The 57,671-nt window shown below is 70.5% G+C and carries 44 protein-coding genes and 1 riboswitch (1 of these 45 running past the window's edge); of the genes, 24 read left to right on the forward strand and 20 right to left on the reverse strand.

The genetic code is table 11. The features are described 5' to 3' along the window. On the forward strand, positions 1-360 hold a 360-nt coding region (locus DEIPH_RS19050; RefSeq protein ID WP_200868142.1), incomplete at its 5' end, for a transposase. 191 nt (positions 361-551) lie between these two features. Here DEIPH_RS19050 and DEIPH_RS01800 read toward each other — a convergent pair. The 3 genes from DEIPH_RS01800 to DEIPH_RS01810 all read right to left on the reverse strand — a co-directional run bounded on the left by DEIPH_RS01800 (position 552) and on the right by DEIPH_RS01810 (position 4,132). Beyond that, positions 552-1,601 (reverse strand): chemotaxis protein CheB, encoded by a 1,050-nt coding sequence (locus DEIPH_RS01800; RefSeq protein WP_034352898.1) that lies wholly within the window; start codon positions 1,599-1,601, stop codon positions 552-554. Positions 1,602-1,674: 73 nt separating this feature from the next. Next, positions 1,675-2,715: a chemotaxis protein CheB gene (locus DEIPH_RS01805; protein ID WP_034352900.1), complete on the reverse strand. Its 1,041-nt coding sequence runs from the start codon at positions 2,713-2,715 to the stop codon at positions 1,675-1,677. Between the two features lie 100 nt (positions 2,716-2,815). Next, positions 2,816-4,132, reverse strand: coding sequence for a sensor histidine kinase (locus DEIPH_RS01810; protein ID WP_034352903.1), 1,317 nt, complete (start codon positions 4,130-4,132; stop codon positions 2,816-2,818). Positions 4,133-4,595: 463 nt separating this feature from the next. On the opposite strand from DEIPH_RS01810, the gene DEIPH_RS01815 reads away from it, so the two are divergent. The 5 genes from DEIPH_RS01815 to DEIPH_RS01835 all read left to right on the forward strand — a co-directional run bounded on the left by DEIPH_RS01815 (position 4,596) and on the right by DEIPH_RS01835 (position 12,550). Then, complete coding sequence (locus DEIPH_RS01815; protein ID WP_161636018.1) at positions 4,596-7,571, forward strand: CheR family methyltransferase; 2,976 nt, start codon at positions 4,596-4,598, stop codon at positions 7,569-7,571. Positions 7,572-7,828: 257 nt separating this feature from the next. Next, positions 7,829-8,878: a branched-chain amino acid ABC transporter permease gene (locus tag DEIPH_RS01820; protein ID WP_081790723.1), complete on the forward strand. Its 1,050-nt coding sequence runs from the start codon at positions 7,829-7,831 to the stop codon at positions 8,876-8,878. After that, positions 8,875-10,689 carry a branched-chain amino acid ABC transporter ATP-binding protein/permease gene (locus DEIPH_RS01825; RefSeq protein WP_051517071.1) on the forward strand — a complete coding sequence of 605 codons (1,815 nt, stop codon included), beginning with the start codon at positions 8,875-8,877 and terminating at the stop codon, positions 10,687-10,689. Before DEIPH_RS01820 ends, DEIPH_RS01825 begins: the two co-directional genes overlap by 4 nt. Beyond that, complete coding sequence (locus DEIPH_RS01830) at positions 10,686-11,423, forward strand: ABC transporter ATP-binding protein (protein WP_034352911.1); 738 nt, start codon at positions 10,686-10,688, stop codon at positions 11,421-11,423. The genes DEIPH_RS01825 and DEIPH_RS01830 overlap by 4 nt, the downstream gene beginning before the upstream one ends. A 398-nt stretch (positions 11,424-11,821) precedes the next feature. Continuing rightward, positions 11,822-12,550, forward strand: coding sequence for a class I SAM-dependent methyltransferase (locus DEIPH_RS01835; RefSeq protein ID WP_034352915.1), 729 nt, complete (start codon positions 11,822-11,824; stop codon positions 12,548-12,550). Between the two features lie 36 nt (positions 12,551-12,586). Here the strand turns inward: DEIPH_RS01835 and DEIPH_RS01840 are convergent, their stop codons facing one another. After that, positions 12,587-14,455, reverse strand: coding sequence for a glycoside hydrolase family 2 protein (locus tag DEIPH_RS01840; RefSeq protein ID WP_034352918.1), 1,869 nt, complete (start codon positions 14,453-14,455; stop codon positions 12,587-12,589). A gap of 184 nt (positions 14,456-14,639) precedes the next feature. On the opposite strand from DEIPH_RS01840, the gene DEIPH_RS01845 reads away from it, so the two are divergent. The 6 genes from DEIPH_RS01845 (at position 14,640) to DEIPH_RS01870 (ending at position 20,939) form a co-directional block, all read left to right on the forward strand. After that, entirely contained in the window at positions 14,640-15,167 is a 528-nt protein-coding gene (locus tag DEIPH_RS01845) for an RNA polymerase sigma factor (RefSeq protein ID WP_034352922.1), read from the forward strand. Further along, entirely contained in the window at positions 15,164-15,856 is a 693-nt protein-coding gene (locus DEIPH_RS01850) for a hypothetical protein (RefSeq protein WP_034352925.1), read from the forward strand. The genes DEIPH_RS01845 and DEIPH_RS01850 overlap by 4 nt, the downstream gene beginning before the upstream one ends. A 75-nt stretch (positions 15,857-15,931) precedes the next feature. Further along, positions 15,932-16,657 (forward strand): hypothetical protein, encoded by a 726-nt coding sequence (locus DEIPH_RS01855; protein WP_081790719.1) that lies wholly within the window; start codon positions 15,932-15,934, stop codon positions 16,655-16,657. A gap of 408 nt (positions 16,658-17,065) precedes the next feature. Continuing rightward, entirely contained in the window at positions 17,066-19,087 is a 2,022-nt protein-coding gene (locus DEIPH_RS01860) for a GMC family oxidoreductase (protein WP_051517072.1), read from the forward strand. Between the two features lie 138 nt (positions 19,088-19,225). Then, positions 19,226-20,470 carry an NO-inducible flavohemoprotein gene (hmpA, locus tag DEIPH_RS01865; protein ID WP_034352932.1) on the forward strand — a complete coding sequence of 415 codons (1,245 nt, stop codon included), beginning with the start codon at positions 19,226-19,228 and terminating at the stop codon, positions 20,468-20,470. Positions 20,471-20,516: 46 nt separating this feature from the next. After that, positions 20,517-20,939: an RrF2 family transcriptional regulator gene (locus DEIPH_RS01870; protein ID WP_034352935.1), complete on the forward strand. Its 423-nt coding sequence runs from the start codon at positions 20,517-20,519 to the stop codon at positions 20,937-20,939. Positions 20,940-21,062: 123 nt separating this feature from the next. On the opposite strand, the gene DEIPH_RS01875 is transcribed toward DEIPH_RS01870, so the two are convergent. The 4 genes from DEIPH_RS01875 to DEIPH_RS01895 all read right to left on the reverse strand — a co-directional run bounded on the left by DEIPH_RS01875 (position 21,063) and on the right by DEIPH_RS01895 (position 27,101). Beyond that, on the reverse strand, positions 21,063-22,232 hold the full coding sequence (locus DEIPH_RS01875) for a glycosyltransferase family 4 protein (RefSeq protein WP_051517073.1): 1,170 nt from the start codon (positions 22,230-22,232) through the stop codon (positions 21,063-21,065). Positions 22,233-22,381: 149 nt separating this feature from the next. After that, complete coding sequence (locus DEIPH_RS18545) at positions 22,382-24,136, reverse strand: hypothetical protein (protein ID WP_051517074.1); 1,755 nt, start codon at positions 24,134-24,136, stop codon at positions 22,382-22,384. Further along, positions 24,133-25,701 (reverse strand): tyrosine-protein kinase family protein, encoded by a 1,569-nt coding sequence (locus DEIPH_RS01890; protein WP_034352944.1) that lies wholly within the window; start codon positions 25,699-25,701, stop codon positions 24,133-24,135. Before DEIPH_RS01890 ends, DEIPH_RS18545 begins: the two co-directional genes overlap by 4 nt. A 155-nt stretch (positions 25,702-25,856) precedes the next feature. Then, positions 25,857-27,101: a hypothetical protein gene (locus DEIPH_RS01895; protein WP_034352945.1), complete on the reverse strand. Its 1,245-nt coding sequence runs from the start codon at positions 27,099-27,101 to the stop codon at positions 25,857-25,859. Between the two features lie 11 nt (positions 27,102-27,112). After that, positions 27,113-27,202: riboswitch (cyclic di-GMP riboswitch) on the reverse strand. Between the two features lie 416 nt (positions 27,203-27,618). Between DEIPH_RS01895 and DEIPH_RS01900 the strand changes: the two genes are divergently transcribed. The 5 genes from DEIPH_RS01900 to DEIPH_RS01920 are packed head-to-tail and all read left to right on the forward strand — an operon-like array spanning position 27,619 to position 32,004. Then, complete coding sequence (locus tag DEIPH_RS01900) at positions 27,619-27,990, forward strand: hypothetical protein (protein ID WP_152544735.1); 372 nt, start codon at positions 27,619-27,621, stop codon at positions 27,988-27,990. Next, positions 27,990-29,048, forward strand: coding sequence for an AAA family ATPase (locus DEIPH_RS01905; RefSeq protein WP_034352947.1), 1,059 nt, complete (start codon positions 27,990-27,992; stop codon positions 29,046-29,048). Before DEIPH_RS01900 ends, DEIPH_RS01905 begins: the two co-directional genes overlap by 1 nt. 46 nt (positions 29,049-29,094) lie before the next feature. Beyond that, complete coding sequence (locus tag DEIPH_RS01910) at positions 29,095-30,006, forward strand: DUF58 domain-containing protein (protein ID WP_235183144.1); 912 nt, start codon at positions 29,095-29,097, stop codon at positions 30,004-30,006. Continuing rightward, positions 30,003-31,007 carry a VWA domain-containing protein gene (locus DEIPH_RS01915; RefSeq protein WP_034352952.1) on the forward strand — a complete coding sequence of 335 codons (1,005 nt, stop codon included), beginning with the start codon at positions 30,003-30,005 and terminating at the stop codon, positions 31,005-31,007. The genes DEIPH_RS01910 and DEIPH_RS01915 overlap by 4 nt, the downstream gene beginning before the upstream one ends. A gap of 40 nt (positions 31,008-31,047) precedes the next feature. Beyond that, complete coding sequence (locus DEIPH_RS01920; protein ID WP_034352956.1) at positions 31,048-32,004, forward strand: VWA domain-containing protein; 957 nt, start codon at positions 31,048-31,050, stop codon at positions 32,002-32,004. An 8-nt stretch (positions 32,005-32,012) separates the two neighbouring features. Here DEIPH_RS01920 and DEIPH_RS20530 read toward each other — a convergent pair whose 3' ends face one another. The 4 genes from DEIPH_RS20530 to DEIPH_RS19060 form a co-directional block, all read right to left on the reverse strand. Further along, the gene (locus DEIPH_RS20530) at positions 32,013-33,326 is read right to left on the reverse strand and encodes a sugar transferase (protein ID WP_235183145.1); all 1,314 of its coding nucleotides are present in this window, start codon (positions 33,324-33,326) and stop codon (positions 32,013-32,015) included. A 145-nt stretch (positions 33,327-33,471) separates the two neighbouring features. Further along, on the reverse strand, positions 33,472-34,539 hold the full coding sequence (gene galE, locus DEIPH_RS01930; RefSeq protein WP_051517075.1) for a UDP-glucose 4-epimerase GalE: 1,068 nt from the start codon (positions 34,537-34,539) through the stop codon (positions 33,472-33,474). Positions 34,540-34,599: 60 nt separating this feature from the next. Then, positions 34,600-35,808, reverse strand: a complete 1,209-nt coding sequence (locus DEIPH_RS01935) for a hypothetical protein (RefSeq protein ID WP_152544736.1) — start codon at positions 35,806-35,808, stop codon at positions 34,600-34,602. Positions 35,809-35,855: 47 nt separating this feature from the next. Then, positions 35,856-37,085: an LCP family protein gene (locus DEIPH_RS19060; RefSeq protein ID WP_235183146.1), complete on the reverse strand. Its 1,230-nt coding sequence runs from the start codon at positions 37,083-37,085 to the stop codon at positions 35,856-35,858. A 112-nt stretch (positions 37,086-37,197) separates the two neighbouring features. On the opposite strand from DEIPH_RS19060, the gene DEIPH_RS01945 reads away from it, so the two are divergent. From DEIPH_RS01945 to DEIPH_RS01955, 3 genes are read left to right on the forward strand one after another with little or no spacing between them, the layout of a single operon-like run. Then, the gene (locus tag DEIPH_RS01945) at positions 37,198-38,538 is read left to right on the forward strand and encodes a lipopolysaccharide biosynthesis protein (RefSeq protein WP_152544737.1); all 1,341 of its coding nucleotides are present in this window, start codon (positions 37,198-37,200) and stop codon (positions 38,536-38,538) included. Then, complete coding sequence (locus DEIPH_RS01950) at positions 38,535-39,677, forward strand: glycosyltransferase (RefSeq protein ID WP_051517078.1); 1,143 nt, start codon at positions 38,535-38,537, stop codon at positions 39,675-39,677. The genes DEIPH_RS01945 and DEIPH_RS01950 overlap by 4 nt, the downstream gene beginning before the upstream one ends. Continuing rightward, complete coding sequence (locus DEIPH_RS01955; RefSeq protein ID WP_034352963.1) at positions 39,674-40,999, forward strand: O-antigen ligase family protein; 1,326 nt, start codon at positions 39,674-39,676, stop codon at positions 40,997-40,999. The genes DEIPH_RS01950 and DEIPH_RS01955 overlap by 4 nt, the downstream gene beginning before the upstream one ends. Here DEIPH_RS01955 and DEIPH_RS01960 read toward each other — a convergent pair. The 7 genes from DEIPH_RS01960 to DEIPH_RS01985 form a co-directional block, all read right to left on the reverse strand. Then, on the reverse strand, positions 40,990-42,165 hold the full coding sequence (locus DEIPH_RS01960) for a glycosyltransferase (RefSeq protein WP_051517079.1): 1,176 nt from the start codon (positions 42,163-42,165) through the stop codon (positions 40,990-40,992). The genes DEIPH_RS01955 and DEIPH_RS01960 overlap by 10 nt on opposite strands. 139 nt (positions 42,166-42,304) lie before the next feature. Continuing rightward, positions 42,305-43,132 carry an SDR family NAD(P)-dependent oxidoreductase gene (locus DEIPH_RS01965; RefSeq protein ID WP_152544738.1) on the reverse strand — a complete coding sequence of 276 codons (828 nt, stop codon included), beginning with the start codon at positions 43,130-43,132 and terminating at the stop codon, positions 42,305-42,307. A gap of 2 nt (positions 43,133-43,134) precedes the next feature. Further along, entirely contained in the window at positions 43,135-44,649 is a 1,515-nt protein-coding gene (locus tag DEIPH_RS01970; protein WP_051517080.1) for a flavin-containing monooxygenase, read from the reverse strand. Then, positions 44,646-45,497: an alpha/beta fold hydrolase gene (locus tag DEIPH_RS01975; protein WP_034352966.1), complete on the reverse strand. Its 852-nt coding sequence runs from the start codon at positions 45,495-45,497 to the stop codon at positions 44,646-44,648. Before DEIPH_RS01975 ends, DEIPH_RS01970 begins: the two co-directional genes overlap by 4 nt. Then, positions 45,494-46,864 carry a cytochrome P450 gene (locus DEIPH_RS01980; RefSeq protein WP_034353043.1) on the reverse strand — a complete coding sequence of 457 codons (1,371 nt, stop codon included), beginning with the start codon at positions 46,862-46,864 and terminating at the stop codon, positions 45,494-45,496. Before DEIPH_RS01980 ends, DEIPH_RS01975 begins: the two co-directional genes overlap by 4 nt. Next, positions 46,861-47,466 carry a TetR/AcrR family transcriptional regulator gene (locus tag DEIPH_RS18550; RefSeq protein ID WP_051517081.1) on the reverse strand — a complete coding sequence of 202 codons (606 nt, stop codon included), beginning with the start codon at positions 47,464-47,466 and terminating at the stop codon, positions 46,861-46,863. Before DEIPH_RS18550 ends, DEIPH_RS01980 begins: the two co-directional genes overlap by 4 nt. A gap of 104 nt (positions 47,467-47,570) precedes the next feature. Then, positions 47,571-48,863: a hydroxyacid-oxoacid transhydrogenase gene (locus tag DEIPH_RS01985; protein WP_034352969.1), complete on the reverse strand. Its 1,293-nt coding sequence runs from the start codon at positions 48,861-48,863 to the stop codon at positions 47,571-47,573. 250 nt (positions 48,864-49,113) lie between these two features. Between DEIPH_RS01985 and DEIPH_RS01990 the strand changes: the two genes are divergently transcribed. Together DEIPH_RS01990 and DEIPH_RS01995 are read left to right on the forward strand one after the other, a co-directional pair. Continuing rightward, positions 49,114-50,823, forward strand: a complete 1,710-nt coding sequence (locus DEIPH_RS01990) for a long-chain-fatty-acid--CoA ligase (protein ID WP_034352972.1) — start codon at positions 49,114-49,116, stop codon at positions 50,821-50,823. 203 nt (positions 50,824-51,026) lie between these two features. Then, complete coding sequence (locus DEIPH_RS01995) at positions 51,027-54,353, forward strand: diguanylate cyclase domain-containing protein (protein WP_161636019.1); 3,327 nt, start codon at positions 51,027-51,029, stop codon at positions 54,351-54,353. Positions 54,354-54,529: 176 nt separating this feature from the next. On the opposite strand, the gene DEIPH_RS02000 is transcribed toward DEIPH_RS01995, so the two are convergent. After that, entirely contained in the window at positions 54,530-55,519 is a 990-nt protein-coding gene (locus tag DEIPH_RS02000) for a sugar-binding transcriptional regulator (protein WP_034353047.1), read from the reverse strand. Between the two features lie 247 nt (positions 55,520-55,766). Between DEIPH_RS02000 and DEIPH_RS02005 the strand changes: the two genes are divergently transcribed. Together DEIPH_RS02005 and glpK are read left to right on the forward strand one after the other, a co-directional pair. Next, positions 55,767-56,591 carry an MIP/aquaporin family protein gene (locus DEIPH_RS02005; RefSeq protein ID WP_034352978.1) on the forward strand — a complete coding sequence of 275 codons (825 nt, stop codon included), beginning with the start codon at positions 55,767-55,769 and terminating at the stop codon, positions 56,589-56,591. 124 nt (positions 56,592-56,715) lie between these two features. Next, positions 56,716-57,671, forward strand: the 5' portion of a protein-coding gene (glpK, locus tag DEIPH_RS02010) for a glycerol kinase GlpK (protein WP_034352980.1). Its footprint extends 553 nt past the window's final position; 956 of the gene's 1,509 nt are visible here — the first part of the coding sequence; its start codon is at positions 56,716-56,718; its stop codon lies beyond the right edge, outside the window.

Raw genomic sequence — 57,671 nt, forward strand, 5'->3', positions numbered from 1 at the left:
GCTCTGCATCTGCGCTACCCGGACGCAAAGAAAATACGTTTGGTGCTGGATCAGCTTTCCACGCACACTCCGTCGGCGTTGTACGAACACCTCTCACCCGACGAAGCCAACATGCTAAAGAGGCGCTTCGAGTGGATTTATACACCGAAGCACGCCTCTTGGTTGAATATGGCAGAGATGGAATGGTCGGTTCTGGAGCGCCAGTGTTTAGGACAGCGCTTGGCGACAAGAGAGGCACTAGAACGTGAAGTGAAAGCCTGGGAAGCAGACCGTAATGTTCAGGAAGTCAAGGTCAGTTGGCAGTTCACCACACATGCCGCACGAGTAAAACTGAGCCGCCGCTATCCGTCCCTAAATTAAACCTCATTATGCCTGTGGCGCTCCACTAGAGCATTTGTCAAAAAGAGACCTTCTTTTTGACCGAGCGGGCGGGTAGGCGTCCTCAAGGGCGTCCGTTCTGCCCAAGACAGCGAGTGAAAGAGGGAGAGCGTTTGGGAGAATGGAACTGTTGGAGGCGCTTTCCCTCCAACGGTGTAATTCGGACAAATGCTCTAGTCGCGCTGCACGGTCGCCTCCAGCTTCTCCTCACTCAGCGGCTCGTTTTGAAAGATCACGCTCCGCAGGGTCTCGGTGCGGCGCTCGGCCCGGCACGCCTGCTCCAGAAAGGCCCGCGCCGTCTGCGGTTCTCCGGTTTCCTCGAAGCGCCCGCTGAGCTGCCGGAGCAGCAGCGCAGTTTCCTCCAGCCCGCGAATCACCTGGTACGCCTGCGCCTCGGTGGCCTCGGTGAGGTCCGCCAGCAGCGCGTCGGCGGTGTAGGCGTGGCCGGTATGGCAGCGGAAACGGGTCAGGGTGCCTTCCTCCACCTGCACCAGCACGCCCTGACACTCCGGGCAGGTGAAGGGTGACAGCTTCCCCAGCGCCATGATGCCCAGCCGGTACGCGCTGTCCTTGGCGGCGATCGGCACCTCGGCCCGCAGGCGCTCGCGCTCCTCCCCCGTCAGGCCGGGGGCGGGGGCCTCGGGGCGCGGTGCCTGCACCAGCCGGACCAGCCGCCCGGCGATCTCGGAGGCGGGCAGCACGGCGTCGATCTGCACGTGCTGGAGGGCGCTGCGCGGCATCGGGTCGAACAGGGCCTCGGCGGGGTCCTGCACCAGCGCCGTGCCCCCCAGGCGCTTGATGGTCCACAGGCCCGAGGTGCCGTCGTCCAGCAGCCCGGACAGGACCACGCCGATCACGCCTGCACCGTGCGTGTACGCCGCCGAGCGGAACAGCGCGTCCACTGAGGGCCGGAACCGGTTCTCGCGCGGGCCTTTTTTCACGGCCACCCGGTCCCCATCGATCAAGAGGTGGTGGTCGGGCGGCGCGATGTAGATGTGGCCCGGCCGGAAGACCTCGCCGTCCTCGGGATGCACGGCGGGCAGGGCCGAGGCCCGGCTGAGAATACGTGGCAGGGCGCTCGGGCTGTGCGGCGCGATATGCAGCACCACGAAGAGCGCCGCCGGGAAGTCGGCCGGCAGCCGCGCCACCAGGGCGGACAGGGCTTCCACACCACCGGCGGAAGCGCCAATGACCACGATTCGGGGTTGCCGGGGTTGCGTCATGCTGCTGCCTATTGTGCGCCTTCCCGCCGGAAGAAAGCCTGGGCAGGCTCCCCCATTCGGCCTGTGCGCCGCCTCAGCCCGGATCGCGGCCCGGCTCCGGCTGAAAGACCGGCTCGCTCAGGGAGTCGTGCCGCAGCAGAATCGCGCGCACCTGGCGGGTCCGCTCCTGCGACTCGTGCGCCTTGTCGAACAGGAGTTCGGCCGTGTGCGTCTCGCCCAGTCCGGCGTAGTATTCCCCGAGCTGTTGCAGGAGCATGGTGTTTTCTTCCAGCACGCGGACCGCGTTCCAGAGGGTATCCTCGACCGATTCGTTCACCCCGGCCAGCAGGGCGTTGGCGGTAAAGGCGTGCCCGGTATGACAGCGGTAGCGCACGTTGCGGCCCTCGGTGAGCCTGACCAGCGTTCCGTGGCACTCCGGGCAGGTGAGCGGCGACAGGTCGCCCATGCCCATGATGCCGCTTTGCAGCGCGTTGTGTTCGGCGGCGATGCGGACCTCGGCTTCCAGGCGCTGGCGCTCTTCCTCGTTCATCCGGTCCTCCCCCTGATCCGGCCGGCTGACCAGCCGGGTGAGCAGCGCCCCCAGTCCGGCCACCGGGACCACGTGGTCCACGTCCACCTGCTGGAGGGCGTTCAGCGGCATCTCGGGGAACAGGGCGTCGTCCGGCGCCTGCACGACGGCCACGCCGCCCCGGCGCTTGACGGTCCACAGGCCGGACGTGCCGTCGTCCAGCGTGCCGGAAAGCACGGCGCCGATCACCGCCGGGCCGTACACGTAGGCCGCCGAGCGGAACAGCGCGTCCACCGAGGGCCGGAAGCGGTTTTCCTTCGGCCCCCGGGTCACGGCCACCCGGCCCGGCTCGACCAGCAGGTGATGGTCCGGCGGCGCGACGTAGATGTGCCCCGGCATGAGCGGTTCCTGGTCCTGGGCATGGGCTGCGGGCAGCGGGCCGCGCCCCCGCAGCAGCTGAGGCAGCAGGCTCGGGCCGCCCGCCGCGACGTGCAGCACCACCAGGATGGGGGCCGGAAAGTCGGCGGGGAGCGACGCGGCGAGGGTGAGCAGGCTCTCCACACCCCCGGCGGATGCACCGATCACGACGATATGCTGCGCTGCCATAGCCTGCATTCTGGGTCTCCCGGCCTGCCGGCGGCCTCGACTGACCTTAAGGGAAGGTGTGCTCAACCAGAGGGGGCGCGGCCTGCTCCTGGTCCGGAACTCAATCGAGGTCGGTGGGCTGCTTGGGCAGGGCCACATAAAAGGTCGCGCCCTCCCCGACCTTGCCCTCGGCCCACACGCGGCCCCCGTAGCGGGACACCACGCGCCGCACGGTCGCCAGGCCCACCCCGGCCCCCTCGTAGTCGCGCTCGCTGTGCAGCCGCTGGAACACGTTGAACAGGCGGTCGCGGTAACGCATGTTGAACCCCACCCCGTTGTCGCGCACGCCGATCACGTACTCGCTGGGGGTTTCCTGGGCGGACACCCAGATGCGGGCTTCCTCACGTCCGCGCGTGAACTTCAGGGCGTTGCCCAGCAGTTGCCGGAACACGATCTGCATCGCGCCGCTGTCGGCCTGCACGACCGGCAGGGCCTCGTGCGTCAGCTGCACCGGGCGGGCCGTCAGCTCGGACGCGAGTTTCTTGCGGACCTCCTTGAGCACCTGTTCGAGCGGCACCGCCGTGAGGCGCATCCGCATCCGGCTGGCCCGCGAGAAGTCGAGCAGCGCGGCGATCAGGCCCTGCATCCGCGTGGCCGAATGCTGGATGTGGTCGAGGGACCGCTGGGCCTGTTCACCCGTCGGCTGCTCCCTGAGCCGTTCGGTAAAGCTCTGGATATGCCGCAGGGGCGCTTCCAGATCGGTGGCGACGTCGTAGGTGAAGCGTTCGAGTTCCTCGGCCAGGACCCGCACGCGGGCGCTGCGCTGCTCCACCCGCTGTTCGAGCGTCTGGTTCAGGCGCATCACCTCCTCCTGGGCCAGCTTCTGGGCACTGATGTCGATGACGGCGGCGCGGCAGTGGGCGCCGGGCCTCTCCGCCACGTCGGCCGCGACGGCTTCCAGCTGGACCCAGCAGCTCTGGCCGTCCTGCCGGTCCAGTTTCAGCTCGACCACCCGTTTGCCGGGCGCCTCGAACACCCGCCGCAGCAGCGCCGCGAAGTGTCCCCGGAACTCAGTGTCCACGAACAGCGGAAAGCGCCGCCCCAGCAGGCGCTCGCGGGTCACACCCAGCAGGTCGCAGCCCGTCAGGTTCGCCTCTTGGATCAGCCCCTGGCGGTCGAAGGTGAAGTACCCGATGGGCGCGAGGTCAAAAAGGTCCAGGTACTTGCCGTGCGCTTCCTCGGCCGCCAGCAGCGCGCGGCGCAGTTCCTCATTCTGGTGTTCGAGTTCGATCTGGTGGACCTGCAACTCATGCACCACCGCCGCCGGGTCCAGCGGAAACTGTCCGGGCGGCCGGGAAGGCGACTCTTGCAGCTGCCGTTCCGCCTGCTCGCGGAGGCTCTCCCCCGGGGGGATGTCGGGGATGTGGTCCTGCTTCATGCTTGCCTGTGCCTCCGAGGTGTCGGGGTGCGGGAAGTGGTGACAGAGGCGTGGCAAGCATGTCCCGTGACTGGTGTCTGTTTGCACAGTATACCTTGCGGGTCCACGGGCTGTCCTCCCTGTCCGTTCGGCCCATTGTTCCGGAAGGCCGCGCGCTAGAGCATTTGTCCGAATTACACCGCCCTGGGGAAAGCGCCTCCAACGGTTCCATTCTCCCAAACGCTCTCCCTCTTTCACTCGCTCCGCTCGGTCAAAAAGAAGGTCTCTTTTTGACAAATGCTCTAGACTGCGCTCCGCCGGTCACGCTTTTCGCCCCACGTCCGGGGGCCGCAGAGCCACGCCGAACGTCTTTTCTTTTCAGGGAGCTTCCCCCATGCCGCAAGACTCAGATCGGACGTCCGCCCCGCCCGCTCCGGCCCGGTCCAGCCCAGATCTGGCCCACCCGGATCTGGCCCACTCGGATTTGGCCAGCCCAGGCTCGCCGGGTCCTGTCCCGTCCGGTGCCGCGCCCGCCGCGCTGGTCGGCATTGGGGGGTCGGCGGGCGCGCTCGACGGCTACGAGCGCTTTTTCACGGCCATGCCTGCCGGAAGTGGGCTGGCCTTTATCGTGGTGCCGCACCTCGATCCGGCGGGGGCCGGGGTGATGCCCGAGCTGCTGGCCCGCTGCACGCCGCTGCCGGTGCTGGAGATCATCGACGGGCAGGAGGTCCAGGCCGACCACGTGTACGTCTTGCCGCCCGGACATACGGTGGTCGTGATGCAGGGCATCTTGCTGCTGACGCCCGATCCGCAGGCCTACAAGCCCATCGACCAGTTTTTTCAGAGCCTCGCCGCCGACCAGGGCGGACGGGCGGTGGGCGTGGTGCTCTCGGGCATGGGCACCGACGGGAGCCAGGGGGTGCAGGCGATCAAGGAACACCTGGGGCTGGTGCTGGTGCAGGACCCCGCCAGCGCACAATACCCCAGCATGCCGCACAGCGCGGTGGCGACCGGCACCGCCGACCGGGTGCTGCCCGCCGAGGAACTGGCTGCCGAACTGTACGCCCACGTGACCCGGACGCGCGCCCTGCGCCAGCAAGACGCCTTTCCCGATTCGGGCCGGGCGTCCGCCGCGCTGCAAAAGATCCTGCTGCACGTGCGCGCCCGCACCGGGCAGGATTTCTCGCCCTACAAGCAAAGCACGCTGGTGCGGCGCATCGACCGGCGCATGAAGAGTCAGCAGATTCAGGAACTGGGCCATTACGCCCGCTACCTGGGCGAACATCCCGCCGAGGTGGACGCCCTCTTCCGCGATTTCCTGATCAACGTCACCAGCTTCTTTCGCGACCCCCAGGCGTTCGAGGTGCTGGGCACGCAGCTCCGGGCCTACCTGCACGAACACGCGGACCTGGATGCCTTCCGGGTGTGGGTGACCGGCTGCTCGACCGGCGAGGAAGCCTATTCCCTCGCCATACTGCTGACCGAGGTGCTGGACGGGTTCGCGGGCGAGCGGCACGTGCAGGTGCAGGTCTTCGCCACCGACCTCGACCAGGAGGCCATCGACGTGGCCCGCCTGGGCGTGTACTCGCCGCAGGGCGTGGCGGGGGTCTCGCCCGCGCGGCTGGAGCGCTTCTTCACGCCGCTGCCGGGCGGCTTTCAGGTCCGGAGCGAACTGCGCGAGATGATCGTCTTTGCCAGGCACAACGTGTTCGGGGACCCGCCCTTTACCCGGCTGGACCTGCTGTCGTGCCGCAACCTGCTGATCTACTTCGGCGCGGAACTGCAAAAACAGATTCTGCCGCTGTTCCATTACGCGCTGAAGCCCGGCGGCCTGCTGTTCCTGGGGCCGTCCGAGACGCTCGGCCCCAGCCGCGACCTGTTCGGCAGTGTGGACAACCGCTGGAAACTCTACCGGCGGGGCCACGACCGGGGCGGCGGCCCCCCGCTGGGGTATCTCAATTCTGCGCCGCCTGCCCCCGAGCGGCTCAGCCCGCCCCGGCCGGGCCGGCTCCGCGGGGAGAGCCTCGCCGGGCAGCCGAAGGTGCCGAGCATGATTCAGCACCTGCTGGTCAGCGAGTGGGCGCCGCCCGCCGTGGCGGTGGACGCGCAGGGGAACGTGGTGTACGTCAGTGGCCGCACCGGGGCCTATCTGGAACTGCCGGTCGGCATGCCGAACAACAACGTGGTGGATATGGCGCTGCCGGCCCTGCGGTACGAACTGGACAGTGCTCTGGGGGTGGCGGTGTCCAGCGGCCAGGAGGTGCGCCCCCCGAACCTGACTGTGGAGGTCTGCGGCGTTCCCCGGAGCATCGAGCTGATCGTGCGGCCCCTGCACCTGCCCGAGCATGCGCAGCCCCTGTTCCTGATCGTCTTTCAGGACCGGGGCGCGGCGGCGGACCCCGGCACCGCGCGGAGTGTCCTGCCGGAATACGGGGAACGCACCGCCGAACTCGAACGCGAACTGGCGACCGCCCGCGAGTACCTGCGCGCCACCATCGAGGAGATGGAAGTTTCGCTGGAGGAGCGCAAGAGCACCAACGAGGAACTCCAGACCGCCAACGAGGAGTTGCAGAGCAGCAACGAGGAACTGATGACCTCCAAGGAAGAACTTCAGTCTCTCAACGAGGAACTGATCACCATCAACAGCGAGCATCAGGTGATCATCACCGACCTGCAACAGGCCAACGACGACATGAAGAATCTGCTCGACAGCCTGGGCATCGCCACCGTGTTCCTGGGCAACGACCTGCGAATCAAGCGCTTCACGCCCGGGATCACCCAGGTCATCAACCTGAGGCCGGTGGACCTGGGCCGCCCCCTCACCGACCTCGCCTCGAACCTGCGGTACGGCGACCTTGCAGGCGACATCGGGCGCGTGCTGCAAACGCTGACGCCCCTCGAGGTGTCCGTGCAGACCCTGGAGGGCCGCTGGTTCCTGATGCGGATCTCGCCGTACCGGACCTTCGACAACGTCATCGACGGCGTGGTGGTGGTCTTTACCGATATCGCGCCCCTCAAGCGGCTGGAACAGGACCTGCGCGAGGCCCTGCTCTACAGCGAGGCCATCGTGAATACCCTCTCGGACCCCCTGCTGGTCCTCGACCACAATCTGCGCGTCGTCACGCATAATCAGGCGCTGCTCGGGCTGCTGCACCTCGGCTCGGGGGACGTGCAGGGCGAGCGGCTCTACGACCTGGGCGACGGCCAGTTCGACCAGCCCGAGCTGGTGGGCCGGTTGCGCGACCTGGGCCTGGGGACGGGCAGCCTGAGCGACTTCATGCTGGATATGGACCTGCCCGGGGTGGGCCACCGGGCCATCAAATTCAACGCCCGGCAACTGCTGGGCCAGGACGGGACCACCACGCTGCTGCTGCTGTGGGGCGAGGACGTGACGCCGATTCTGGAACAGGTCGCGGAGGCGGGGGCGGCCGCGATCCACGGGGAAGGGCCGGAAGTGTAGAGCCTGGCCTCTGCTGGTCTGGCGCCTGCTGCGCCCTGTTCCGGGAAACACCCCGGGCGGGGCGTGCGTGCTACCTTCAGCACGAGCAAAATCAACTCTCCCCCCCCGGCCTCCTCCGGCGTCGGCGCGGTGGCGGTCCGGTCGGGGCCGGGGTCGGCCGCGTGCGGCGGGGCGGATCCGGCCCGAATGATCCGGTGCCCCGCCTGCCCTGCGCTGCCCCCGCGCCGCCCGAAAGGACCAGACCCCGTATGGATTTCCTGCAACTCTTCGACCCCACGATTTTTCCGGTTCTGGCGGCGGACGGCCTGACGAACGGGGCCGTCTACGCGCTGCTGGCGCTGGCGACGGTCCTGGTCTTCGCCGTGACGCGCGTGATCTTTATCCCGCTGGGAGAGTTCGTGGTGTTCGGCACGCTCACGCTGGCTTCCCTGCAACTGGGCAAGGTGCCGGGCACCCTGTCGCTGCTGCTGGTGCTGCTGGGTGCCGCCGCCCTGATGGAGGCCCTGACCTGGGTCCGGCGGGGCCAGGCGGGCCGGGGCCTGCTGACGCTGGGGGGTGCGGCGCTGCTCGGCGCGGCGCTCTGGGCGCTGGCCGGCTGGGCCGTGCCCCTGAAACCCCCGCTGTGGGGCCAGGTGATCCTGACGCTGCTGCTGGTCGCGCCGCTGGGGCCACTGATCTACCGCACGGTCTACCAGCCGCTCCAGAATGCGACGGTGCTGGTCCTGCTGATCGCGTCGGTGGCGCTGCACCTGGTCCTGACCGGGCTGGCGCTGGTGTTCTTCGGCCCCGAGGGGTCGCGCACGCCGCCCTTTGCCGCCGGAAACGTCACGCTGGGACAGGTCACGCTGAGCTGGCAGAGCCTGCTGGTGATTCTGGTCTCGGCCCTGCTGATGCTGGGGCTGTACTTCTTCTTCGACCGCACCATGCCCGGCAAGGCCCTGCGCGCCACCGCCGTCAACCGCCTGGGCGCGCGGCTGGTGGGCATCAGCCCCTCCTCGGCGGGCACGCTGACCTTCACGCTGGCGGCCGTGATCGCGGGGCTGGGCGGCATGCTGATCGGCCCCAGCGTCGCCATGACCTACGACTCGGGCTTCCTGATCGGCCTCAAGGGCTTTATCGGCGCGATTATCGGGGGGCTGGTGAGCTATCCGCTGGCGGCGGTGGGGGCCGTGCTGGTGGGGCTGATCGAGAGCTTCGCCAGCTTTAGCCTGTCGGCCTGGAAGGAAGTGATCGTGTTCACGCTGATTCTGCCCGTGCTGCTGTGGCGCTCCCTCACCACCCGCCACATCCCCGAGGACGAGGAATGAGCCGGGCGGGTTCGCCTTCCGCGCGGCGCACCGGTCTGCCGCTGCGGGCCTTGCTGACGGGCGCGGCAGTCGTGGTGGCGCTGGCCCTGCCGCTGGTGCTGCCGCTCTTTCAGGTCACGCTGCTGGTCAACGTCCTGATTTTCGCGGTGGTGGTCACCGGGCTGGTGCTGCTGACCGGCATCGTGGGCCTGACCAGTTTCGGGCAGGCGGCCTTCATGGGCGTGGGGGCGTACACGACGGCGGTCCTGACCACCCAGGCGGGCTGGAGTACCTGGCTGACCCTGCTGGCGGGCTTCGGCGTGACTGCCCTGATCGCGTGGCTGCTGGGTCTGATGACGCTGCGGATGCAGGGGCATTACCTCCCGCTGGCGACCATCGCCTGGGGCATCAGCCTGTATTACGTGTTCGGCAACACCCCGGCGCTGGGCGGCTTTACCGGCCTGACGGACATCCCGCCGGTCCACTTTTTCGGACTGAGCCTGACCTCGCCGCGCACCTTCGCGTATCTGGCGCTGGTCTGCCTGGGCGTGGTGGCGCTGGGCGCGCAGTTCCTGCTGTCCAGCCGGGTGGGGCGGGCCATGCGCGCGCTGCGGGGCGGGCCGCTGGTGGCCGAGGCGTTCGGCGTGAACACCTTCCGGCTGCGGGTCCAGGTGTTCGTGCTGGCCGCGCTGATGGCGTCGCTGGCCGGGTGGCTCTATGCCCACAGCCAGCGTTTCGTGAACCCCACGCCCTTCAGCTTGCAGGCGGGGATCGAGTACCTGTTCATGGCGGTGGTGGGCGGCTCGCAGCATGTCTGGGGCGGTGTGCTGGGGGCGGGCCTGATCACGCTGCTGCGCGAGTGGCTGCGCGACCTGCTGCCCGCCCTCATCGGCGCGCAGGGCAACTTCGAGGTGATCGTCTTCGGCGTGCTGGTGATCCTGACGCTGCAATTCGCGCGGCGTGGCCTGTGGCCGCTGATCGAGCGCGTGCTGCCCCGGGAGGAAGTGCGCCTGCTGCCGGAGCATTCACGGCTGCCCGAACGCGGCAAGCCCCAGCCGGGCACGCCGCTGCTGGAGGTGGCCCACGCCCTCAAGACCTTCGGCGGGCTGCGCGCCGTGAACGACGTGTCCTTCGAGCTGCGCGCCGGGGAAATCCTGGGGCTGATTGGGCCGAACGGCGCAGGCAAAAGCACCCTGTTCAACCTGATCACTGGTGTCAATCCGGCCACGGGGGGGCGCGTCACCTTTGCCGGGCAGGACATTACCCGCGCGAGTGCTGGACAGATTCACCGCCTGGGGGTGGCCCGCACCTTCCAGCACGTCCACCTGCTGCCCGACCTGACCCTGCTCGCCAACACCATGATGGGCGGGTATGCCCGGGGCCGCGCCGGGATGGTCGCCAGCCTGCTGCACCTCGAGCGCCGCGAGGAAGCTGCGCTGCAACACGAAGCCCTGCGGCAACTGGAGCGCGTCGGCCTGGGCGAGCAGGCGTTCACGCTGGCGGGAAACCTCGCGCTGGGGCAGCAGCGCATTCTGGAAGTGGCGCGCGCCCTGGTGGCCGACCCCACACTGCTGCTGCTCGACGAACCCGCCGCCGGGCTGCGCTACGGCGAGAAGATGGAACTGGTGGCGCTGCTCAAGCGGCTGCGGGACGAGGGGGTGACCATCTTGCTGGTGGAACACGACATGGATCTGGTGATGAATCTGGTGGACCGGCTGGTGGTCATGAACTACGGCGAGAAACTGGCCGAGGGCACCCCCGCCGAGATTCGCGCGAACGCCGCCGTGCGCGAGGCGTATCTGGGTGTGGACATGGCAGAGGGGGCGGCGTGACCGCCGTTTCTGGGGCACAGCCTGCGGCTCCCCTGCTGCTCGAGGTCCGGAACCTGCATACCCGTTACGGCCGGGTGGAAGCCCTGGACGGCGTGAGCGTGCAGGTCCCGGCGGGCCACATCGTCAGCGTGATCGGGGCGAACGGGGCGGGCAAGACCACCCTGATGAACTCCATCATGGGCGTGCTGCCGTCCAGCGGCGAGATTTTTTACCAGGGCCAGTCGCTGCGCGGCGTACCGCTGGAGGCGCGGGTGGCGCGCGGCATCAGCCTGGTGCCCGAGCGCCGCGACCTGTTCGCCTCCATGACGGTGGCCGACAACCTGCAACTGGGAGCCTACAGCCGCCGCCGCGAGAACTGGCGCGCGGACCTCGACGATGTCTATGCCCGCTTTCCCCGCTTGCTGGAACGCCGCACGCAACTCGCGGGCACGCTGTCCGGCGGCGAACAGCAGATGCTCGCCATTGGCCGCGCCCTGATGGGCAAGCCCAGATTGCTGCTGCTGGACGAACCCAGCCTGGGCCTCGCCCCCCTGATCGTGCGCGACATCCTGCGGATTGTGCAGGGCCTGCGAGGCGGCGGCGTGACCGTGCTGCTGGTCGAACAGAACGCCCGCGCCAGCCTCGCGATCAGCGACGAGGCCTACGTGCTGGAAACCGGTCAGGTGAGCTTGCACGGCCCCGCCGCCGAACTCGCCCGCAATGAGGCTTTGGGGGCCAGCTATCTGGGCGGGTAGACGAGGGCTGTCCGCATTGAGACAGAGCAGACGATCTCTTTTGGGGAATATATACACAGTGCTTTTAATACTCCCCCCTCCTCACGCAAACGCTTTTTGCCGAGGTCAAGAGGCTGCCGCTCTCGCCTATCCCAGAGCAAAAATGAAGCGAACGCCCAGCCTGGTTACGTTCCCGGGCTGGGTTGAAGCTGAATGCTCTGTTCGCTTGATAGGGCGAGTCCGGCACGCTCAAGCATTGGCTCAAGCAGACAGAGATGATTGCAGCGTAGTCTGAGAGTAGGTGGGGACGTGAGCCAGAGGATCTTGTATATATTCCTACTTCTTGGTCACCGCCCTGGTGCCCGCCGACGCCCTACGCCTCCTGCGCTGGCGCGGGTAAGCGCGAGAGGAGCAACCGTATGAGTCAGAATATCTACGATCAGCCCGAGTTCTTCGAGGGGTATGGTCACCTGCGCCGCTCACGGCAAGGGCTGGAGGGCGCGCCGGAATGGGCGGCGTTGCGGGCACTGCTGCCCCCCCTGGCCGGCCTGAGCGTGCTGGACCTGGGGTGCGGCTTCGGGTGGTTCTGTCGCCATGCCCAGGAACAGGGCGCGCGTGAGGTCGTGGGGCTGGACCTGTCGGAAAAGATGCTGGCCCGCGCCCGGTCACTCACGCCCAGTCCCGCCGTCACCTACCTCCGGGCCGACCTGGAGGAGGTGCAGCTTCCGGAAGCCCGGTTCGACCTGATCTACAGCTCGTTGGCCCTGCACTATCTGGAACACCTCCCGGCCCTGCTGACACAGGTTCGCCGTGCCCTGCGTCCCGGTGGACGGTTCGTCTTCTCGGTGGAACATCCGGTCTACACGGCTCCCAGCCACCCGGGCTGGCTCACGGACGCTGCCGGCCGGAAGACCTGGCCCGTGGACGGGTACCTGATCGAAGGGCCGCGCGTTACCGACTGGCTCGCGCCGGGGGTGATCAAACAGCACCGCACCATCGGAACGTATCTGAATCTGCTGCTGGAACGCGGCTTCACCCTGCGTCACGTTCAGGAATGGGGACCGACGGACGCGCAGCTGGCCGGGTCGCCGGAACTGGCCGAAGAACGCGAGCGGCCCACGTTCCTGCTGGTGGCCGCTGGGCGTTGAGTGGGTGGCGGGGGACGCGTGGACTCCACCCTAGCCTCATTCCTCGGCGTCCTCGGCCACCTCGGGCGTCATCAACGCCTCGTACTGCCGGTTGAGCCAGCGGGCGGTGTTGCCGTAAGGGTTCATCAGGGGGTCGATGGTCATCTCGCGGGCGGTCCGGTTGCCCTGGGTACTGCGGGCCAGGGCCAACAGATTGGCCTTGGGGCTGCGGTCCGCGTAAAGCAGGCCGTTTTTCTCCTGAAAGGTGTCGGTGAGCTGCGTGTAGCAGAACCCGGAAAGGCCATGACAGTCGTAGATGGCGGCCAGCAGGACCGCGTAGTCGTTCAGGAAGTCGGCCTCACTCTGCGACTGGCTGTAGCCCCAGCCGCTGGACTGGTCCGGGATATAGGCGATGCCGCCGAACTCGGACAGCATCACCGGCTGGTCCGTTTCCTGAAACCCGGCCAGGGTCAGCACGCGGTCGGCCGGCTGCTGCTGGCTGAGGGTCAGGCGGGTGGTCTCCAGGGTGCCGTAGCGCTGGCGCAGCGTGGCCGGGTCGTCGGCGTAGTCGTGGATGGTCAGGATATCGGTCGCCACGTGTTCCCACCCGTCGTTGCCGATGACGGGGCGCGACGGGTCGAGGGTCTTGGTGAGGTGGTAGAGCGCGCGCACGTAATCGCGGTGGGCCGGGTTGGTGGGCAGGTCCGGCACCCCCCAGGACTCGTTGAAGGGCACCCAGGCCACGATACAGGGGTGCGACATGTCGCGCTCCAGCACCTCCTGCCACTCGTGGGTCAGGCGGCGCACCGCTGCGGGCGTGAAGCGGTAGGGGCTGGGCATCTCCTCCCAGACGAGCAGGCCCAGGACGTCGCACCAGTACAGCCAGCGGGGGCTTTCGATCTTCTGGTGTTTGCGCGCCCCGTTGAAGCCCAGCTGCCGGGTCAGCTCCACGTCCCGGCGCAACTCCTCGTCGGTGGCCGTCATCAGGCTGTCCGGCCAGTAGCCCTGATCGAGCACCATCTTGAGGTAATAGGGCCGGCCATTGAGCAAGAAGCGGTTGCCCTTGACGCAGACGGAGCGCAGGGCGGTGTAGCTGCGGACCCGGTCGATGACCTGTTCGCCCACCATCAGGTCCACCCGCGCGCGGAGCAGCTGCGGATGGCCGGGACTCCACAGCAGATCGTTGCGGAAGTCGTCGATCCCGGGGTCGGGCAGGGCGATCTGGCGGGCCAGTTCAGCGTGGCGCAGGCCGTAGCGGTCGTCGGCCAGCAGTTCCTGATTCCGGAAGAGGCGGACCCGGACACTCAGGCCCGGGGGCAGGGGACCGGCCACCTCCAGCCTGAGGCCGAGTTCCCAGCGTTCCATGTCGCTCGTCCAGGTCAGGCGGTGGAGGTAGGTTTCGGGCACGCGCTCCAGCCAGACGGTCTGCCAGATGCCGGTGGTCCGGGGGTACCAGATGGAGTGGGGCCGCAGCTGCCAGTCCTGCTTGCCGCGCGGTTTGGTCAGGTCATGGGGGTTGTCCTGCGCGCGCAGCACGATCTCGACCGTCTCGCCCGCCTGCGCCTGCTGGGTGATGTCGGCGGTAAAGGGGGTGTGGCCGCCGTCGTGCTGCGCGACCAGGCGGCCGTTGACCCAGACGGTGGCGCTGTAGTCCACCGCGCCGAAATGCAGCAGCAGCCGGTCGGCGCGCTCCTCGGGCGTCAGGGTGAGGGTCAGGCCGTACCAGACGACCCGGTGGAAAGCCTCGTCATGAATGCCGCTGCGGCGGCTCTCAGGCGGATAGGGCACCTGAATCTCACGGTCGAAGGTCACCTCGCTGGGATGCTTCCAGTGGCCCTCGTCGTCATAGCAAAAGCGCCACGGACCGCTCAGGTCGCGCCAGTGGTCACGTTCCAGCAAGGGGGTGGGGTGGGTGGAGTCGGGCAAAATAGCTCCTCGGGTCACTGCGGACCGCTATCACGTTGCTGGTCAGGTTCCCGCCCCATTCTGTGGCCCCACCCCCTCCCTGCCAAGAGTCCCGGCGTTCATCTGGCCCTCAAGGCCGCTGGGGTGGGGCGTTGGGATACGCTGGCGTGGGGGCCAGGGCGCCGCCCCGGGAGAGCAGGTCTGCATGGATGAAGAAATCCTCCTGATGTTGCGCCTCCAGCAGGGCGACGCCGAGGCGTTGACTGAACTCCACCACCGGACGGGCCGGCAGGTGTATGCCGTGGCCTATCACCTGCTGCGCCACCGCGAGGAGGCCGAGGAGGTGGTGCAGGACACCTTTACCCGCGTGGCCCGTCAGGCACGCTCGTATCATCCGGAGCTGGGGTCGCCGCGCGCGTTCATCTACACCGTCGCGCGCAACGCGGCCCTCTCGCAACTGCGCGCCCGGGGTGCCCGGCCCGTCACGGTAGACCCCGAACAGGTGCCCCCGGACCACCTCCCGGCCCCGGCCCACGACCTGGAAACCCGGGTGGATGTGCAGGCGGCGGTGCAGCGCCTGACCACCCGCGACCAGGCGCTGATTCTGGACGCCTTTTTCGACGGCCTGAGCCACCCGGAAATCGCCGCCAAGCGCCAGTTGCCCCTGGGCACCGTCAAATCACGCTTGCGGCGCGCGCTCCTGGCCATGCGTGAACGGCTGGAGGAGACATGAACGCGGACGGACACGCCCCCCACCACCCCACCGAGGCGACCCTGCGGGCCTACGCCCTGGGCGACCTCGGCGCGGCCCAGGCCGAGGTGACGGAGCAGCACGCGCTGGGCTGTGCCCGCTGCGCCGCCCAGGTGCGGGCCTGGCGCGACGAGCTGGTCAGCGCCATCGAGGCCCTGCCCACCCCGGACAGCGTGCCGCCGCTGAGGGCGAGGCCGGAACCGCCGCGCGCTTCCCCTTCCCGCGCCCATCCCGCTGTGCCGCGCGGGGCCTGGCCAGCGGCGGCAGCGGTGGCCGGCATGCTGGCGCTGGCCGGGGGGGTGTGGGGCGGCTCCCAGACCTCGCGGCTGGCGGGGCTGCGGGCCGAGCAGGCGCAGGTCACGCGCTGGCTGGCCCGCAGCGACCTGCGCGTCCTGACCCTGAAGGACGTGCGGCGGGAACCCAGCGGCCGGGTGCTGGTCCTGCCCGACCGGCGCGCGCTGTTCGTGCTGCCCGAGGCCCCGCCCGGCTACGTCTACGCCGCGTGGGTGGCACGCGGCTGGCAGCGCGGCGACCCCATGCAGCTCGCGCAGACCAGCCGGGCGGGCGTGTTCGAGGTGAACGTCGGTCCCAATGATTACCTGTGCGTGAGCCTGGAGGTCCGCCGGCCCGGCGCCCGCCCCACCCGGGTCCTGGGCTGGACGTTCCTGTGACGGCCTGCGTGGGATGACCCGGGGGGCCATGCATCCATTCGCGCCTGCGGTGCGTTTCAGAGGGTGGAGGTTCCCATGACACGAATCCGCATGACCGCCGCCATCCTGACCTTCTCGGCACTGGGCCTGCTGGGCACCGGGCACGCCGCCGACCTGGGCACGCGCCAGGACGCGAAGCTGGGCACGATCCTGCAAGACAGCCGGGGAATGACGCTGTACCTGTACACCAAAGACGAGCCGGGCAAGAGCAACTGCTACGACCAGTGCGCCGTGGCTTGGCCCCCGCTGCTGGCGACCGAACTCCCCAAACTGCCCGGCGGCCTGCCCGGCAAGCTGACCCTGGTCGCCCGCAAGGACGGTAGCCGGCAGGTCGCGTACAACGGCTGGCCCCTGTACCTCTGGGTCAAGGACACCCGGCCCGGCCAGACCACCGGTCAGGGCGTCGGGAAAGTCTGGTACGCCGTGAATCCCGGCCCGGCGGTGCAGGCCGCCGACCTGGGAACGCTCGGCAAAGGGCTGGTCGGCGCGAACGGGATGACGCTGTACCTGTACACCAAAGACGAGCCGGGCAAAAGCAACTGCTACGACCAGTGCGCCGTGGCCTGGCCCCCGCTGCTGACCGCCTTCACGCCGACCGGCCCCGCCGAACTGCAAAGCCACCTGGGGACCACTCCCCGCAAGGACGGCGGAATCCAGGTCACCTATGACGGCAAGCCGCTGTATTTCTGGGTCAAGGACAGGAAATCCGGAGACACCACCGGCCAGAACGTCGGCGGCGTGTGGTTCATCGTGCATCCCTGAGCGGTAAGAGGTGGGGAACGGCGGCTGGCCGGGAAAGAGCATCCCCCCGCCGTTTCCCTTGACCCGCAGTGTCGTGGGGAGGCCGTGGGGCTGACAGGCTCGCCACAGACCAGGCCGTCCTCGTCCGGACGCGCCGGATCTCTGGACAGGCCGAGCCGGTCTTGACCGGACTCCAGATGACGCCGCTTCCCGGTGATCGGGGGGAGCGGCGGCCCAACGCCCTGCCGGACGCGGGAAAAAGCTGCCCCCGGGCGGCACCTTCTGGGCAACACTTTTGCTAAGGTACAGACACAGCAAGCCGCAATTTCTGACCTTGTCCCGGTGGACCATCCGCGTCCCGGGTGCCCCTGACGTTTCCGGGCAAGGCGGCGGCGCGCTCCTGTGTTCAGCCTGACCGGGAGGAAGACTATGAGCCAGCCCAACCCATCCAGCCCCCTGCCCCCTCACCCGCTGCTGGACGAATCCCAGCGCCAGGCGCTGCTGGCCCTGGTGGACACCCTGGTGCCCGCCCTCCAGCGGGAGGATGACCCGCACGGCTTTTACGCCACCCCTGGCAGCGCGGCGGGGACGCACCTGGCGGCGGAAGCCTACCTGGGCAGCCTGCCCGAGCGGGACCAGGCGGGCCTCCAGGCGCTGCTGGGCGCGCTGGGGAGTTTCGGCCTGACGCCAGACGCGCCCCAGGCACAGCGCGAGGCCGTGCTGGCCGGGGTGGCCGCCAGCAGTCCCGAGGCGGCGGGCGGAATTGACGCGCTGCGGCGGCTGTGCCTGATGCTGAACTACACCCTGGTCAGCCCGGAAGCGCCCAACCCCTTCTGGCAACAGTTCGGCTACGGCGGCCTGACCTACAGTGGCGCGGCGACCGAGCGCGACCTCCCGACCCTGGTGCCGGGGGACGGCGAGACGTTGGAGGCGGATGTGGTGGTCGTGGGGTCCGGGGCAGGCGGCGGCGTGATCGCGGGCGAGCTGGCGGATGCGGGGCTGCGGGTGGTCGTGCTGGAGGCGGGCGGGCAGTACGCCGACGCCGAGCTGGGCCGCTCGGAGCTGTGGGCCTACCAGAACCTGTACTGGCGCGGCGGCTTCACGCCCACGGCCGACGGCAACGTGTCGCTGATCGCGGGGCATACCCTGGGCGGCGGCACCACCGTGAACTGGATGAACTGCGTCCGCACGCCCGACGAGGTGCGCCGCGAGTGGGCCGGGCTGGGCCTGGAGGGTGTGGACGGCCCCGAGTTCGACGCGGATATCGCCTCGGTCATGGCCCGTATCAGCGCGAACGATACGTGCAGCGAGTACAACGGCACGCACCAGCGCATGCTGGAGGGGGCCGAGAAGCTCGGCTACCACGCGAAGAGAGCCTTCCGCAACGCCGACCCGCAGCGGCACGACCCCGCCCACGCCGGGCACATCGGCTTCGGGGACGCGACGGGCAGCAAGCAGAGCACCCTCAAGACCTACCTGAAGGACGCGGTGGCCCAGGGTGCCAGGATCATTACACGGGCGACCGCCGACCGGGTGCTGACCGAGGGGAGCCGGGCGGCAGGTGTGGCCGCGACGGTACTGGGCGAGGACGGTTCGCCCCGCAAGATCACGGTGCGGGCGCCCCAGGTGGTGATCGCCTGCGGGGCACTGGAAACGCCCGCGCTGCTGCTGCGCTCCGGGCTGGGTGGCCCTGCGGCCGGCGACTTCCTGCGGCTGCATCCCTGCGGGGCGCTGACCGGCCTCTTCGCGGAGGACCAGCAGAACTGGTGGGGACCGGCCCAGGCAGCCATCGTGGACGAGTTCGCGGGGCGCACGGACGGCTACGGCTATCTGATCGAGACGACCCAGTACACCACCGGCCTGTTCGCGTCCTCGGCGGTCTGGGCAGGCCCCGAGGCGCACAAAGACCTGATGGCGCAGCAGAGCCGCAGCGTGACCCTGATTCACCTCACCCGCGACCGGGGGCATGGCCGGGTCACCCTGGACGAGAACGGGCAGGCCCGCGTGACCTATGCCGTCACCGATCCCGTGGACGTGGAGAACTACTGGCACGGGCAGGGCACGGTGGCCCGGCTGCTGGAGGCGGCAGGCGCGCAGACGATCTTCCCCCTGTCCGAGAACGCCCGGCCCTGGACGCGCGGCGAGGACCTGGAAGCCTTTATTGCGGAGCTGCGGCACCAGCCGATCGGACGCGGCGGCCACACGGTGTTCAGCGCGCACCAGATGGGCACGGCCCGGATGGGCCAGGACCCCCAGACCAGCGTCGCCGACCCACAGGGCGAGCTGCACGATGCGCCAGGGGTCTGGATCGGGGACACCAGCGCCTTCCCGACCTCCTCGGGGGCCAATCCGATGATCACCTGTATGGCGCTGGCCCGGCGGACAGCCCGCTTTGTCGCGCAGGCAGCGAAAGCCGGGGCAGAAGCCGGCCATTCTCTCAGCACCGACTGAAGCAGGGGGAGGGGGAGCATGCCTGGTTCCTCCCCCTTGCTCGCTGTCAGGGAAAGCCGCAGACCCCGTCTGGAACGTTCGGGACGCCCGTCCTTCTAAATATACTTCTTAAAGGCATATTTTCCTTCCGAGGAACTTATGCTGACTCCCGAACAACTTGCCACCGTCAAAGCCACCGTTCCCGCCCTCGAGCTGCATGGCGAGACCATCACCCGGCACTTTTACGCCTCCATGTTCGCGGCCCATCCCGAGCTGCTGAACATCTTCAATCCGGCAAACCAGAAGACCGGGCGGCAGGCGCGCAGCCTCGCGGCCTCGATCCTGGCGTACGGCGCGTACATCGACCGGCCCGAGGTGCTGGGGCCGATGGTGGGCCGCATCGCCACCAAGCATGTCAGCCTGGAGGTGCTGCCCGAGCATTACCCCATCGTGGGTGAGCACCTGCTGAAGGCGATTGCGGCGGTGCTGGGCGAGGCCGCCACGCCCGAGATTCTGGACGCCTGGGCCGCCGCTTATGGCCAGCTCGCGGACATCATGATCGGCGTCGAGGGGCAGATGTACAAAGGCGCGGCGGAGCAGCCGGGCGGCTGGCACGGCTTCAAGCCCTTCCGGGTGGCCCGCAAGGTGCAGGAAAGCAGCGTGATCACGTCGCTGGTGCTGGAGCCGGTGGACGGTCAGCCCCTGCCGCCTTTCCAGCCGGGGCAGTACCTCAGCCTGAAGGTGCAGGTGCCGGGCCGCGACACCAGCCAGATTCGCCAGTACAGCCTCTCGGACGCGCCCAACGGCCAGACGTACCGGATCAGCGTCAAGCGCGAACTGGCCCCGGTCGGGGAGCCTTTTGCGCCCGGCGGATTGATCTCCAACTACCTGCACGACGAGGTTCAGGAGGGAGATGAGCTGCTGGTCCACACCCCGGCGGGTGACTTTTTCCTGCAAGACTCGGACCGCCCGGTCGTCCTGCTGAGCGGCGGCGTCGGCATCACGCCGATGCTGAGCATGCTGAATGCCCTGGTCGCCTCCGGCCCGGCGCGCCCGGTGGTGTTCGTCCACGCGGCGCTGGGCCAGGGCTACCACGCCTTCCGCGAGCATGTGAACGAGGTGGCCCGCACCCACCCGAACGTCCGCAAGGTCGTGTACTACACCGACGTGACGGCAGAAGACCGCCCCGGCGAGCACCACGACGAGGCGGGACTGATCCGGCTGGAGACGCTGCGCCCGTATCTGCCGGCCGGGGACACCGAGTACTACTACTGCGGCCCCGAAGGCTTCACCCGCGCGGTGGAGGGCATTCTGGACCGGCTGGAGATTCCGGCCGAGCGGCGCTTCACGGAAACCTTCGGCCCCAGCCAGAGCTTCGCGCCCGTGTTGCTGGGAGTACGGTAAGCCGGGGCGGCAGCGGGTAGAGTGCCGCCCGGAGGGGACCCACAGGATGCAGCTCACCCGGTTTACCGACGTTTCCCTGCGCGTGCTGATGCACCTCGCGCGGCTGGCTCCGCACGAGCAGGCGACCACGCAGGACATCGCCGCGCGCTACAACGTCCCCTACAACCACCTGAACAAGGCGGTGCATCATCTCAGCAAGGCGGGCTGGATCACCTCCAGCCGGGGGCGCGGCGGTGGGATCCGGCTGGCCGTCGCGCCGGGAGAGCTGCGCATCGGGGAGGTGGTGCGGTCCACCGAGCCGCCCGGCGACGTGGTGGACTGTTTCTCGCAGACCTGCCCGCTGCGCTTCGCCTGCGCCCTGAAGTGCGCGCTGGATGAGGCACACCGGGCCTTTTACGCCCGGCTCGACGAGTACACGCTGGCCGACGTGGCCGGAAATCCGGGTCAGGCACTCCTGGAACTGGCCTGAACTTCGGGGAAGGGGGAGGGCGCAGCGATTCGGTAGGCTGCGCCCTCCCCTCCTCTGCTGCCGGGCGGCCCCTCTCTCACCCCAACCAGCAGGAGCAGGCGGCCCGGTTCGCGGGAGGGCCAGTCAGGGACGAAGGGCCTTCGTGACGGCCGTGGGGACAGGGGTTCCCCGCAATTGACGGTTCCACACGTCCCGGTAGACCTCCCAGGTCTGGTCGAGCATCTGTTCGACCAGGAACTGTTGCCGGAAGCGGCGCTGCCCGGCCTCGCCCAGCTGCCGCCGCAGGGCCGCGTCGGTGGTCAGGCGCTTCAGGGCCTGAATCCAGGCCGGCAGATCGCCCCGGGGCAACAGCAGTCCGGTCACCTCCGGGACAACGGCCTCGCCCACGCCCCCCACATCGCTGGCCAGCACGGGCAAGCCGGCCCGCATGGCTTCCAGAATGCTGATCGGAAAACCCTCGTAATGGGTGCTGAGGCAAAACAGCTCACTCTGCCGCAGCAGCGCAGGAACGTCGCCCCGGTCCCCCAGGAAGTGAACCCGTTCGGTCAGCCCCAGCGCCGCCACCAGCGCTTCCGCCGCCGGCTGCTGCTCGCCCTCGCCGACCAGCCAGAGTTCCAGGTCCGGCACCTCGCGGACCGCGCGGATCAGCAGCGCCTGGTCCTTCTGGGGCGAGAACCGGGCCGCCATGATGGCCCGGACCGGAGCCGCCGAAGGGGGCCGGGAAGAAGGCGCCCCCGCCCCCGGCTGACCCGAGGGCACTTCGGGCAAGCCGTTGTGGATGGTCACCAGCCGTGAGGCGGGCAGGACCCGCAGCCGCAGGGCCAGCTGGCGGTCATACTCGGAGACGGTGATGGCCCTTGCGAGCAGCGGAGCCGTGACCCGTTCGGCCAGATAGGTCAGCAGGCGGCGTGGCCACGAAACCCCCTCGGTAAAGGCCCAGCCGTGGACGGTAAAGACGGCGGGAATCCCCAGGCGCGCGGCGGCGACCCGGCCCAGCAACCCCGCTTTGGAACTGTGCAGGTGCACCAGATCCGGCCGCAGCTGGCGCAGCAAGCGGACCATGGCCCGCAGAGCCTGCCAGTCACGGGCAGGCCGCAAGGGAACCCGCAGGTCGGGCAGGACGTGGGTGGCCAGCCCCAGGCCCCGCGCCTCCGCGAGCAGGAAGCCTTCCTCACCCGCAACGACGGTCAGGCGCGCGCGATCCCGCAGGGCGAGCAGCTCGGCCACGTGCATCTGCGCTCCACCGCGCTCGGCCCGGGTAATGATGTAGACAATATGTGGCTTTTCACTCATCTGTTGCAGCTCCTGGGGGACCCACCGGGCCGCTCCCGTTCTCCAGGAGGCACGGGGACCCGGTTCACCCACGGAGGCGTCCATGGGCCGGGCAGAAAACGCGCCCGGATTGGCCCGTCTGGCTTCCCGGGCTGGCCCACCCGGCTGGCTCACTCCTCTGCCCCGGCCTGGGCGACCAGCTCGCCGGCCAGACCGTAGCGTGGGTCATAGGGAGCCTGCCAGATCAGCGCCCAGCCCAGGGCCTCGGCCTGCCCGCGCCGCACCGCCCGCGCCGCCTCGCCCCGGGTGAGCCAGGCGGCGTACCGCAGCGCCGGACCGGCAAAGACCCGCGAGGCGCGCACCTCGGCGATCAGCCGGCGTGCTGCCTCATCGTAGGGCACGAAGACAGGCACCGAGGTTCCGGGCCGGGGCACCAGCTCCGAGGCCAGGGCGGTGTAGTTCATGGCCCGGCGCTCGTTCGACCGCGCCGTGGCCCAGTCCGCGTCCGCCTTGCGTTCGGCCAGGTGGCGGGCATAGTCGCGCTGGGTGTCCGGGTCGGTCAGGGTTCCTCCGGCGTCCAGCAACGACCGGGTCAGGGTGATTTCCCCGGACCAGGCCAGCGGCGTCGCCACATCCGAGAGCAGGACGAGGTGGAAGGTCCCGTGGCAGAGCGCCTGCGCCTCGACCAGATGCGGCAGCGGGGCCACGAGATGCCAGACCGTGTCGAAGGTGCCCAGGGACGTGGGCGGCAGGGTGGTCGCCACGACCACCACCGGCTCACCGCGCCTGCGCCGTTCGAGCAGCGCCTCGACCTGGGCGCTCAGGTGGACCGGGCACAGGCTGCTCGAAAGCAGGGTGCTGCCGGGCAGCAGTCCCGCGAGCCGGGCCGCGCTGGCCCGGGAAGACAGCATCACCAGCCGGCTCCCGGCCTGCCGCGACACTTCCCGGGCCAGCGCGTGCAGCGTGCGGGGTGACGCCTCCTCCCTCACGCAGCACGGCTGCCCTGCGGCCACCGGGTTCCCGGTCAGCACCCCCGACAGTTCGGCGGGGGACGGGGCAGGCGAGGGCTGGAAGACCGGCGGCCAGTCAGCCTCGACGCCGGGCAGCGCCAGCACCGTCCAGCCGAAGACGCGGGCCGCGTCCGAGAGCAGGCCCGTGACCACGCCGAACAGTTCGGGCGCAAGGGTGTGCAGGCCGTCCAGCAGCAGCGGGCCGGACAGGAGGCGCGCGAATCGCGGCAGGTCCCAGGTCCAGGCGGCGGCCAGCAGGCGAATCACGTCCTCCAGGGCCAGCACGGTCACCGGACAGGCCTCGTCGCCCACCGCCTCAGTGCCATACCGCGCCCGCAGAAAGCGCAGCGCGCCCTGTTGCGCGCTCCAGGACGCGCACGCGAGGGTCAGGTGTCCCGGCCCCGCCCGTTCCGCCGAGGCCAGGGCGCGGGCCACGCCCCAGCCCCAGCGCTCTTCTTCCGGCGCGGCCGGCAACACCGACAGCCCAGGCGGCAGCGGGGGGACGTCGGCCGGCGCGGGGGGCAGGGGCGCGGCCGGGAGGGGCGCTTCATCCCCGCTGAGCAGCCAGCCCGCCAGGCCCCGCACGAACATCTCCCGCTCACCCGGCCGGAGGGAGAGGGCCGGTGGGGCAGGCGGCAACTCAGCCCGGGCGGCCCGCAGCAGCGCCCCGGGCAGGGGGTCGGCCAGGAGCCGGGTCGCCTCCGCGGTGTCGAGCAGCCCCCCGCTGCGGGCCAGGAGTGCCCGGGCCAGGTCCGGCTCGCCCAGCTGCCCGGCCAGGCGCGCCGCCTGAAGTGCGTCGCCCTCCACCAGCGCGGCGAACCCTGCGGCCCGGTGCAGGAAGGGCCGCAGCAGCTCGGGTGGGCGCTCCACGGCCCCGCCGTCCTCCCGATCCGCCGGCAGAGGGGGATGGGTCACCGGAGTGCCCCCGCCTGCTCCGGAGAGAGAGACGTGTAGGTGTATTCACCCTGCGAGGCCGTCTCCCGGAAGCGGTTGAGCACGAACCCCAGCAGGTTCACGCGCAGCCGGGAGACTTCCTGCACGGCCCGCTCGACCTGGGCACGGCCCGCCTGCGCGTCGGCCACCAGAATCATCCCGTCCATTCTGGCGGCGAGGGCCAGGGCGTCGGCCACCCGCAAGACCGGCGGGGGATCGACCAGCACCATATCGTATGCCCCGCCCAGCTCCCGGATGAATCGCGTCAGCTGGTCGACGTCCAGCCGCAGCTCGGTCGGTGCGGCCAGATCGACGCCCTCGGCCACCCCGGGCCACAGCTGGCCCGTCCCGGCGGGGCGGGGGGCGGGGGGCTGCTGACCATTCCAGTTCGAGAGCCACAGCTGCTGCTGACGCCTGCGGAATACATCGGCATCCACCACCAGGACCCGCAGCCCATGCGCGGCCAGATTGCCGGCCAGCCCGGCACTCACCGTGCTCTTGCCTTCCCCCGACTGCGCGCTCGAGATCACGATGGCCGGCGTATGCGGCAGCTTGGCCAGCGCCGCCAGCAGCCCCACCCGCACGAACTCCATCTGTTCGCGGAACACGCCCTGCCCCGACTGCCACAGCACCTTCCGGGGGTCACTGGTCCGCAGGGGCAGCGGGGGCAACGTGCCCAGCACCGGGGCCGAGAACTGGCGCAGATCCTCCAGTCCCCGGATCCGCTTGCGCAGGTGATCGAGCACGAAGGCGAGCAGGACGCCGAAAAACAGGCTGGCCGCAAAGATCAGCGCGGCATTGCGCCAGGGGCGCGGCTCGACCGCCTCGGTGGGCCGGACCGCGTCCGCCAGGCCGGTCAGGGTGCCGCTGACCGTCTGTTCCAGCACCTCGACCTGCTGCAACTTCTGGAGGACGTCGCCCCGCAGGTTCTCCAGGGACCGCGCGTCCAGGGGACTGCCCGCCTGCGAGATGCGGCGCGTCAGGTCGTCGCGCTGGGCCAGCAGATTCTGTCTGGCCCGCGCCACGCCCCCCAGCGCCCGCTGCCGGTCCCACTCCAGCAGGGCGTCCGCAAAGCTGTTGGCGGCGGCCTGGGCCAGTTCCGGGGTGGCGGCCCGCGCGCTGACCTCGTACACGCCGACGAACTCCTGGTTCACGTCGGACACCAGCGTGACGGTGCGCGCATCATCGCGGCGCAGTTCGGCCTGGACCTGCGCCACCAGCGCCCGGCGGGCCGCCGAGTCGGGGACCCGGCTGGCCAGCAGGGCCAGCGCCCGGTTCATCACCGCCGGACTGTAGGCCGCCCGCTCCACCACGGGGGGCGGCAGCGGCGGCGCGGTGACCAGTGTGGTGTTGATGACGGAGTTGCCCCCACCGCTGGGCAGCGCGGCGATACTGGCCGTGGTCTGGTAGACGGCCGGGCGCGTGCGCGAGTAGAGATACACCAGCGTGGAAAGGACCAGCGCGGCAGCCAGCACCGGGAGAGCCGCACGCCGCAGCACACCGAGAACATACGTCAGGTCAAGGTCTTTGGGCCGTTCAGAGGTCATAGGGTCCTTTACGGATAGGGGCTAGAACGGGAAAGTCGTGTGGTTCTGTGCCAGCCTAACCTACTGCCTGCTGCCTTGCCCGGTGCTTTGTGCCCGCCTCTTTCCCGCTGTCCGGCCCTCCTCGCCTGCGGCCCGCTGAGGGGCAGCAAGTCCGCTCAGCGCAGCTCGTACCACTGGGCCGTGAGCGGCGTGAGCGCCCCCGTCACCGCGCCGTTTTTCAGTTGCAGCCCGGTGGGGCGTCCGGCGAGGAGGGGCACCAGCTGCGCCGTCTTCTCGCCCAGCGTGATCTTGACGTTCTGCCGCGCCGTCTCGCTGAGGCTCAGCACCTGAAGATACCGGTGGCCCTTGTAGGTCCAGAGGGTGGCGCGCGCTTCGAGGCTGCCCGCGTTCAGGTCCTGCCGCTGGCCCTCCAGCAGGAACGGTGAGAGCAACTTGACTTCCCCGGCCAGCCGCTTGAGTTCGGTCCGCAGCGCCGGCTGGGTCGCCAGGTCGTTGGTCTGGTCCAGGTAGGTGTAGTACAGGATACCCTTCACGCCCGCCCCGAGCGCCTGGTTGGTCATGCTGTAGAGTTCGCGGGCGTTGGGCAGGCGGCCATCCTTCCAGCGGAAGCTTTGCAGGTTGGCGATCGGGAGGGTGCCGTTGGCCCTCGACTCTTCCACCAGGCGCTTCATCACCGGGTAGACGACGCCCACCTCGTCCCCGCCGTCCACCGGGTAAGACTGGTTCCCGACGGCATCGGACTTGCCGAAATAGGCGGCGTGGCTGTTGGCGAAGGTGATGGCCATGCTGGCGTATGTCAGGTGTCCCGGGTCGAGCGCCTTGGTGGCCCGGTGACGCTCCTGAAGTTGCTGCGGCGTCAGCAGGCTGTTGCAGTCATCGCCGATCATCCAGCCCAGCAGCGCCGGTTCATTCTTGAGCGCGGCGATGGACACGGCATTGAAGTCCTCGACCAACAGCTTCATGCCCCGGCTCTGCGCGCTTCTGAGGAGGGCCTGAAAGCCGGGGATGTCGTCCTGGGCGTCGAACATAGCCGCATTCATGACGTTGAACCCCATGTCGGCGATGGCCTGCATGTCCCGCAGCCGGCGTTCAGCATTGCCGGCCCAGGACACGTGATAAAAGCCCATGGGGAACATCGGCTGGCCGCCGATGGTCAGTGTGCCTCCGGCCTGGACACTGATGCCCGCCGGGGTCGTCTGGGTCGTCGCCGCGCCCAGCGCCTGCAAACGCTGGGTGGCCGCCTGCGCCGCCGCGTCACTGGCCTGCACCTCGTCCACGCCGCCATTGCCAGTGGCACTTTCTCCGGTCGGGAGGGCGGCGGTCGTGGGGACATTCGGCGTCTGCGAGCAGGCGGCCAGCAGCAGGGTCAGGGCACAGGCCAGGGTTCCAATTCGTCTCATGGCGTCCTTCTTTCGGTAACCCGGCTTACTCCGCAGCGTGAACGGCGGGGAGTACCGTGGCTTTGCGTCGCCTCCTCACGGAGGGTTTGCCTTTTTCGAGAATGGGCGGGGGCCTCGGCGGCGCGGTCTGCGCCACCAGCCGGTGGGGTATCCAGAGGGGTCTCAACTCTGTGAAGACAGGTTAAGGATCTGCTCTTACGTTACCCATACAAATGGAGAGATGCTGTTGAGATTCTCACAGCCCAGTCCGGTTGCTCGCCGTCAGTGGGCGGGTGGCAGCGTGAGCCAGCCTGGCGGGCCAGTCCACGCCGTCAACGGTTGACAGGGAACAGAGTGACCGGTGGGGCGCCCCCTTCAGGCTCCCCCGACCGCTAGCCGGGACTGAAGCAGCTCCACTTCAGCGTTTTCCCAGAATCGGGGGGCCTGCAATGAGGGAACGCCTTTCCGTCCCGCGCCTTCAGGAGGCCGACGTGACCGTTTCAGACCGGACGTTCTTTTCCGTTCGCGCGGCAGCAGCATGAGAGTGCTGCTGGTGGGCCTGACACTGGGCGCGCTGGGGCTGGGCTTTGCGGCCGGTCGCCTGGGCGTGCCCGCCGCTGCAGGGGCAGCCTTGCCTGTACAGGCCCAGAACGACCCCCGCGAACTGATTCCGCTCGGTCCCCGCCAGCAGGGGGAGCCGGGGAAGCAGCCCGGCCCCCAGCCGCCCGGCTCATCTCCGGGACAAGGAGGCTGCACAGTGCTGATCTTCAGAGACGGCCAGATGTACCGGCTGCAACCCGGCACACCGGGTCCTGGCGGAGACGGCGAGCTGTTTCCGCTGCAACCGTTTGACCGCCCGGCCCCGCTGCCCGGCGTTCCGGCCCTGCCCGCCCCGGACCTGAGGGCCTGATGCCCGGCCCCTCGCCCCTCACCCCGCTCTCGCCGCAGGCCGTCATGGACGCCGCCGCGCGGCTGCGGACGCTGCTGTTCGAGGTCAAGAAGGTCATCGTGGGCCAGGACCTGCTGCTCGAACGCCTGCTGGTCGCCCTGATCGCCCGGGGGCACGTGCTGGTGGAGGGCGTGCCGGGCCTCGCCAAGACGCTGGCGATCCGCACCGTCGCGGAGGCCATCGGGGCCAGCTTCCGCCGGATTCAGTTCACGCCGGACCTGGTACCCGCCGACCTGATCGGCACCCGCATCTATAACCAGAAAACTGGGGCCTTCGAGGTCGAACTCGGCCCGGTGTTCGCCCATCTTATCCTGGCCGACGAGATCAACCGCGCGCCCGCCAAGATCCAGTCGGCGCTGCTGGAGGCCATGCAGGAGCGGCAGGTGACCATCGGGGTCCAGACCTTCGCGCTGCCCGACCCCTTTCTGGTCCTCGCCACCCAGAATCCCATCGAGTCCGAAGGTACCTACTTCCTGCCGGAAGCCCAGGTCGACCGCTTCATGTTCAAGGTGCTGGTGGGCTATCCCGGCTTTCACGAGGAGATGACGGTGGTGGAACGGGTCTCCCAGGCCTTCGTCCCGGTGACGGCGCAGCTGTCCGCCGAGGACCTGCGCGGGTTGCAGGCGATGGCCGATCTGGTGTATGTCCATCCGGCGGTGACCGAATACGCCGTGACGCTGGCGCGGGCCACCCGCGACCCTGCCGGGGCAGGGCTGCCGGAGCTGGGCCGCGCGGTCGCCTACGGGGCCAGCCCGCGCGCCAGCATCAACCTGATCCTGGGGGCCAAGGCGCTCGCCATCGTGCGCGGGCGTGAATATGCCCTGCCCGAGGATGTGCGTGACCTGGCCCCCGAGGTGCTGCGGCACCGCCTCCTGCTCTCTTACGAGGGGCTGGCCGAGGAGGTCGGGCTGGAAGACCTGGTGGCCCGCGTCCTCGGCGCCGTGCCGCTGCCGCGCGTTCACCTGGGCGATCCACATGGCGTTGCCCCGTCGGTCGTGACCCGCGATGAGCCTGCTTAGACCGGGACGGTCCGGACGCCGCAGAAGCGCGGTCGCCCCGCCGCCGGTGCGGCCCGGGAGCCGGCCCCCGCTGGAGCTGCCCGCCCAGCTGCTGCGGCGACTGGAGTTCCGGGTGGTGCGGCGGCTGGACGGCGTGCTGTTCGGGGACTACCGGGGCCTGTTCTCCGGCCCCAGCCTCGACCTGGCCGAGGTGCGCGAGTACCAGCCGGGCGACGAGGTGCGCCGCATCGACTGGAACGTCACCGCGCGCAGTGGCCGCCTGCACGTGCGCCAGTACCGCGAGGAGCGCGAGCTGACCGCCTGGCTGGTGGTGGACACCTCCGCCTCGATGAACTTCGGCACCCGCCGCAGCCTCAAGCGCGACCTGGCGCGGGACTTCGCGGGGGTGGCGGCGCTGGTCGTCACGCGGCACGGGGACCGGATCGGGGCGCTCACCTTCGGCCCGGGGGCCGGGCTGGTCCCGCCCCGGGGTGGACGTGCCCAGGCGCTGGCGGTGCTGAACCTGCTGGCCCGCACGGCCCCCGCCGAAGCCGCCCCGCACCCTCCCACGGATCTGGCAGCGGCCCTGGCCACCGTCGAGCGCACCCTGCGGCGGCGGGCGCTGGTGTTCGTGGTGTCGGACTTTCTGGAGGGGGCCGCAGGCTGGGCGGGCACCCTGGGGCGGCTGGCCGCACGGCACGACGTGGTGGCGGTGCGCGTCTCGGACCCGGCCGAGCGCACCCTGCCCGACGTGGGCGGGCTGCGGCTGCGCGACCCGGAAACGGGCGAGGAACTGTGGCTCGACACCTCGGACCCGCGGGTGCGCGCGGCGCACGCCCGGCTGGTGGGCGAACGTGACCGCGCGCTGCGGCGGGCGCTGCACTCGGCGCGGGTGGACCTGCTCGACCTGGGAACCGAGCAGGACCCGGTCGGCCCGCTGCTGCGCTTCGCGGCGGCGCGGCGGGGGCGGCAGCCATGACCTTCGGCTTTCCCGGCCTGCTGTGGCTGCTGCTGCTGTTGCCCCTGACCGCCTGGGGCTTGCAGGCCGCCGCCCGACGCCGCGAGCAGCGGGCGCGGGCCTACGCCGACGCGCACCTGCGGGGCACGGTCCTGCACGGGGGCCGGCGGCACCGCACCCGCTGGCCGCTGGCCCTGCAACTGGGCGCACTGACCCTGCTGCTGTTCGGGGCCGCGCAGCCGGTGGCGACCCTCCGGCTGCCGGTGAACCAGGCGGCGGTGATGATCGCGCTCGACGCCTCGCGCTCGATGCTGGCCGACGACGTGCCGCCCTCGCGGCTGGAGGCGGCGCGCGAGGTGGCCCGGCAGTTTCTGCGGGTGGCCCCGGCCTCCACCCGCATCGGGTTCCTGACCTTCTCGGACAGCGCCTCGGTGCTGGTGCGGCCCACCACCGACCGCCAGGAAGTCCTCGACGCGCTGGACCGGGTCAGGCCCGCACAGGCCACCTCCTTCGCCAGCGCCCTGGTCAGCGGCGTGCGTGCGCTGCCGGGCCGCGAGCAGGCGGTGCCCCCGCGCGAACTGCTGGAGACGCCGCCCGGCCCGGGGACCGCGCTGATCGACCCCCGGCCCCTCCCACCCGGCGCGATTCTGCTGCTGTCCGACGGCATCTCGAACCGGGGGGCCAGCCCGCTGATCGCCGCGCGCTTCGCCTCAGACCACGCGGTCAAGCTGTACGCGGTCGCCCTGGGCCGGGAGGGCGGCGCGGTCAGCCGGGTGGGGGGCCAGCTGGTGTTCGTCCCGTTCGATACCCGCGAACTGAGCCGCCTGGCCGACCTGACCGGCGGGCAATTTCTGTCGCCGCCGGACCCCGGAGCGCTGCGGCGGCTGTACCGCGACCTCGGCACGGCCCTGCGCTGGGAGCCGGACGAACTGGCCCTGGGCGGCCCGCTGGCGGGTCTGGCCGCCCTGCTGCTGGTGCTGGGCGGCGGCCTGGCGCTGACCTGGCAGCGGAGGGTGCCGTGAAGCCCACCCGGCTTCAGCCCAGGCCCCAGGGGGCGCGGCCATGAGCTTCGGCTGGCCCTGGGCGCTCGTCTCGCTGGGGCTGGTGCCCGTGCTGGCGTGGCTGTACCTGCGCGGTCTGGCGCGGCCTGCCGGGGCTGCCGCCCTGCACCCGGACCTGAGGCTGCTGGCCCAGGCGGCCGGGCGGCCCCATTCCCTGCGGCGACACCTTCCGGCAGTGCTGTACCTGCTCGCCCTGACGCTGGCGCTGCTCGCCCTGGCCCGGCCCACGGCCCCGCTGCCGCACCCCGACAACCGCACGACGATCATGCTGGCGATCGACATGTCGCGCTCGATGGAGTCCCCTGACATCGAACCCAACCGCTTCGTGGCGGCGCAGGTGGCGGCGCGCAACTTCGTGCAGTCGCTGCCGGAGGGCGCGCGGGTCGGCCTGGCCTCCTTCGCGGGCTTCGTGGTGCTCAACACCCCGCCCACCGCCCGGCATGCCCAGGTTTTCGCGGCCATCGACGGGCTGACCATGGCGAACAGCACCGCCATCGGTGACGGCCTGCTGGAGGCGCTGCACGCCCTGCCCGGACGCGGCCCGGACGCACCTGCGGCCACCCCCCGTCCGGCAGCGGCCATCGTGCTGCTGTCCGACGGGCGCAACAACAGCGGCTCCGATCCCCTGGCGGCGGCGGCCCAGGCCCGGCGGCTGGCGGTGAAGGTCTACACGGTGGGCCTGGGCACCGAGAGCGGCAACCTGCGCAGCAACCGCTGGAACGGCTTCCGGGGCGGCCTGGACACCCAGACGCTCAGGCAGATCGCGGCCACCACCGGGGGCCGCTACTTCGAGGCCCGTTCGGCGGCCCAGCTCAGCTCGATCTACCGCGACCTGGGCCGCTCCCTCGGCTGGACGGTGGAGCCGCGCGAGGTCGCGGGGCCGGTCGCGGCGCTGGCCGGACTGGTCCTGCTCGCCAGCCTCGCCGTCTCGGAACTGTTTACCCGCCGCCTTCTCTAGCCCGCTGCTCAGCGGGAACCGAAGCCGGTCAGGATGGTGCGCAGGGTCTTGCCGACGATCACCAGGTCCAGGGAAAGCGAGAGGTGCTTGACGTAGTAAAAGTCGTATTGCAGCTTCTCGGTGGTCTGGTCCAGGCTGTCGGTGTATCCCTGATTGACCTGCGCCCAGCCGGTGATGCCGGGGCGGACCCAGTGGCGGCAGGCGTACAGGGGGATACTTTCCTCGAAGTCGGCGGCGAAGGCCCACTGCTCGGGCCGGGGGCCGATGATGCTCATCTCGCCGCGCAGCACGTTCCAGAACTGCGGAAGCTCGTCCAGCCGGAACTTGCGCAGAAAGCTGCCGACGGGCGTGACGCGCTGGTCGCCCCTGCGGGCAAAGGCAGGCCCCCGGCGCTCGGAATCGGCGGACATGGTGCGGAACTTGACGATGCGGAAGGTCTGCCCGTTCTGGCCGACCCGCTCCTGCCAGAACAGCACCGGGCGGCCACTGTTGAACCACACGACCAGCGCCACCACGGCCATGACCGGCAGCAGGACCGGCAGTGCCAGCAGCGTGGCCGTCACGTCCAGAACCCGCTTGAGGGGCGCGTAGCGCGAGCGGAAGGTTTCCGCATTCAGCCACTGGCGGTCGACCAGGTGAAGGGCGACCTTGCCCGTGATTTCCTCGTCGGCCAGGGTTTTGGGCCACACCGGGACCTTGGTGACGTGGGCATGCGCCAGCAGCCGCCGGTACTCGGTCGAAACACTGCGCTCCGGCTCGGAAAGCAGCAGATCGACCTGGGCCAGGGCAGCCGGGTCCTGCGGATTCAGGCGCAGATACTCGATCCCGGGGTGCGCGAAGACGGCCGACGAGGTCAGGTCCAGCCGGTTGCCGGGGGCGTCACGGGGCATCAGAGGCGTGGTGGCCGAGATGCCCACCCGCAGCCTTGGCGAGACCCGCCGGACGACCCTGTGCAGGAACACATTCAGCCCGAGCCAGAGCAGGTGCAGGGGCAGCAGCAGGGGCAGGGCGTCGAAGCGGCCCACGGCCAGGAACAGCGCGCCGCTGATCAGGAACGACCAGACCGGCGTGAACAGGACCGGTCGCTCGGGGAAGAGCGGGGAACGCTCGCCCTCCCGGCGGCCCAGCAGCCAGCCCAGCAGGCCGGCCACCAGCCACAGCCTCAGCAGGAGGCCGCGCCCCTGACCGTCCAGGCCGAGCACCCCCTGCCCCGACCAGAACAGCAGCCCCATCAGCAGGAGGCCCGCCGTATCCGCCAACCGCAGCAGATGCCGGAGCTGGGGCCGCCAGGACCGCCGGGGTGAGAGAGAGGATGAATTCACGCGCGATCCTTGCATATCGGGAACAGGTTCCTCCTGCATGGGGGGGGCCAGAGCCGCCGGGTCAACGCCGCCCCGAAGCGCCGGGGCGAGGCGAGCGGCCCCTTTCCGGGACAGCCTTCAGCCCTTCGTTCGGTGGGCGCTTCGTTCAGTGGGCGGATTCGCGGTCCCCAGGGTCAGCAGCCCCTGCCAGGCGGGCTTCCCGCTGCCGTTCCCAGGCCAGCGCCGACGCGAGGGCCTGCGGCGTGGTCTGCTGCGGCTCCCAGTCGAGCCAGGCGCGGGCGCGGGAAATGTCCGCGCAGGCCCCGGCACTGTCCCCGGGACGGCGGGGGGCGTCCTGCCCACCCAGGCGGGTTCCGGCCACCTCCTCGAAGGCGGCCAGCAGCTCACGCACCGTCACGCCCGAACCGGTGCCCACGTTGATGGGCAAGAACACCTGCGGCTGACCCAGTTCTGCGGCGGCCCGCTCGAACGCCTGGTCGAAGCGCTCCACGGCCGCCACATGGGCCAGCGCCAGATCCCAGATGTGAATGTAGTCGCGCAGCCCGGTTCCGTCGCGGGTCGGGTAGTCGGTGCCCGTCACCGAGAAAGCGGGCTGGCGGCCCTGCCACGCGCCGATCAGGCGGCCCAACACATGGGAGGGGTCCGGGACGTAGGGGCCACTCCTGAGCTGCGGGTCGGCCCCGATGGGATTGAAGTAGCGCAGCGCGATGCCCCGCAGCGGCGACAGGGAGTCCTGACTGGCCGTGCAGAGGTCTTGCAAAATCAGTTCGGTCATCCATTTGCTGCGCGCGTAGGGACTCAGGGGCCGCAGGGGACTGGCCTCGGTCACGCGCAGGTCCGGCGGGCTGTCGTAGATGCTGGCGCTGGAGCTGAACACGATCCGCCGCTGCCCCAGCCCGGCCAGCGTCTCGAACAGCGCCAGGCTCTTGACGACGTTCTCGCGGTAATACAGCCCCGGCTGGGCCACCGACTCCGAGACCACGATCCGGGCCGCGAAGTGCAGGGTCGCCCCGATGTCCGGATGCTCGTCGAAAATGGTGCTGAGCAGCCCCGCGTCGGCGATATCCCCCCGATAGAAGATCCAGCCCCCAGTAAATGCCGCCTGACCGGTCACCAGCGAATCCAGCACCACCGGGACATGCCCGGCCTCCTCCAGCGCGGCACAGACGGTGCTGCCGATATAGCCCGCACCACCAGTCACCAGAAGCTTCATAGCCGGAGTATAGAGGGCGGGACGGCCCTTCCTGCCCACCCTGGAGAGGCAGCACCGGGATCAGCACCGGGAGAGGAACCTCAGCAGGAAGTCGAAGACGGGGAGGGTGGACCGCGTCTCCTCCAGGCGGTAGGTCACCACTTCCAAGGGCGCCAGGCGGCCCGTGAGCCGGTCGCCCTGGAGCCGCAGCGTCTTCCGGGGGCCGGAGAGCGAACACAGCCGGCGGGGGGCGTCCGGCAGTTGCAGCTGGACCTCACGCCGGTCGGTGCGGCTGTTGTTCAGGGCCAGGAGATAGTCCCCGCCCGGCCCCCGAAACCGCACGACCAGGGGCCGGGTGCCCGTGCCGTCGGCCAGCTCCACCCGCTCGCCGCCCAGCAGGGCGGGGGACAGCACGGCGACCTCCCGGGCGAGCTGCCGGGCGGTGTTCCACAGCCGGGGTTCGTGGTTGAGATCCACCTCGCGCGAGCGGTAGGCGTAGTACACGATCCCCTTCACGCCCGCCATCAGGGCCTGGTAGGTCATGTTTCTCAGTTCCACCTCGTTCGGGGCCTGGCCCCGCCGCCACCCGAAGGTCTGGAGATTGGCCAGCGGGACGGTATTGCGGGCCAGGGCAGACTGCACGGCCGACTGCATCACCGGGTAGGTCACGCTGATGTCGTCCCGGCCGATGGGATAGCTCTGGTTGCCGACCATGTCGGACACGCCGAAATATTGCCGCTCGGGCCGGTCATAGCCGACCGCCAGACTGATATAGGTCAGCTTGGAGGGGGCCACGGCCTTGATGGCCTGGTGGCGCTGCCGGATCTCTGCCGGAGTGACCAGGACGTTGCTGTCGTCGGCCAGCTGGAACCCCAGCACCGCCGGGTAATGTTCGACCGTTTTGGCCGCCGCCGGCGAGAGGCCGTAGGTCATCACGTACACGCCGCTTCTCTGGGCCGTGTCGAGAAAAGCGCCGTAGCCCGCAGCGTCCTGATCGTTGATGGGTTCGGTGACCATCAGGTTGAAGCCGCCGCCGCCGATCTTCCTGACGTCCTCCTGGCGCTGCTGGCTGGTCCCGCGCTCTGCCCAGGAGACGTGGTAGAAGCCGAAGGGAAAAAAGGGCACGCCGTCGACGAGGACCGTGCCGTCCGCGCGGTGGCTGACCGAGGGTGAGTGACCCCGCGCGAGGCCCTGTGCGGGTGTGAGCCGTCCGGTTGCCGGGACAGGCTGCGGAAGGCACCCGGTCAGTCCACAGACGCAGAGCGCGGCGATGGCGACGCGACCGATCATGAACGCCACCTTAGGCCCCGGTCATGAGAGCCGTTTCCTGATCCTCCTCAGCGCAGCAGCAGGTGCAGCCGTTGCCGTTCCTGGTCCGGGACCAGGTAGTACCAGCCACGGCCGATGGTGCGCCCCACACCCTGCACCCTGACCACCCGCTGGTGGTCCAGCAGATAGGCGTGGGTGGCCCGCAGGCGCACCACTTCCGAGGGTGAGAAATTGGTGCGCAAGCTGGACTCCAGCCGCTGAAGGACGGCCGTCAGTTCCGTGCTGGACAGACCCGCCAGTGCCCCCATCAGGCTGCGGATCACCTCCTGCTGCCGCTCGTTGCGGCCCAGATCGCCCTGCGGGTCCTGCTTGCGCATGCGGGCATAGGCCAGGGCCTGCGCGCCCTCCAGATGCATTGCGCCGGGCTGGAACGTCTCGCCGTCCAGCGAGAAGCTGAAGCGCGGGTGGACCGTCACCCCGCCCACCGCGTCGATGGCGTCACGGAAACCGCCCAGGCTGACCTCGACCACCTTGTCCATCGGGATGCCCAGAAACCGCTCCACGGTCACGGTCTGGAGGCTGGCCCCGCCATAGGCATAGGCGGCGTTGATCTTCACCGGTCCCCGGCCCGGCAGGGTGACGCGGGTGTCCCGCGGAATGCTCAGCAGGGACAGCTGGCGCTCTACCGGATCGAAGGTCAGGACGAGCAGCACGTCGGCGCGGCCTTCACCCAGCTTCTCCCGGTCGTTGCCGATCAGCAGGACATGGATTCTCTCGCGGGTGGAGAGCCGCTGGGTGAAGGTGAGCGGGGCGGCGGCCGGGGGAACGGCCGGGGCCGCAGCGGCAGGCGGGGAAAGGCGCGGTGGCGTCGGGACGACGGGGCGCGGTGAGGGCGCTGCCGCCGCTGTTCTCTCTGCTGCCGGGGACGGGGAAGCCGCCGGGGGGGGAACCGCCACGGGAGAGGCCGGGGGGACTTTCTTGGGGGGAGCCTCAGCGGCCGGCTTCTGCTGTATGGGCGGCGGGTCCACAGGCTTCGGAGCTTCTGCCGCAGGCTCCGGCGACGCGGGCGCGCGGTAACGCCCAGGCGACACGGGCCGGTCGGGCGGTGGCGGGGGCAACGCCTGAAAAATCGGATCGTCGAGGACGCCCGGCTGGAGGGGCAGGCCATCCCCTTCGAACTCGCGGTACACCTGGACCCCGACCGTCTGAATCTGCTGGTGGGTGCGAAACAGCCACAGGGCCAACAGCGCACCGGCCAGACACAGTCCTGCCGCCCCGGCCCGCCACCACCGCCTCACGAGGGGCACTATACGCGCCTGCATCCCCGCCTGCCGGCAGGCCCGCCGCCCCAGACCACCCTGGACAGTATCCTGCGCTTTACCCGCCCCCCCATCCCCCAGGAGACACTTTTTGCCTTTCCGTCCACCCCCCGCCGCAGCGCCCCCGCCACCCCCAGCCCTCCCCCCGGAGCGGGTCGGGCTACGCGCCGGGATTCTCTGGACCTTCGGTGGTCAGCTGACCTACGCGGCCGCGCAGTGGGGCATGGTGGCGCTGCTGGCCCGGCTGGGCCGCACGGCGGATGTGGGGGCCTACTCGCTCGGACTGGCCCTGACCGCCCCACTCTTTTTGCTGCTGGGCCTGCAACTGCGGAGCGTGCAGGCCACCGACGCGCGGACGGAGCGCCCCTTTGCGCAGTACTTCAGCCTGCGCGCCCTGGGCATGGGACTGGGCCTCGCGCTCACGGTGGGCCTGGCCCTGCTGTACCCGCAGGCCCGCGCCGTGCTGGGGTGGCTGGGGGTCGCCAAGGCGCTGGAGGGCCTCAGCGACGTGGCCTACGGCCTGATGCAGCAGCGCGAGCGCCTGGACTGGGTGGCGCGCTCCACCCTGCTGCGCGGCCTGCTGGGGCTGGGCCTGCTGGGCACCGCTTTTGCGCTGAGCGGCAGCGTGGCGCTCGGAGCCGCCGGGGTGGCCCTGGCCAACCTGCTGGTGCTGGTCCTGTACGACCTGCCCCACACCCGCAGGCTGGCCCCGGGCCGTTGGTGGACCCCCCACATCCCAGGCGCCCTGCTGAGAATTGCCCTGCCGCTGGGACTGGTGATGGGGCTGGTGTCGCTGGGCAGCACCCTGCCCCGGCTGTTCGTGGAACGCACGCTGGGCACCGGCGCGCTGGGCCTCTATTCGGCCCTGGCCTACCTGAACGTGGCGGGCAGCGTGATCGTGGTGGCGCTCGGTACCGCTGTCACGGCGCGGTTGTCGCAGCGCTACGCGGCGGGCGACCGCAGAGGCTTCGTGGCGCTGACCCTGGGCATGACCGGCGCGGCGGCCGTGGTGGGCGGCGGCCTGGTCCTGCTGGCCATGGTGGGTGGCGGACCGCTGCTGCGGCTGCTGTACGGTCCCGAGTACGCCGCGCAGAGCGCCCCCTTCGTCTGGCTGATGGTGAGTGGCGCGCTGGGCTACCTGGCGTCGTGTGCAGGCTTTGCCGTGACCGCTGCACGCAAGTTCGGCGAGCAGCTCCCGCTGTTCGTCGTCGTGACCGGGGTGCTGGCCCTGGCCTGCTGGACACTGGTGCCCGCGCATGGCCTGGTCGGGGCCGCCCTGGCCTCGCTGCTCGCGGCGGGGGTGCAACTGCTGGGCAGCTGGGGCATCGTGGCGTGGGCACTGGGCACACCTGTACCGGACACATCCCCACTGGGCACACCAGCACCGGGCGCGCCTCCTCCCACACCCGCGCCCTCACAAGGAGAATCATGACGCGAACCAGACCGCTGCGGGTCCTGCACCTCACGGGTCCGCTGAACCGGGGCGGGATCGAGACCTGGCTGGTCAACCTGCTGGGCCAGGTGGACCGCCAGGAAATAGAGATGGACGTCATGACCCTTTCCCGGGCGCCCGAGACGGGCAGCTACGATGCACAGGTCCGGGCGCTGGGAGCCAGCCTGATTCCCGGCCCGCCCACCCGCAACCTCCTGACCTTTGTGCCGGCCTTCCTGCGCCTGCTGCGCCGCCACGGCCCCTATGATGTGGTGCATAGCCATGTCCACCATTTCGGGGGGCTGGCGCTGCTGCTCGCGCGGCTGGCGGGCGTGCCCACACGGGTCAGCACCAGCCACTCGGATACCCGCAGGCTGGACGCCCAGGCCCGCAATGGCCGCTACGCCTACCTGACCCTGATGCGGGCGGCCATGCGGGCGGGCGTGACCCACCGGCTGGCCGTGAGCGCGGAGGCGGCGTCCCTCTACGGCCCGGACTGGCGAGAACTGGGCACCGAGATCGTGCGGCTGGGGATCGATCTGCGGGCCTTTCGGCAACCGGTCGACCGGCTGGCCGTACGCGCCGAACTGCACCTGCCCGCGGGTGAACCGGTCGTCGGGCATGTGGGACGGCTGCGCCCGGAGAAGAATCAGGCCTTCTTGCTCGACGTGTTCGCGGCCTACCTGAACCGGCACGGCCCCGCCCAACTGCTGCTCGTCGGAGACGGTGAGGAACGGGCGGCGCTGGAGGCGCACGCGCGGGCACTGGGCCTCTCCGAACGGGTCCACCTGCTGGGGTCCCGCCCGGACGTCCCCCGGCTGCTTCAAGCGATGGACGTGTTTGTCTTTCCATCGACCTTCGAGGGCCTGAGTCTGGCCCTGCTGGAGGCGCAGGCGGCGGGGCTGCCCTGCGTGGTCTCGGCGGACCTCACCGCCGAGAGCCGGGTGCCGGGAGTGCCCTATTTTCCGGTGGACCTGGCCCACGGTCCACCGCTCTGGGCAGACACCATCGCCCAGGCGCTCGCTGCGGGACGCGGGCAGGCCAGCCGCATGAATCTCGATATCGCCGAGAATGCCAGGGCGCTCGCCGAGCTGTACCGGGGCGCACAGGGCACACGCGGGGGGAGGACCGTCTCTTGAGTCTCGGCACCCGGCCTGCACCTTCGGTGACGGGGAGCACTGCGCCCAGCCGCTCGGCGCACCTGCTGGAAGGCGCCGTCGTGTGGCTCCTGGGGGCGTACCTCTTCGCACAGTGCCTCAGCTTGCCGGTGCTGATCGCCGGGCCGTCGTGGGCGCTGTGGCCGACGCTGCCCGACCTGCTGCTGTGGGCGGCGCTGGGCTGCGCCCTGCTCTACCACCGGCCTGCCGGCGCGGCGCAGCAGCCCGTCTGGCAGGCCCTGGTGCTGCTCTCGGTCCTGGCGGTCTGCGCCTTCGGGGTGCTGTTCGTCATGCGCGACGGGCACCTGGCGAGTGCGGTCGCCTTCGGCCTCTTTCAGCTGTACAAGCTCGCGCAGGTGCTGGCGATGTTCTGGATGGTGTCGCGCCTGCCGCTGCGGGACAAGGTGCTGGCCCACTGGGGCCGGGCAGCGCTGGCCGCGTTCGTCCTGATGGTGGGCAGCGTCGCGTGGACCTACTTTTCCCCGGCCCTTCCCACCGCACTGGGCCAGGTCCTGCCGCACAGTCTGGGCAGCGCCGCCGGCCCCTGGGGGGCGTACTACCTGCACAACGAGCCGGGGCTGGGGGCGGTCGGGTACAACCACGGCTACGTGGCCCTTCAGGTCACGGTGCTGGCCGCCCTCGTGCTGATGCTGCGCCCGCACCGCAGCAACGTCTGGGTGCTGGCCGCGGCCCTGGTGGCATGCTTCCTGTCGGGGTCGCGCGCGGGCCTGGCGGGCTGCCTGCTGTTTGCGCTGCTGGAGTGGCGGCACCTGCCGGTCCGGGCGGGCCTGCTGCTGGGGCTGCTCGGCGCGGCGGGTCTGGCGGCGGCCCCCTGGCTGGACCAGCAACTGGGCGACCTGGCGACCCGGCAATCCACCCTGCTGGACGTCGGGGACACCAACAACTTGGCAGGGCGCTCCGAGATCTGGGGCCATTACCTGCGGGCCTTTATGCACGATCCCTACCGGCTGTGGGTGGGTAGCGGCTTCGGGTCCGCGATCAACAACCGCTCCAACGCCCACTCCACGCCCCTGCAAGTGCTGTACGAGACAGGACTGGCCGGGCTGGCCACGTTCGGCCTCTTCTTCTGGGTCCTGATCCGCCGCCTGTTCGCCGCCCACACGGCTCGGTCGGGCGTGGCCCTGGGCCTGCTGGCCGGGCTGTGGCTCACCGCGCTGACGCAGGAAACCTTCTACCCGAATCCGGCGTTCGGTGGCTCTCTGCCGCTGCTGGCGCTGGCCCTGGCCCTGGCGCTGGCCCCGGCCCGCCGCCCGGCCGCACCCGCAACGCAGCGTCAGCGCTGACGGGCCTGCCTCGTCCGGACCGCGCGGAGAAACTGGTTGCGCCGCTGCTGAAGAACCTCGTCGGCGTACTCGTGGGCCAGGGTGACGTTGCGGGCGCTCTCGGCACTGAGCCGCGCGGGGTCGAGGGCCAGACGCCGCCAGACTGTCACCAGACTCTCGACGTCGCCGGGGATGACCCGCAGGTCGGGCGGCAGCAGTTCGGGCAGGCCACCCACCTCCGAGCCGAGGGCGGGCAGGCCCTGCGCCATCGCCTCCAGCAGGGCGCGGGGCAGGCCCTCGGTGCGCGACGGGATCAGGAACAGCTCCGCGCGGGCCAGGTCACGGCGCACTCCGGCGGGCGTGCTGCGCTGGCCCACGAAGTCGCAGACCTCCGACACACCCAGTTCACGGGCCAGCGCCTCCAGACCGGGCCGCAACGTGCCCTCGCCGACCAGCGTGAAGTGCAGGTCGAGGCCCTCCCCCCGCAAGCGGGCCAGCGCCCGCAGCACGATGTCGGCGGCCTTGTGCGGGTGGTCGAGCGATCCCACCAGCACCGCGCGCCGGGCCGGGGCACGGTAGAGGCGGGGCGCGGCGAAGGCTTCCGGGGGCAGATACACGTCCGAGACGCCGAAACGGGGCCGGTCGGGATGAGGCGGGTACTTGCGCTGCAAAGCGGAGCGGGTCACGTACTGCACCGCCGCCGCCTGCCGACACTGCACCCGCGTCAGGGTGGTCAGCGCCCAGCGGAACAGTCGCCGCAGCGGATGCTGGACGCCCTCTCCCCCGAAGCCCAGGTGGGGATCGTTGATCACCTCCGCCGCGAAGGGCCGCCCCTGCATCCACCGCAGGCCCGCCGCCAGATGCGCCAGCACGCCCGAGAGCCGCACGATCACCGCGCCCTGCGGCTCCAGGGCGCGCCGCAGGGTCGCCGCGACCCGGGGCAGGCGGCGCAGCAGTCCACCCGGCCCCTGGTAGAAAGGCACATGCATGACGCGCACGCCCGGGCCATCGACCCGGCGGTAGCCCGGGGGCACCTCCGCGACGGCCTGCGACCGGCCCACGATCTGCACTTCCTCGAACACGTCGAGGTAGCGTTGCCAGAGCGGGTAGGTGGCGTGCCCGTCGTCATAGGTGGCCCCGTCGGGCGTGTGAATGAACCGCTGTTCCAGAACGATGCTGACGCGCATGACGACTCCTTGGGTCAGAACAGGCTCCCGGGGCGGCTCGGCGCTGCCGGGGTTCAGCAGGCCAGCCCCCGCAAAGCCGGTTCACCGGCCGAGGAGGAGGATACCGGACCTGCGGGAGCCTCCGCCGCTGGCCACCGCGTCAGGAACCCTGCCGGGCCTGCTCCAGAATCCGGCCATACGAGCTGGGCACAAGGCGCGCGAGCAGGTCGAGCAGCCGGGCGTCGTTGCCCACGAGAACGTGCGGGCGGCGGCGCTCCACACCGTGCAGGATGATCGCGGCGGCCCGGGCGGGGTCGAGGCGCAGCAGGCGCTCGAACTCGCGCTGGCCCGCCTGCGTCTGGGCGGTGCTGACGCCGGCCCCGACCCGGGCATTCCGGGCGATGTTGGTCCGCACGCCCCCCGGAAACACCGTGGTCACGCCGATGCCCTGCGGCGTGAGTTCGTGCCGCAGCACCTCCGTGAAGCCGCGCACCGCGAACTTGCTCGACGAATACGCGCTCTGCCCCGCCGGGCCGATCAACCCGAACAGGCTGGACACGTTGACCAGCTGTGAATCCAGCGACGAGCGCAGGGCGGGCAGAAACGCTTTCGTGAGGGCGACGACCGCCCGGAAGTTGATGGCCATCACCCACTCGAACTCGTCCAGGGTGAGTTGCTCGAAGGTGCCGCCCAGCGCCACGCCCGCGTTGTTGACGAGCAGCGTGACCCGGGGATGCGCGCGCAACACGGCGTCGGCCAGGGCGGGAATCTCCGCCGTCCGGCCCAGGTCGAAGGGATGGACGCTGATCCGGAGCGCCGGGTGCAATGGCCGCAGCTCGGCCGCGACGGTATCCAGCCCCGCCTCGTCGCGGTCGATCAGGGCGAGGTGGCTGCCGCGTGCGGCGAGGCCGGTCGCCAGCGCACGGCCGATGCCGCTGGCCGCGCCGGTCAGGACCGCCGTGCCGCCTGCGAAGACATAGGGCCGCACGGTCAGGCGCTCCGGGTGGGGAGGGGCTGCGGACTCAGGCGGGCGCGGTACAGCGCGGGGTCGAACTGCCGGAGGGTCCGCCGGAACTTCGCCGCCCGTTCGGGCCACAGGGAAGTGTTGCGGCCCTGGGCGTCGATATACCAGCTTGTGCAGCCGCCCTGCATCCAGACCGATTCCCGCAGTTTGGCCTGGAGGGCGGCGTTGTAGGCGGCCTGGGCTTCGGGCAGGGGGTCGAGGGCCAGCAGGTGTTCGCGCTCCAGATACGCCAGCGCCCGCAGGATGTAGTCGATCTGGGCTTCCATGACGTACACCATGCTGTTGTGGCCCAGGCCGGTATTCGGCCCCACGATCAGGAACAGGTTTGGAAAGCCCGCGACCGCCGTGCCGTGCAGCGCCTCCATGTGCGGCTGCCAGACCTCCGCCAGCGAGCGCCCGTCCCGCCCGTGGATCAGGCGGGCAATCGCGGGCTGGGTGGCATTGAAGCCGGTGCCCCCGATCAGCACGTCGAACTCGCGCTCGGTGCCGTCTGCCGTGAGGATGCGGGAACCGCGCACCTCGCGGATGGGGTCGGTCACCAGCTCGACGTTGGGCCGGGTCAGGGCCGGGTAATAGTCGTCGGAGACCAGGATGCGCTTGCAGCCCAGGCGGTAGTCGGGCGTGAGTTTGGCACGCAGCACGGGGTCGGGCACCTGCGCCTCCAGATGTTTGCGGCCCAGGTCCTCGGCCAGCCGCCCCAGACGCGCATTCGAGAAGGTCAGAAAGCGGGCCTCCGCATTGCCGAAAATCCACTGCCGCGCCAGGCGTTGCAGGGCCGGATAGCGGCGGAAGAGGGCGCGGCGGCGCTCGCTCGTCTCGTGGTCCATCCGGGGCATGATCCAGGGGGCCGAACGCTGGAACACGGTGAGCTGCGCGGCCTCCTTCTGGACTTCCGGGACGAACTGGATGGCGGAAGCCCCGGTGCCGATCACCGCCACACGTCTGCCTCGCAGGTCTGCGGAATGATCCCAGCGGGCGGAGTGGAAACGCGGGCCGGGGAAGGTCGCCAGGCCGGGAAGGTCCGGCCATTTCGGCTCGACCAGGGGGCCGTGCCCCGAGATCAGCACCCGCGCCGTGTACGTGCCCCCGCTGGTCTGGATGCGCCAGAGGGCTTCGGCGTCGTCCCAGTCGGCCCGCTCGACCTCGTGCCCGAAGCGGATGTGGGGGCGCAGGCCGAAGGTGTCGGCGGTGCGGCGCAGATAGTCCAGAATCTCGGGCTGGCGGGCGTAACGGTACCTCCAGTCGGGATTGGGCGCGAAGGAGAAGGAGTAGAGGTCACTTTTCACGTCGCAGGCGCAGCCGGGGTAGGTGTTGTCGCGCCAGGTGCCGCCGATCCCTTCCGCACGCTCGAAGATCACGAAATCCCGGCTGCCCCGCCGCCGGAGCTGGGCGGCCATGCCCAGGCCCGCGAAGCCCGTCCCGATAATGGCGATCTGGTGCCGTGTGGCCTGAGACGGGATGGTCTGGGGCGGGGTGGTCATGTCGGAACCTCCTGCGGCAAGTCGGGGGCCAGGAAATCGAGGGCCAGACGGTTGAAAGCGTCGGCGCGCTCCAGTTGCGGCACGTGCCCGGCATCGCGGAAAAGGTGGAAGCTCGCGTGCGGATGCTGCCGCCGCGCCGCCCCGAGGTGATGGGCGGGCAGAACCGCGTCCCGGTCGCCCCAGACGATCAGGGTGGGCACCCGCCGGGCTGCCAGACGTGCGGTCAGGTTCTCACGCCACGCCCCCTTGACCCCGCGCCAGTCGCCCAGGTCACGCAGGACCCGCAGAAAAGCCCGCGCCGCCCCGGGCTGCCGCGCCAGGGCCAGCGCCTGCTCGACGCGCTCCCCAGTGACCAGGGCCGGATCGTGAAAGAGGGACCGCACCGTCTGCCGGGCATTCAGGCGGATGGGGCGCAGCAGCCTTTCCCCCACGCCGCGCACCGCGAGGGCACGCAGGACCGGGGCCACTTCCCGCCCGAAACCCGCGCTGCCCACCAGGATCAGGGCGCGGGTCCGCTCCGGATACTGCACGGCGAACTGCTGCGCCACCGCGCCGCCCAGCGAGTTGCCGATCAGGGCTGCGGGCCGCGTCTCCCCCACCGCGTCCAGAAAGTGCGCCACGAACCGCGCCAGGCCCGCCAGCGTGTAGGGCACGTCCGGCTTGTCGCTGTACCCGAAGCCGATCAGGTCGGGGGCATAGATGCGGTGATGGCGTGCCAGCGGGCCGACCGTTTCCGACCAGTCCTCCAGGCTGCGCCCGATGCCGTGCAGCAACACCACTGGGGGGCCGTCGCCCGTGATGACGGCACGGGTGCGCAGCCCCCCGACCGAAATGAACCCGGGGGTCACGCGGTCCCCCGGCGCGGGTGATAGGTCAGCGGCAAACCGCCGCGCGGGCGCAGGGTAACGGCCTGCTGGGGCGTGACCGTCTGGCCCGGCGACAGGCGGAACTCGGCGGCGCGGGCGGTCAGCGCCAGCAGCAGCGGACCTTCCATCAGCGCGAAGTTGTTGCCGATGCACAGGCGCGGCCCCGCCCCGAAAGGCAGATACGCGAGGCGGTGGCGCTTCGCCGTCTGCCCCGGTGCCCAGCGGTCCGGGTCGAAGGTGTCCGGGTTCTCCCAGAAGTCGGGGTGGTGGTGGATGTTGGCGATGCTGACCAGCAGGGCCGACCCGGCGGGCACCGCGTAGCCGCCCAGGGCCGTGTCCTCCAGCACCAGACGCGGGGACACCAGCGGCGCGGGCGGGTACAGCCGCAGCGTCTCCTGAAAGACCTGCCCGGTATACGGCAGGCGGCCCAGGTCTGCCAGGGTGGGGTCGCGGCCGGCCAGCACCTCGTCCACCTCGGCCTGGAGCCTCGCCAGAACGTGCGGGTGCCGCGCGAGGAGGAACCAGGCCCACGCGAGGGCGTTCGCGGTCGTCTCGTGGCCCGCGCCGAAGACGGTCACGACCTCGTCGTGAAGTTGCTGGTCGGACATCCGCTCGCCCGTGTCCGCGTCCCGGGCCTCCATCAGCATGTCGAGCAGGTCGCCGTGCCCGGGTCCCGCCGTCCGGCGCTCGCAGATGATGCGGGCGACGACCGCGTCGAGGGTGCCCTTCGCCACGCGGAACCGCCCGTGCGCGGGCAGGGGCCAGCGCAGCGGGAGACGGACGGCGCTCTGGCTGCGGAGATTGACGAAGCGCGTCCCCTCCTCGACGGCGGGGCCGATGTGGGCTGCGTCCTGGCCGACCTCCGCGCCGAACATCGTGCGGCTGATGATGTCGAGGGTCACGCGCATCAGCTCCTCGGCCACATCCACCGTGTCGCCGGGGCGGTAGCGGACACGCCAGCGCTCCAGCATCCGGTCCCCCGCCGCCGTCATCTCGCCCGCCATGCCGGCCAGCCGCTCGCGGTGGAAGACGGGCTGCATCATGCGGCGCTGGCTGAGCCAGGAGGGATGGTCGTCGTTGGTCACCAGGCCGCGCCCCAGCAGCAGGCCCAGGCCGTTGCCCGCAGGGAGCTTGGGATGCTGCGCCGCCCGGTTGACCAGCACCTGCTGGGCCAGGTCGGGATGGGACAGCAGGTGGACCACGCGCGGACCAAGCTGGTAGCGCACCACATCGCCGTACCGCCCGAAGTCGCGGCGCAGGGCCGCATACAGGTCGCGCTTGAGGTCCGGCGCGTTCCCGACGAGGGGAGCACCCCGGGGACCGGGGGCAGCCGGGAGCGGCGGGGTCATAGCGGACCTGACCGGGGAGCGAACCCGTCGTGGTGGAGGTCGCTGACCGCGCGGGCGAGGGCGTCCGCGCCGATTTCCCCGGTCACCAGATAGCGCCAGGTGAGGCGTTCGACGCTGCCCACGATGGTTTCGGCGATCAGTTCGGCCGGGAGGTCCGAACGGACGCGGCCCGACTCCTGCGCCGCCCGGACGTTTCCGGCCAGCAGGGTGACGAGGTCCTGCTTGACCTGCCCGGCGTCGGGGGCCTGCTGGAGAGCCAGGCGGGTCAGGGCGGGGTCCTCGGCGAAGGCGCGGAACACGGCGGCGCAGGTCAGGCGCAGGCTCTCGCGCAGGGACAGGGGCGGGGACTGCTCGCGGCAGGCGCTGTCCGCGATCAGCTGGCGCACCCGGGTGCGGAACCGCTCGACCAGGGCACCGAACAGGGCCTCCTTGCCCGTGAAGTGGTCGTAGAAGATGGGCTGGGAGACGCCCGCACGCGCGACGATGTCGCTGACGCGGGTGTCGGCGTAGCCGCGTTCGGCAAAAGCCTGCACGGCGGCGTCGGTGAGGCGGCGACGGGTGAGAGCGCCGCGATCCGGGCGCAGGGGCGGAGTCAGGTCCATACCTCTTCTCCTCAGGAATGACGTGTGCGGTCCATCCTACTCCCGAGTAGGTGTGCTGACAAGGCGGGGCCTGGGGGCCGCCCCCTTCCCCTCCCCGCCCGGCCTTACCTGCCGCGCAGCGAGTCGCGCAGGATGCTTTCGAGGTCCGCCGCCACCGGCGGTTTCGGGGCGACGGCCAGCAACCGCTGCTGCTTTTGCGCGCCCGCCACCAGCGCGGGCAGGTCGGCCTCACCGTAGCCGAATTCGGCCACGCTGCGCGGGGCGCCCACGTCGCGCATCAGCTCCAGCAGGGCGTTCGGGAGGGCGTCACGGTCGCCGGGTTCATACACCTGGCCGGTCAGGAGGCTGGCGGCGTGCAGGTGCTTGGCGGGATCGGCGTCGAAGGTGAAGTGGAAGGCGGCGGGGGCGGTCACGATCACGCTGAAGCCGTGCGGGACGAACGGATGGTCCTGCGGGTAGCCCGGCGCGTGGTACGTGTGGCGCAGGCCCGCGATGGGATAGGCGCAGGCGTGCGGGATATGCACGCCCGCCGAGCCGAAGCCCACGCCCGCCATCGTGGCCGAGAGCATCATGAAACCGCGCGCCTCCAGGTCGTCGGGGTTCTGGACGGCGCGGCGGAGGTACTGCCCGCCGTAACGCAGGGCCTGGGCCGACCACAGGTCCGCGACCGGGTTGCTGCCCTGGTAGGGGGGCCGCTCGGCGGGCGTGGCGGGGCGCGGGCGGGTGGTGTAGGGGCGGCTCAGAAAGCTCTCGGCGGCGTGGCAGACCACGTCCAGGCCCGCCGAGGCGATCACGCTGGCGGGGGCCGTGCGCGTCAGTTCCGGGTCCACGATGGCCTGCGCGGGCCGCATGTAGCGGTGGCTGATCCCGCTTTTGACCCCCAGATCGGGCAGGTCGAGAATCGCCACGGTGGTCGCCTCCGACCCCGAGCCGGAGGTGGTCGGGACGGCGAGCAGGGGCCGCAGCGGGCCGGGCACCGGGCGGCCCCCACCGATGGGCGGGTTCACGTAGTCCATCACCGTGCCGCCGTGCGTGGCGAGCAGGTTGGCGACCTTCGCGGTGTCGATGGTGGAGCCGCCGCCCAGGGCGACGAAGCCGTCCGCACCCGCCTCGCGCGCGGCAGCCCCGGCCCGCTCCAGGCTGGCGAGATCGGGTTCGACCCGGATGTCGGTAAACAGCACCAGTTCGAGGCCCGCCGCGCGCAGGCTGTCCAGCACGCTGCCCGCCGTTCCGCTCTCCAGCAGGGCCGGGTCGAGGGCCACAAAGGCGCGCCGGATGCCGAGGCGCACGGCCTCCCAGCCCGCGTCGGCCGACGCGCCGGGGCCGAACTTGACGGGGGTGGCCTCGATGGTGAAGAGGGTTTCGCGGGGGGCGTCGTGATCGGGGAACGCAGGCACAGGGAACCTCCAGGAGCCGGGAAGTTTGGGAAGTGAGAAGGCGGGCAGGGGCAGGCTAGCACCCCTCTTTCCCGCTGCCCGTTCCCCGCTGCTCGTCACGTGACGAGTCACGCGAACAGACCACCCGGAGGTGCGCGGGGCGCAACTTTGTCCTAGACTCGGGGCACACCTTTCCCGAGTGCCCGCCTCCCGCCGCTGCCGTGCGGACGGCGCGGCCCGTTCTTCCCTTTTCCGCCCCCGGAGGCTTTCCATGACGCAAGACCCTCTCTCTGCTCCTCCCCGTCCCGTCGCTCCGGCCACTCCGACCGCCGGACGCTACTGGCCCGCCGGGAAGCCGCGCACCCTGACGCTGCCGCGCACCGGCCTGATGCACAACCTGCGCGTGACTGCCGAACGCTACCCCGACAGGGCGGCCGTGTGGTTCTATGGCCGCGAGCTGAGCTACCGCGAGCTGCGCGAACAGGCCGAGCGTTTGAGTGGGCACCTGGCCGCCCAGGGCGTGCAGAAGGGGGACCGCGTCGCCGTCTGGCTGCAAAACAGCCCCGCCTGGGCGATCGCCGCGCACGCCGCCTGGCAACTGGGCGCGGTGGTGGTGCCGCTCGCGCCGATGCTGCAAGCGCGCGAGCTGAGCTACTTTCTGGGTGACGCGGGCATCCGCGTGGGCGTGGTCGGGGCCGAGCTGTACGAGCGGGCCAAGGAAGGCGGCCTGGCCCACGCGGTCGTGGCGAACATCATGCACGGTACCGGCGCTGAGGGGGCGGGCATCCCGCTGCCGGAGGGCCTGGACGTGAACCCGGACTTGCAAGAGGGCGACGTGACGCTGGAGGAGGCCCTGGAAGCCGCCCCCGCCCCCGCCGCCGAGGTCAGCCCGGACGACCTGTGCGTGATGCCCTACACCAGCGGCACGACCGGCATGCCCAAGGGCTGTATGCACACCTATGCCAGCGTGCAGGCCAACGTGTTCGGCGCGGGGGCCTGGGTGGACGGCACGGTGGAAGACGTGTTCCTGGCCAGCCTGCCGTTCTTTCACGTGACGGGCTTTATCAACAGTCTGCTTGCGCCGATCAACGGCGGCGGCAAGATCGTGATGCTGGCCCGCTGGGACCGCGACGCGGCGCGCGAACTGATCGCCAGCCAGGGTGTGACCCTCTGGACGAACACCGCCACGATGGTGATCGACCTGATGGCGTCCCCGAACTTCGACCCGGCGGACCTGAAGACGCTCCGCAGCGTGACGGGCGGCGGGGCCAGCCTCCCGGCGGCCATCGGGCAGCGGCTGCTGGACCAGACCGGCATCACCTTCGCGGAGGGCTACGGCCTGACCGAGACGATGGCGCAGACGCATTCCAACCCCAAGGGCCGCCAGAAGCTCCAGTGCCTCGGCATCCCGCTCTTTGACGTGGACGCGCGGGTGGTGGACCTCGACAGCGGGCAGCCGCTCCCGCCCGGCGGCATCGGGGAGATCGTGATTCACGGCCCGCAGGTGATGCAGGGCTATTGGAACCGCCCCGAGGCGACCGGGGAAGCCTTCATGGACCTCGGCGGCAAACGCTTTTTCCGCACGGGTGACCTGGGCTACATGGACGAGGAGGGGTACTTCTTCTTTACCGACCGCCTCAAGCGCATGGTGAACGTGTCGGGCATGAAGGTCTGGCCCGCCGAGGTGGAAAACACGCTGCACGGCCACCCCGCCGTCCAGGAAGCCTGCGTGATCGCGGTGCCCGACGAGCGGACCGGCGAACGCGCCCGCGCCCTCATCGTGCTGAAGCCCGGTGAACAGGCGACCGGCGAGGACATCGAGGCGTGGGCCAGAACGCAGATGGCGACCTACAAGGTGCCGCGCGACTATGTGTTCGTCGAGAGCCTGCCGCGCGGCGCGACGGGCAAGGTCGCCTGGCGGCCCCTCCAGGAGCAGGCCCGCGCCCAGATGCGCGAGCAGCAGGCGGGCGGGCAGGGGTAACGCGCCCGTGCCGGGGGAGGCCAGCGCCGACAGCTGTGCCTCTCCCCTGTTCAGGTCCACGGCGGCCGTGAGGGACAAGCCCCCTTCCCCTCACCGGTCCCGCCTCGGGGTGCGTCGGTCCTGCCAGACCTCCCCCAGCGGGCACCCCCTTTATTCGCGGTGGGCTGTGGCACCTTCCCCATCCACTTGTCAGAATGGGCAGCGTGAGGCGACCTGCCACCCGGGATCACCTGACGCACCTGCATACCCGTGCAGCCTTTCAGGCGGACCTGGCGGAGCGGGCGGAGGCGGGGAGCGGCTGCGCGCTGCTGCTGTGTGATCTCGACCACCTGAAGCTGATCAACGACACCTTCGGGCACCTGGTGGGCGACGAGGCGTTGCGGGCGCTGGCGGCCACCCTGCGCGCGCACCTGCGGCCCGGCTGGCAGGCCTACCGCCTGGGCGGAGACGAGTTCGCGGTCGTGGCCGACGGCTCCGCCGACGTGCTGGCCGCCTGGGGCGAGGCGCTGATGGAGGCGCTGGCGGCCCGGCCCGACCGCGCCCTGCGGGTCAGCATGGGCGTGGCCGAGCTGGGCCGCCTCGAGCTGGGCCGCCTGGCGCATGATCCGCAAACCCTGTTCGCACAGGCGGACGCCCGGCTGTATCTCGCCAAGCGCCAGGGCCGGGGGCGACTGGTGCGGGAGGACGCCCCGCAGTGGCCGGACAGGTGGGACGATCCCCAGCCCCGTCTGCTGGAGCGTGACGGGGCCAGGGCGCAGGCCGTGGCTTTCCTGAAAGCGGCCCGCCTGCAAGCGGGGCGCCTGGCCGTGCAGGCCGCCCCCGGCTGCGGCCTGAGCGCCTTTCTGTGGGAGCTGGACCTGATCGCGCAGAGCCTGGGCTACCAGACCTTCAGGGTGCGGGGGAATCCGGTCCGTGCCCGGCGACAGTACGGCGCGTGGGCCACGGTCACGCTGAACGGCCTCCCGTATCTGGGCGTCCCCGACGCGCTGCCCGACGAGTTGCGGCGGGAGCAGCCGCTGGCCGTCCTGCTCGACGACGCGGCCCATCTGGACCCCGACACGCGTGCGGTGCTGGGGCCGCTGCTGGGCCGCGCCCAGGCGGTGGTGACCGGACAGACCGGAAGTGGCCCGGCCCCGCAGGATCAGCCCAGCCTGACCCTCCCGCCCCTGAGCGACGCGGGCATCCTGGCCCTGGCCGAGGCGCAGGCGGGACAGCCGCTGGGCGAGGAGGCCCGGACCTGGCTGACCCGCCGGGTGGAGGGCCGTCCCGCCCGGCTGTCGCCCTGGCTCTCGGCGCTGCTGCTGGAAGCCCGGCTGCGCCGCCAGCCCGTCCGCCTGCTGACCCAGGCCCCCCCGGGCGACTGGGAAGTGGCCGTGACCCGGCACGTGCCGCAGGCCCTGCCCCCCCACCTGCCCTTCCTGTACGGGCGCGTACAGGAGCTGCGGGAAGCCGCCCAGCTCCTGCACGGCCACGCGCTGCTCACGGTGACGGGGCCGCCGGGACGCGGCAAGACCCGCCTGGCCCGGCAGCTGCTGTGGGAAGTGCGGGGAGCCTTTGCGGGCAACGCCCACGAGGTCAGGCTGGCCGACGCGCGCAGTCCCGAGAGCGTGCTGGCGAGGATCTCCGAGGCGCTCATCGGCACGGCGGTCGCGCCCACCGACCTGCACGCGGTCGGGCGGCTGCTGGAGCGGCGGCCCACGCTGCTGCTGCTCGATGCCCCGGCGCCGTACATGCTGCCCGCCCGGGCACTGGAAACGCTGCTGACGCTCAGCCCCTCCACCCGCGTGATCGTGACGGCGGGCGCTCCCCTGGGCCTGCATGGTGAGGCCGTGCTGCCCCTCGCCCCGCTGCCGGATGCCCAGGTCCGCTCGGCGCTGGTCGGGCAACGCCCCGCCCCCCACGAGGACGAGGCCGCGCTGAACTGGCTGACCGGCGAGGTGGGCGGCGAACCCGGCCCGCTGGAAGCGCTGCTGCCCATGGTGCGCACCTTCGGTCTGGCCGGAACGGTGGAACACCTGCGCCGCAGCGGGCCTGCCGAGCGGGCGGGCGCTCTGCTCTGGCCGGAACTCGGCGCGCCGGAAAGGCGCGTGCTGGCGGCCCTGAGTACCTTTGCCGGTCCTTTCGATCTCCCCTGGGCCGAACACGTGGCGCAGGCGTCCCCCTTCCTGGTGTCGGCCCTGCTCGACCACCACCTGCTGCAACCGGCGGGCGGCGGGCTGTACCGCCTGCCCGATACCCTGCTGCGCCAGAGCCAGGCCCAGTGGCAGCGTTCGCCGGGCATCCACCGCCGCGCCCGCGAGCGCGCCCTGTTCCGCGCGCAGGCGGCGCTGAGCGCCCATCCCTTCGAGAGCGCCGCGTGGTTCATGCATCTCGATACGCAGTACCCGGTGCTGCGGGCCTTGCTGGCCGGCCACCTGCAAGCGGCGACCCAGCTCGGCACGGCGCTGACCCGGCTGCTGCTGAACATCACGCCCTACCGCCTGGCCCGCACGTACCTGTACGACGCCTCCGAGGACCTGCAGGCCGCCCGCGCCCTCCACGAGCCGTCCGCCCCACCGAGCCGGATGTCGGTGGGCGTGCAACTGGCCCTCGCCAGCACGCTGCAACAGCTCGGACAGCACGGAGAGGCGCAGAGCCTCCTCGACGAGACGCGTGGGCAGGCCGAACGGCTCGGAGACCGTGAGCTGCTCATCCGCGTCCTGCTGACTCAGGCACGCGTCCTGCACCGCCGCAGCGCCTACGCCGAGGCCCGGGCGATGTTCGCGTCCGCCCACGCTCAGGCGCAGACCCTCTCCGGCCTCACCCTGGCGGTGAGGGCGCTGGGGGGCCAAGCCCGCAGCGAGATCTACCTCGGTGACCTGGCCGCCGCACAGAGCCACGTGCAAACCGCGCTGCGGCAGGCCGAAGCGCTGGGCCAGCCCCGGCTGCTGGCCGACCTGCTGAACACGGCGGCGATGGCCGCCAGCGAACGCCGCGACCTGCGGCGGGCCAGCGAGCTGTACGGCCAGGCGCTGGCGCTGCATGACAGCTATGGCGGGCAGACGGGCCAGACGCTGAACCTCACCGGGCTGGCGTGGGTGGCGCTGCTGCGCGGCGAGTATGACCAGAGTGTCTACCTCAGCCGCCGGGTGCTGCGGCACGCCCAGGACGCCGGACAGAGCTGGGAGATCGCCAACGCGCTGGTCAACATGGGGCATGCCCTGGCCCGCCTGGGTCAACTGGAGGAGGCGCGGGCCGCCCACCTGGAGGGTGCCCGCCTCGCCGCGCAGTGTGACGCGCCCTCGGTGGTCTCGGAGGCCCTGGGCGGCCTGGCCGACCTCCTGGCCCGCGAGGACTGCCCCGCAGAAGCGCGCACGCTGCTGGACCTCGCCCTGGCCCATCCCGGCGCGACCAGCGAGGTGCGGCATTTTTTCGCGCCGCTTCAGGAAAGCCTGACGGGGCGGGCAGCCGGGCCTCTACCTGACCCGCTCCTGCCGCTGCTGGCCGAGCTGAAGGTGCCGCACCCGCAGGGCCAGCCTCAGTCCCGGTAGGACGGTTCCCCGACCGGGCAGCCGGCAACTTCCGGCGGGGGACGGGGTGCCGCAGGCCTTCCAGCCGATTTTCTGGGAGCCGGATGATGAGAAACAAATTGCTAGAGGTCGTTTGGGACAGCGGATGCGTTCTCATCGTTCAAGTAGCCACCCTGCTTTGATCGCTTGACGCTGTACTAGGCGTCGTCCGGGTCCTGTCCTGCGGGGAGCAGCAGCGTCCGGGCCGTGATCTCGTCGGTGACGAGCGTGTTCATCAGGCGGCCGGCCAGGGCGGCGCGCAGGGCCGCGACCTTGCCCAGGCCGCTGGCGATACAGATGGCGTGTGGGGCCTGCTGCATCAGGTCCAGACTGGGGCCGCTGGCGCGGGCATTCAGGGGCACCGAGCCGTAGCTGCCGTCGGCGCGGTAGAACACGGTGGCGATGTCGCCCACCACCCCCTCGGCGTCAAGCTGGGCCAGGTCCGCCGGGTCGAGCGCGCCCGAGACGTACACGTGGCTGGGGCGGTGGGCGTCGCGGCTGCCCACCGAGTAGAGCAGCACGTCGGCGCGGGCCTGGAGGTCCAGCACGTGCCGCACGCTGCGTTCGCGCCACATCGCCCGCTTGGTGGCGGGGTCGTCGAAAAAGGTCGGGACGGGAAACAGGTGCGCGCGCCCCGCGTAATTGCGGGCAAAGCGGGTGATGGTATCGGTGACGAAGCCGCTCATGAAGTCGAGCGCACTGGCGCTGCCGTTGAGCTGCACGAAGTCCAGGTTGCTGATGCGCCGGGGCTGGAGGGCACGCGACACGGCGTCCAGCGTGTTTCCCCAGGCCAGACCGACCGTCTGCCCGGGCCGCAGGACGCTGCCCAGCAGGCTGGCGGTGGCAATCGCCACACGTTCGAGCCAGGCGTCTTCGGGGCTGCCCGCCGGAACGCTGACCACGTGGGCGCGCAGGAAAGGGTAGCGGGTCTGCAACCGAGCCTCCAGGCTCTGCGGGTGGGCCTGCGGGTCATGGATGCGGATCTCGACCAGACCGGTGCGCCGCGCCAGCGTCAGCAGGCGGCTGACCTTGGGCCGCGACAGGCACAGTTCCCGCGCGATGGCGTCGGTGGTCAGGCCCTGGTGGTAGTACAGCCGGGCCACCTGGACGGCCTGCGCGGATTGATCGTCGCTCACGGCATCGGTCACGGCCCCAGGATAAGGCGGGAAGGCCACGCGGGGCAGGCGCGCTCCCCCCATAACCGAAAACTTTGGACCGTGAACACTTGTTCGCTTCTACTTGACAAATGTTCAGCGGCTGCGGAAGATAAGCGAACCGACAATTCGGTGCAGACCGGTGCTGGACCCCAGGAAGCTGCCACCGCCGGGAGGCAAGCCGGCCGGCCCGGCCCCTCGGCTCCCGCAGGGCAGCACAGGCCGCACCAAAAGGGGGAGTATGAAATTTACCGTAGGTCAGGAGTTCATGGCGGAGCTGCTCGGCACGATGGTCCTGATCCTCTTCGGGGTGGGGGTGGTGGCGATGGTGACGATCTTCGCCAGCACCAACCCGGTGATTCCCGGCGAGATCGTGAAGGGCGGCTACGTCAACGTCACGCTGGGGTGGGGCTTCGCGGTGCTGATGGGCATCTTTATCGCGGGCACGATCAGCGGCGCGCACCTGAATCCCGCCGTGACCATCGCCCTGGCCGCGACCGGGCGCTTTCCGTGGTCGAAGGTCTTGCCCTACATCGTCGCGCAGATGATCGGGGCGTTCCTGGGCGCGGCCATCGTGTTCGCCGTGTATCACGCCAAGTGGATCGGCTTTGACCCCGAGCTGGCCCGCACCGCCGGGGTCTTCAGCACCTTTCCTGCCGTCCCCGGCTTCTGGCCCGGCTTCGTCGATCAGGTGGTCGGCACCGCGCTGCTGGTGGGCCTGATTCTGGCCATTGGCGACAAGCTGAACAATCCGGCGGGGGCCGCGTGGGGCGGGCTGGCCGTGGCCTTTGTGGTGATGGCCATCGGCATCAGCTTCGGCGGCATGAACGGGTATGCGATCAACCCCGCCCGTGACGCTGGCCCGCGCATCTTCGCGGTGCTGGCAGGCTTCAAGAACACCGGGGACCTCAACGTCTGGCTGGTGCCCATCATCGGCCCCATCGTGGGCGGGGTGCTGGGTGCCTTTATCTACGACTTCATCATCGGCAGGCCCCTCGCCCGCGCCGGGGAAGCCGTGACCGGCGAGCAGGGCGTGGACCCGGCCTTCAACCTCGAACAGCGCTGAGGGGCGCTGCGCGCCGTCCAACTGTCTCAAGGTCTGACCGTCTGACCGACAACCGCAGAGAAACAAGGCCTATCGCTGTTTGACGGTTGGACCGTCAGACCGTTCGACCTCCCGAGGAGTCCCCATGACCCAGTACATCCTCGCCCTCGATCAGGGCACCACCAGCAGCCGGGCCATCGTGTTCGACCAGGGCGGCAACATCCGCTCCGTGGCCCAGAAGGAGTTCAGGCAGTACTTTCCGAAGCCCGGCTGGGTGGAACACGACGCCGCGGAAATCTGGAGCACCCAGAGCGGCGTGGCGCAGGAGGCCATCACCCGGGCGGGGCTGCGGGCGGGCGACATCGCCGCCATCGGCATCACCAACCAGCGCGAGACGGTCGTGATGTGGGACCGCAAGACGGGCCAGCCCATTCACCACGCGATTGTCTGGCAGGACCGCCGCACCGCCGGCTTTTGCGACCAGTTGCGGGCGCAGGGCCTGGAGGCGACCTTTCAGCAGAAAACCGGGCTGATTATCGACGCCTATTTCAGCGGCACCAAGGTCCGGTGGCTGCTCGACAACGTGGAGGGCGCGCGCGAACGGGCCGAGCGGGGCGAACTGGCCTTCGGCACCATCGACTCGTGGCTGGTCTACAACCTGACCGGCGGGGCGCTGCACATCACCGACGCGACCAACGCCAGCCGCACGCTGCTCTACAACATCCACACCGGCGAATGGGACGACGAACTGCTGCGCCTGCTGGACGTGCCGCGCGCCGTCCTGCCGGAAGTCCGCAACAGCAGCGAGGTCTACGGCGAAACCGCCGAGGGCCTGCTCGGCAGCCGCGTGAGGATCGCGGGCATCGCCGGGGACCAGCAGGCGGCGACCTTCGGACAGGCCTGCCTGGAACGGGGCATGGCGAAAAACACCTATGGCACCGGCTGCTTCATGCTGATGAACACGGCCCAGGAGGCGGTGCCCAGCGGCAACAAGCTGCTGACCACCGTGGCCTGGCAGCTGCACGACCAGCGCACCTACGCGCTCGAAGGCAGCGTGTTCGTGGCGGGGGCGGTGGTGCAGTGGCTGCGCGACGGCCTGGG

Origin of the sequence: Deinococcus phoenicis, from assembly GCF_000599865.1 — a bacterium.
GTDB lineage: Bacteria > Deinococcota > Deinococci > Deinococcales > Deinococcaceae > Deinococcus > Deinococcus phoenicis.

Bases quoted from the DNA above. Each gene is read 5' to 3' on its own strand.
- DEIPH_RS01800 (WP_034352898.1), bottom strand. From the start codon at position 1,601: ATGACGCAACCCCGGCAACCCCGAATCGTGGTCATTGGCGCTTCCGCC.
- DEIPH_RS01805 (WP_034352900.1), bottom strand. From the start codon at position 2,715: ATGGCAGCGCAGCATATCGTCGTGATCGGTGCATCCGCCGGGGGTGTG.
- DEIPH_RS01810 (WP_034352903.1), bottom strand. From the start codon at position 4,132: ATGAAGCAGGACCACATCCCCGACATCCCCCCGGGGGAGAGCCTCCGC.
- DEIPH_RS01825 (WP_051517071.1), top strand. From the start codon at position 8,875: ATGAGCCGGGCGGGTTCGCCTTCCGCGCGGCGCACCGGTCTGCCGCTG.
- DEIPH_RS01835 (WP_034352915.1), top strand. From the start codon at position 11,822: ATGAGTCAGAATATCTACGATCAGCCCGAGTTCTTCGAGGGGTATGGT.
- DEIPH_RS01845 (WP_034352922.1), top strand. From the start codon at position 14,640: ATGGATGAAGAAATCCTCCTGATGTTGCGCCTCCAGCAGGGCGACGCC.
- DEIPH_RS01850 (WP_034352925.1), top strand. From the start codon at position 15,164: ATGAACGCGGACGGACACGCCCCCCACCACCCCACCGAGGCGACCCTG.
- DEIPH_RS01855 (WP_081790719.1), top strand. From the start codon at position 15,932: ATGACACGAATCCGCATGACCGCCGCCATCCTGACCTTCTCGGCACTG.
- DEIPH_RS01860 (WP_051517072.1), top strand. From the start codon at position 17,066: ATGAGCCAGCCCAACCCATCCAGCCCCCTGCCCCCTCACCCGCTGCTG.
- hmpA (WP_034352932.1), top strand. From the start codon at position 19,226: ATGCTGACTCCCGAACAACTTGCCACCGTCAAAGCCACCGTTCCCGCC.
- DEIPH_RS01870 (WP_034352935.1), top strand. From the start codon at position 20,517: ATGCAGCTCACCCGGTTTACCGACGTTTCCCTGCGCGTGCTGATGCAC.
- DEIPH_RS01875 (WP_051517073.1), bottom strand. From the start codon at position 22,232: ATGAGTGAAAAGCCACATATTGTCTACATCATTACCCGGGCCGAGCGC.
- DEIPH_RS01890 (WP_034352944.1), bottom strand. From the start codon at position 25,701: ATGACCTCTGAACGGCCCAAAGACCTTGACCTGACGTATGTTCTCGGT.
- DEIPH_RS01895 (WP_034352945.1), bottom strand. From the start codon at position 27,101: ATGAGACGAATTGGAACCCTGGCCTGTGCCCTGACCCTGCTGCTGGCC.
- DEIPH_RS01900 (WP_152544735.1), top strand. From the start codon at position 27,619: ATGAGAGTGCTGCTGGTGGGCCTGACACTGGGCGCGCTGGGGCTGGGC.
- DEIPH_RS01905 (WP_034352947.1), top strand. From the start codon at position 27,990: ATGCCCGGCCCCTCGCCCCTCACCCCGCTCTCGCCGCAGGCCGTCATG.
- DEIPH_RS01915 (WP_034352952.1), top strand. From the start codon at position 30,003: ATGACCTTCGGCTTTCCCGGCCTGCTGTGGCTGCTGCTGCTGTTGCCC.
- DEIPH_RS01920 (WP_034352956.1), top strand. From the start codon at position 31,048: ATGAGCTTCGGCTGGCCCTGGGCGCTCGTCTCGCTGGGGCTGGTGCCC.
- galE (WP_051517075.1), bottom strand. From the start codon at position 34,539: ATGAAGCTTCTGGTGACTGGTGGTGCGGGCTATATCGGCAGCACCGTC.
- DEIPH_RS01935 (WP_152544736.1), bottom strand. From the start codon at position 35,808: ATGATCGGTCGCGTCGCCATCGCCGCGCTCTGCGTCTGTGGACTGACC.
- DEIPH_RS01950 (WP_051517078.1), top strand. From the start codon at position 38,535: ATGACGCGAACCAGACCGCTGCGGGTCCTGCACCTCACGGGTCCGCTG.
- DEIPH_RS01960 (WP_051517079.1), bottom strand. From the start codon at position 42,165: ATGCGCGTCAGCATCGTTCTGGAACAGCGGTTCATTCACACGCCCGAC.
- DEIPH_RS01970 (WP_051517080.1), bottom strand. From the start codon at position 44,649: ATGACCACCCCGCCCCAGACCATCCCGTCTCAGGCCACACGGCACCAG.
- DEIPH_RS01980 (WP_034353043.1), bottom strand. From the start codon at position 46,864: ATGACCCCGCCGCTCCCGGCTGCCCCCGGTCCCCGGGGTGCTCCCCTC.
- DEIPH_RS18550 (WP_051517081.1), bottom strand. From the start codon at position 47,466: ATGGACCTGACTCCGCCCCTGCGCCCGGATCGCGGCGCTCTCACCCGT.
- DEIPH_RS01990 (WP_034352972.1), top strand. From the start codon at position 49,114: ATGACGCAAGACCCTCTCTCTGCTCCTCCCCGTCCCGTCGCTCCGGCC.
- DEIPH_RS02005 (WP_034352978.1), top strand. From the start codon at position 55,767: ATGAAATTTACCGTAGGTCAGGAGTTCATGGCGGAGCTGCTCGGCACG.